Origin of the sequence: Nocardia niigatensis NBRC 100131 (genome assembly GCF_000308655.1) — a bacterium.
Classification (GTDB): Bacteria; Actinomycetota; Actinomycetes; order Mycobacteriales; family Mycobacteriaceae; genus Nocardia; species Nocardia niigatensis.
This window is the reverse complement of record NZ_BAGC01000055.1, coordinates 57,672-114,196: the sequence shown is the minus strand read 5'-3', so window position 1 is coordinate 114,196 and position 56,525 is coordinate 57,672. Positions and strand designations below refer to the sequence as shown.

General features: G+C 68.0%; 55 protein-coding genes and 2 pseudogenes (2 of these 57 cut by a window edge). 35 read left to right on the top strand and 22 right to left on the bottom strand.

Going from position 1 to position 56,525, the window contains the following annotated elements:
* The 3 genes from ON33_RS26780 to ON33_RS26770 all read left to right on the top strand — a co-directional run.
* Positions 1-521: the end of a tetratricopeptide repeat protein gene (locus ON33_RS26780; protein ID WP_083869325.1), read on the top strand. 1,045 nt of this gene lie to the left of the window's left edge; 521 of the gene's 1,566 nt are visible here — the last part of the coding sequence; the start codon falls outside the window, past its left edge; it ends in the stop codon at positions 519-521.
* Positions 518-1,813, top strand: a complete 1,296-nt coding sequence (locus tag ON33_RS26775) for a CHAT domain-containing protein (RefSeq protein ID WP_040861851.1) — start codon at positions 518-520, stop codon at positions 1,811-1,813. Before ON33_RS26780 ends, ON33_RS26775 begins: the two co-directional genes overlap by 4 nt.
* A 111-nt stretch (positions 1,814-1,924) precedes the next feature.
* A complete protein-coding gene (locus ON33_RS26770) occupies positions 1,925-3,247 on the top strand; it encodes a serine hydrolase domain-containing protein (RefSeq protein WP_051152869.1) in 1,323 nt (440 codons plus the stop codon).
* 15 nt (positions 3,248-3,262) lie between these two features.
* On the opposite strand, the gene ON33_RS26765 is transcribed toward ON33_RS26770, so the two are convergent.
* Positions 3,263-3,913, bottom strand: a complete 651-nt coding sequence (locus ON33_RS26765; RefSeq protein ID WP_040861850.1) for a double zinc ribbon domain-containing protein — start codon at positions 3,911-3,913, stop codon at positions 3,263-3,265.
* Positions 3,914-4,058: 145 nt separating this feature from the next.
* Positions 4,059-4,781: an SDR family NAD(P)-dependent oxidoreductase gene (locus ON33_RS26760; protein WP_040861849.1), complete on the bottom strand. Its 723-nt coding sequence runs from the start codon at positions 4,779-4,781 to the stop codon at positions 4,059-4,061.
* Between the two features lie 109 nt (positions 4,782-4,890).
* On the opposite strand from ON33_RS26760, the gene ON33_RS26755 reads away from it, so the two are divergent.
* From ON33_RS26755 to ON33_RS26740, 4 genes are all read left to right on the top strand, one after another.
* Positions 4,891-5,532: a TetR/AcrR family transcriptional regulator gene (locus ON33_RS26755; protein WP_040861848.1), complete on the top strand. Its 642-nt coding sequence runs from the start codon at positions 4,891-4,893 to the stop codon at positions 5,530-5,532.
* A 76-nt stretch (positions 5,533-5,608) separates the two neighbouring features.
* Complete coding sequence (locus ON33_RS26750; protein ID WP_218001517.1) at positions 5,609-5,920, top strand: hypothetical protein; 312 nt, start codon at positions 5,609-5,611, stop codon at positions 5,918-5,920.
* A gap of 82 nt (positions 5,921-6,002) precedes the next feature.
* The gene (locus tag ON33_RS26745) at positions 6,003-6,467 is read left to right on the top strand and encodes a hypothetical protein (protein WP_040861847.1); all 465 of its coding nucleotides are present in this window, start codon (positions 6,003-6,005) and stop codon (positions 6,465-6,467) included.
* Between the two features lie 91 nt (positions 6,468-6,558).
* A complete protein-coding gene (locus ON33_RS26740) occupies positions 6,559-6,921 on the top strand; it encodes a hypothetical protein (protein ID WP_040861846.1) in 363 nt (120 codons plus the stop codon).
* Between the two features lie 323 nt (positions 6,922-7,244).
* Here ON33_RS26740 and ON33_RS26735 read toward each other — a convergent pair whose 3' ends face one another.
* From ON33_RS26735 to ON33_RS26725, 3 genes are read right to left on the bottom strand one after another with little or no spacing between them, the layout of a single operon-like run.
* Positions 7,245-8,360 carry an alpha/beta fold hydrolase gene (locus tag ON33_RS26735; RefSeq protein WP_157184747.1) on the bottom strand — a complete coding sequence of 372 codons (1,116 nt, stop codon included), beginning with the start codon at positions 8,358-8,360 and terminating at the stop codon, positions 7,245-7,247.
* A 42-nt stretch (positions 8,361-8,402) separates the two neighbouring features.
* On the bottom strand, positions 8,403-9,629 hold the full coding sequence (locus tag ON33_RS44090; RefSeq protein WP_040861844.1) for an RNA polymerase sigma factor: 1,227 nt from the start codon (positions 9,627-9,629) through the stop codon (positions 8,403-8,405).
* Positions 9,626-9,979: a YciI family protein gene (locus ON33_RS26725; protein WP_040861843.1), complete on the bottom strand. Its 354-nt coding sequence runs from the start codon at positions 9,977-9,979 to the stop codon at positions 9,626-9,628. Before ON33_RS26725 ends, ON33_RS44090 begins: the two co-directional genes overlap by 4 nt.
* Before the next feature lie 213 nt (positions 9,980-10,192).
* Between ON33_RS26725 and ON33_RS26720 the strand changes: the two genes are divergently transcribed.
* The gene (locus ON33_RS26720; protein ID WP_051152840.1) at positions 10,193-10,486 is read left to right on the top strand and encodes a YciI family protein; all 294 of its coding nucleotides are present in this window, start codon (positions 10,193-10,195) and stop codon (positions 10,484-10,486) included.
* A gap of 135 nt (positions 10,487-10,621) precedes the next feature.
* A complete protein-coding gene (locus tag ON33_RS26715) occupies positions 10,622-13,018 on the top strand; it encodes a heavy metal translocating P-type ATPase (protein ID WP_040861842.1) in 2,397 nt (798 codons plus the stop codon).
* 293 nt (positions 13,019-13,311) lie between these two features.
* Here ON33_RS26715 and ON33_RS26710 read toward each other — a convergent pair whose 3' ends face one another.
* On the bottom strand, positions 13,312-13,914 hold the full coding sequence (locus ON33_RS26710; protein ID WP_040861841.1) for a GNAT family N-acetyltransferase: 603 nt from the start codon (positions 13,912-13,914) through the stop codon (positions 13,312-13,314).
* Positions 13,915-13,951: 37 nt separating this feature from the next.
* Here ON33_RS26710 and ON33_RS26705 point away from each other — a divergent pair, with 37 nt between their 5' ends.
* Positions 13,952-15,112 (top strand): alkaline phosphatase family protein, encoded by a 1,161-nt coding sequence (locus tag ON33_RS26705; protein ID WP_051152839.1) that lies wholly within the window; start codon positions 13,952-13,954, stop codon positions 15,110-15,112.
* A gap of 5 nt (positions 15,113-15,117) precedes the next feature.
* On the opposite strand, the gene ON33_RS26700 is transcribed toward ON33_RS26705, so the two are convergent.
* Positions 15,118-15,702, bottom strand: a complete 585-nt coding sequence (locus ON33_RS26700; protein ID WP_040861839.1) for a TetR/AcrR family transcriptional regulator — start codon at positions 15,700-15,702, stop codon at positions 15,118-15,120.
* The gene (locus ON33_RS26695) at positions 15,699-16,652 is read right to left on the bottom strand and encodes a patatin-like phospholipase family protein (RefSeq protein ID WP_040861838.1); all 954 of its coding nucleotides are present in this window, start codon (positions 16,650-16,652) and stop codon (positions 15,699-15,701) included. The genes ON33_RS26700 and ON33_RS26695 overlap by 4 nt, the downstream gene beginning before the upstream one ends.
* A 120-nt stretch (positions 16,653-16,772) precedes the next feature.
* Between ON33_RS26695 and ON33_RS26690 the strand changes: the two genes are divergently transcribed.
* The 5 genes from ON33_RS26690 to ON33_RS26670 all read left to right on the top strand — a co-directional run bounded on the left by ON33_RS26690 (position 16,773) and on the right by ON33_RS26670 (position 22,521).
* Positions 16,773-17,939 carry an acyl-CoA dehydrogenase family protein gene (locus ON33_RS26690; protein WP_040861837.1) on the top strand — a complete coding sequence of 389 codons (1,167 nt, stop codon included), beginning with the start codon at positions 16,773-16,775 and terminating at the stop codon, positions 17,937-17,939.
* A gap of 9 nt (positions 17,940-17,948) precedes the next feature.
* Entirely contained in the window at positions 17,949-19,073 is a 1,125-nt protein-coding gene (locus ON33_RS26685; protein WP_040861836.1) for an acyl-CoA dehydrogenase family protein, read from the top strand.
* Positions 19,073-20,185, top strand: coding sequence for an alcohol dehydrogenase catalytic domain-containing protein (locus tag ON33_RS26680; protein ID WP_040861835.1), 1,113 nt, complete (start codon positions 19,073-19,075; stop codon positions 20,183-20,185). Before ON33_RS26685 ends, ON33_RS26680 begins: the two co-directional genes overlap by 1 nt.
* A 69-nt stretch (positions 20,186-20,254) precedes the next feature.
* Complete coding sequence (locus tag ON33_RS26675) at positions 20,255-21,577, top strand: vWA domain-containing protein (protein ID WP_051152838.1); 1,323 nt, start codon at positions 20,255-20,257, stop codon at positions 21,575-21,577.
* Positions 21,574-22,521, top strand: coding sequence for an ARPP-1 family domain-containing protein (locus ON33_RS26670; RefSeq protein WP_051152837.1), 948 nt, complete (start codon positions 21,574-21,576; stop codon positions 22,519-22,521). The genes ON33_RS26675 and ON33_RS26670 overlap by 4 nt, the downstream gene beginning before the upstream one ends.
* A 145-nt stretch (positions 22,522-22,666) precedes the next feature.
* On the opposite strand, the gene ON33_RS26665 is transcribed toward ON33_RS26670, so the two are convergent.
* From ON33_RS26665 to ON33_RS26650, 4 genes are all read right to left on the bottom strand, one after another.
* The gene (locus ON33_RS26665) at positions 22,667-24,736 is read right to left on the bottom strand and encodes an MMPL family transporter (RefSeq protein ID WP_040861834.1); all 2,070 of its coding nucleotides are present in this window, start codon (positions 24,734-24,736) and stop codon (positions 22,667-22,669) included.
* Positions 24,737-24,738: 2 nt separating this feature from the next.
* A complete protein-coding gene (locus ON33_RS26660) occupies positions 24,739-25,119 on the bottom strand; it encodes a nuclear transport factor 2 family protein (RefSeq protein ID WP_040861833.1) in 381 nt (126 codons plus the stop codon).
* A 35-nt stretch (positions 25,120-25,154) separates the two neighbouring features.
* Entirely contained in the window at positions 25,155-28,553 is a 3,399-nt protein-coding gene (locus ON33_RS38630) for an AfsR/SARP family transcriptional regulator (protein WP_169336846.1), read from the bottom strand.
* Between the two features lie 112 nt (positions 28,554-28,665).
* Complete coding sequence (locus ON33_RS26650; protein WP_040861832.1) at positions 28,666-29,028, bottom strand: hypothetical protein; 363 nt, start codon at positions 29,026-29,028, stop codon at positions 28,666-28,668.
* Between the two features lie 305 nt (positions 29,029-29,333).
* Here ON33_RS26650 and ON33_RS26645 point away from each other — a divergent pair, with 305 nt between their 5' ends.
* The 4 genes from ON33_RS26645 to ON33_RS26630 all read left to right on the top strand — a co-directional run bounded on the left by ON33_RS26645 (position 29,334) and on the right by ON33_RS26630 (position 33,608).
* On the top strand, positions 29,334-30,467 hold the full coding sequence (locus ON33_RS26645; RefSeq protein ID WP_040861831.1) for an LLM class flavin-dependent oxidoreductase: 1,134 nt from the start codon (positions 29,334-29,336) through the stop codon (positions 30,465-30,467).
* Between the two features lie 8 nt (positions 30,468-30,475).
* Complete coding sequence (locus ON33_RS26640; protein WP_040861830.1) at positions 30,476-31,132, top strand: FMN reductase; 657 nt, start codon at positions 30,476-30,478, stop codon at positions 31,130-31,132.
* A 28-nt stretch (positions 31,133-31,160) separates the two neighbouring features.
* A complete protein-coding gene (locus ON33_RS26635) occupies positions 31,161-32,123 on the top strand; it encodes a DUF5996 family protein (protein WP_040861829.1) in 963 nt (320 codons plus the stop codon).
* A 111-nt stretch (positions 32,124-32,234) separates the two neighbouring features.
* The gene (locus ON33_RS26630; protein ID WP_040861828.1) at positions 32,235-33,608 is read left to right on the top strand and encodes a bifunctional lysylphosphatidylglycerol flippase/synthetase MprF; all 1,374 of its coding nucleotides are present in this window, start codon (positions 32,235-32,237) and stop codon (positions 33,606-33,608) included.
* 57 nt (positions 33,609-33,665) lie between these two features.
* On the opposite strand, the gene ON33_RS26625 is transcribed toward ON33_RS26630, so the two are convergent.
* The 3 genes from ON33_RS26625 to ON33_RS26615 form a co-directional block, all read right to left on the bottom strand.
* Positions 33,666-34,418 carry an alpha/beta fold hydrolase gene (locus ON33_RS26625; protein WP_040861827.1) on the bottom strand — a complete coding sequence of 251 codons (753 nt, stop codon included), beginning with the start codon at positions 34,416-34,418 and terminating at the stop codon, positions 33,666-33,668.
* A 63-nt stretch (positions 34,419-34,481) separates the two neighbouring features.
* A complete protein-coding gene (locus ON33_RS26620; protein ID WP_040861826.1) occupies positions 34,482-35,231 on the bottom strand; it encodes an SDR family oxidoreductase in 750 nt (249 codons plus the stop codon).
* A gap of 76 nt (positions 35,232-35,307) precedes the next feature.
* The gene (locus ON33_RS26615; protein ID WP_040861825.1) at positions 35,308-35,688 is read right to left on the bottom strand and encodes an Rv1352/Rv1906c domain-containing protein; all 381 of its coding nucleotides are present in this window, start codon (positions 35,686-35,688) and stop codon (positions 35,308-35,310) included.
* Positions 35,689-35,874: 186 nt separating this feature from the next.
* On the opposite strand from ON33_RS26615, the gene ON33_RS26610 reads away from it, so the two are divergent.
* The 6 genes from ON33_RS26610 to ON33_RS26585 all read left to right on the top strand — a co-directional run bounded on the left by ON33_RS26610 (position 35,875) and on the right by ON33_RS26585 (position 42,297).
* Positions 35,875-36,432, top strand: a complete 558-nt coding sequence (locus tag ON33_RS26610) for a sigma-70 family RNA polymerase sigma factor (protein ID WP_051152834.1) — start codon at positions 35,875-35,877, stop codon at positions 36,430-36,432.
* Between the two features lie 89 nt (positions 36,433-36,521).
* Entirely contained in the window at positions 36,522-36,983 is a 462-nt protein-coding gene (locus ON33_RS26605) for a QcrA and Rieske domain-containing protein (RefSeq protein WP_051152833.1), read from the top strand.
* 335 nt (positions 36,984-37,318) lie between these two features.
* Positions 37,319-38,992 (top strand): N-acetylmuramoyl-L-alanine amidase, encoded by a 1,674-nt coding sequence (locus tag ON33_RS44510; RefSeq protein WP_051152832.1) that lies wholly within the window; start codon positions 37,319-37,321, stop codon positions 38,990-38,992.
* A 360-nt stretch (positions 38,993-39,352) separates the two neighbouring features.
* Positions 39,353-39,586 (top strand): hypothetical protein, encoded by a 234-nt coding sequence (locus ON33_RS42570; protein WP_174391576.1) that lies wholly within the window; start codon positions 39,353-39,355, stop codon positions 39,584-39,586.
* Between the two features lie 106 nt (positions 39,587-39,692).
* Positions 39,693-40,697 (top strand): AurF N-oxygenase family protein, encoded by a 1,005-nt coding sequence (locus tag ON33_RS26590; protein WP_040861823.1) that lies wholly within the window; start codon positions 39,693-39,695, stop codon positions 40,695-40,697.
* A 16-nt stretch (positions 40,698-40,713) separates the two neighbouring features.
* Complete coding sequence (locus ON33_RS26585) at positions 40,714-42,297, top strand: FAD-dependent oxidoreductase (RefSeq protein WP_040861822.1); 1,584 nt, start codon at positions 40,714-40,716, stop codon at positions 42,295-42,297.
* Between the two features lie 437 nt (positions 42,298-42,734).
* Here the strand turns inward: ON33_RS26585 and ON33_RS26580 are convergent, their stop codons facing one another.
* A complete protein-coding gene (locus tag ON33_RS26580; RefSeq protein ID WP_040861821.1) occupies positions 42,735-42,941 on the bottom strand; it encodes a hypothetical protein in 207 nt (68 codons plus the stop codon).
* Positions 42,942-43,623: 682 nt separating this feature from the next.
* Between ON33_RS26580 and mraY the strand changes: the two genes are divergently transcribed.
* From mraY to ON33_RS26565, 3 genes are all read left to right on the top strand, one after another.
* Positions 43,624-44,700 carry a phospho-N-acetylmuramoyl-pentapeptide-transferase gene (gene mraY / locus ON33_RS26575; RefSeq protein WP_040861820.1) on the top strand — a complete coding sequence of 359 codons (1,077 nt, stop codon included), beginning with the start codon at positions 43,624-43,626 and terminating at the stop codon, positions 44,698-44,700.
* Positions 44,701-44,897: 197 nt separating this feature from the next.
* Positions 44,898-45,386, top strand: a complete 489-nt coding sequence (locus ON33_RS26570; RefSeq protein ID WP_040861819.1) for a DinB family protein — start codon at positions 44,898-44,900, stop codon at positions 45,384-45,386.
* 515 nt (positions 45,387-45,901) lie between these two features.
* Positions 45,902-46,315: a hypothetical protein gene (locus ON33_RS26565; RefSeq protein WP_157184746.1), complete on the top strand. Its 414-nt coding sequence runs from the start codon at positions 45,902-45,904 to the stop codon at positions 46,313-46,315.
* Here the strand turns inward: ON33_RS26565 and ON33_RS26560 are convergent.
* Entirely contained in the window at positions 46,296-46,955 is a 660-nt protein-coding gene (locus ON33_RS26560) for a sensor domain-containing protein (protein WP_040861817.1), read from the bottom strand. The genes ON33_RS26565 and ON33_RS26560 overlap by 20 nt on opposite strands.
* Before the next feature lie 124 nt (positions 46,956-47,079).
* Here ON33_RS26560 and ON33_RS43580 point away from each other — a divergent pair.
* Positions 47,080-47,246, top strand: a pseudogene (locus tag ON33_RS43580) (IS3 family transposase); the annotation flags it as partial.
* Positions 47,247-47,870: 624 nt separating this feature from the next.
* Entirely contained in the window at positions 47,871-48,365 is a 495-nt protein-coding gene (locus ON33_RS26555; protein WP_157184745.1) for a DUF4232 domain-containing protein, read from the top strand.
* A gap of 559 nt (positions 48,366-48,924) precedes the next feature.
* On the opposite strand, the gene ON33_RS26550 is transcribed toward ON33_RS26555, so the two are convergent.
* Together ON33_RS26550 and ON33_RS41670 are read right to left on the bottom strand one after the other, a co-directional pair.
* Positions 48,925-49,353, bottom strand: coding sequence for a hypothetical protein (locus tag ON33_RS26550; RefSeq protein ID WP_040861816.1), 429 nt, complete (start codon positions 49,351-49,353; stop codon positions 48,925-48,927).
* Between the two features lie 546 nt (positions 49,354-49,899).
* Positions 49,900-50,121: a hypothetical protein gene (locus tag ON33_RS41670; protein WP_157184744.1), complete on the bottom strand. Its 222-nt coding sequence runs from the start codon at positions 50,119-50,121 to the stop codon at positions 49,900-49,902.
* A 635-nt stretch (positions 50,122-50,756) separates the two neighbouring features.
* Between ON33_RS41670 and ON33_RS44505 the strand changes: the two genes are divergently transcribed.
* Positions 50,757-51,080: a ricin-type beta-trefoil lectin domain protein gene (locus tag ON33_RS44505; RefSeq protein ID WP_157184743.1), complete on the top strand. Its 324-nt coding sequence runs from the start codon at positions 50,757-50,759 to the stop codon at positions 51,078-51,080.
* Positions 51,081-51,697: 617 nt separating this feature from the next.
* On the opposite strand, the gene ON33_RS26545 is transcribed toward ON33_RS44505, so the two are convergent.
* Positions 51,698-52,255, bottom strand: a complete 558-nt coding sequence (locus ON33_RS26545; protein WP_157184742.1) for a hypothetical protein — start codon at positions 52,253-52,255, stop codon at positions 51,698-51,700.
* Between the two features lie 24 nt (positions 52,256-52,279).
* Complete coding sequence (locus tag ON33_RS26540) at positions 52,280-52,786, bottom strand: hypothetical protein (RefSeq protein ID WP_169336845.1); 507 nt, start codon at positions 52,784-52,786, stop codon at positions 52,280-52,282.
* Positions 52,787-53,251: 465 nt separating this feature from the next.
* On the opposite strand from ON33_RS26540, the gene ON33_RS26535 reads away from it, so the two are divergent.
* The 4 genes from ON33_RS26535 (at position 53,252) to ON33_RS42875 (ending at position 56,420) form a co-directional block, all read left to right on the top strand.
* A complete protein-coding gene (locus ON33_RS26535) occupies positions 53,252-54,253 on the top strand; it encodes a TY-Chap domain-containing protein (protein ID WP_040861813.1) in 1,002 nt (333 codons plus the stop codon).
* 264 nt (positions 54,254-54,517) lie between these two features.
* The gene (locus ON33_RS26530; RefSeq protein ID WP_157184741.1) at positions 54,518-55,102 is read left to right on the top strand and encodes a DUF1877 family protein; all 585 of its coding nucleotides are present in this window, start codon (positions 54,518-54,520) and stop codon (positions 55,100-55,102) included.
* Between the two features lie 86 nt (positions 55,103-55,188).
* Complete coding sequence (locus ON33_RS26525) at positions 55,189-55,683, top strand: tyrosine-type recombinase/integrase (protein ID WP_083869321.1); 495 nt, start codon at positions 55,189-55,191, stop codon at positions 55,681-55,683.
* Between the two features lie 506 nt (positions 55,684-56,189).
* Positions 56,190-56,420 (top strand): hypothetical protein, encoded by a 231-nt coding sequence (locus ON33_RS42875; RefSeq protein WP_051152830.1) that lies wholly within the window; start codon positions 56,190-56,192, stop codon positions 56,418-56,420.
* 56 nt (positions 56,421-56,476) lie between these two features.
* Here ON33_RS42875 and ON33_RS38615 read toward each other — a convergent pair.
* Positions 56,477-56,525 (bottom strand): annotated as a pseudogene (locus ON33_RS38615) (ATP-dependent DNA ligase); its annotated part runs 482 nt beyond the window's last position; the annotation flags it as partial.

The window sequence follows — 56,525 nt, the reverse complement described above, 5'->3', positions numbered from 1 at the left end:
ATGCGGGTCTGCTGGAGCCGCTGGTGACGCAGGTGCCCGGATTGCTCGCGCGGGCAGTGGATCTGGCGATTCCGGCGGCGCTGGCGCTCGATGCCGTCCGGTACGAGCTCCCCGACGGCGCGCAGCGCGATTCGTGGAACCGTCGCATCGTGAATCCCGCGTTGCGGCTCGCCTTCCGCTACTCCTATCTGGCCGGTGATGCCCGGCTGGTCGCCGATCTCATCGAAAATCAATGTGCGGGAACAATTGTGGACATCAGTAAGCTGTCGGACGAACCACCCCCGCCGCTCGATCTGTTTCAGCCCTTCGAACCGCCGTCGGAGTCGGCCGCCGGCGTCCAGGACGCACTGCAACTCGGCACCGCGCTCGCCGCGGTGGCGGCCGGCGCGGGCCTGCCGGTCAGCCCGCCGCCGCGGGTGTCCGTTCCTCCGGACGGGCATATCGCGCTGTCCGCCTGGCTGGCGGCCGCCGAACAGCGCTACGGCCGTCGCGTCCGCACCGAGCGGGTGATCACCGCATGACCCCGACCGTCTTTGTCCGCATTGCCGATGCGGGCGACCTCTACCTGACCTGGCGGTGGGCCGACGAGAGCGCGCCCGGCGGCGTCGGCGTGGTGCCGCAGGAGCAGGTCGAGGCAGCCGTGGCCCGCTTCGCGGCGGCACTGCCCGCGCCTGGGGTGGCCGGTGGGCTCGAATCCGCCCTCACCACCGGCGAACTGGCCTCCTACACGGTGGAAAACACGCTGGCCCAATATCTCTCATCCACCTTTCTCCCCTACAACCTGGCGGTTCAGCTGCACGAGCTCTATTCGCGGGGCGTGCGGCCGCACATCCGGATTCAGCCCTCGCCGCGCACGGCGCAGGTGCCATGGGAGCTCATCGCCCCCGATCCGGCGGTGCGGCTGGTGGAGATCGCCGACGTGAGCGTGCTCGCGCCCACCGGCATCGTGCGCGCGCCCGCCCGGGTGACGCGGTCGTGGGCGCAGACCAGGAACCTGCCGGTCGTCGCCATCCTCGATCCACGGGTGCCGGGCTTCCGGGCCGACTCCGCGCTGGGATCGGTGCTCGGGCGGATGGATTCGGCCGCGCCGCTCGCCGAACTGGTCGCCGCGCACGCCGCCGCCGATCGGCTGAGCCCGGCCGTCGGTGACCCGCTCGCGGCCTTCCGGCGCACCGATCTCGACCGGGGCTGGCTCAGCCGGACTCTGCACGCGGGCGCGGCCCGGCTGCTCTACGTCGGTCACGTCACCGCCGCGGCGCCCGAATCCGGCCGCAGCGAATCGGCCACCCTGCATCTGTCGTGCACCGCCGCCAGTCAGGGCTGCGCACCGGCCTATCGTGACCACCGTCCGCTCTCGGCCCGCGACCTGCTGCTCGGCACCCACGCGCTCACTGACGGTGCGGGCCATGACTATTCGGGCAACGGGAACGGGGCGAGCCCGCGCACCGGGCCCGAGATCTGGCCGATTCCGAGCCGGGTCGCGCTGATCGCCTGCGAGAGCGGCGGCGATCTCCGCTTCGCCGAGCCCCTCGGTCTCGTCGCGGCCATGCTCACCGGCGGCGCGGAAGTGGTGACGGCCGGACGCTGGCCACTGCCCACCGATCTCGCCTTCCAGCGCTTCGCCGGCACACCCGCCACCACGCATCCCTTCCAGGAAGCGGTGTGCGCCATCGACGCCGCCCACGAATCGCCCGATCCCGTCGTCGCTCTCAACGAGTGGCAGCGCGCGCACCTGACCGCCTGGCGGACCACCGGCGAGATCCAGCACTCCCCGCTGATCTGGGCCGCCTTCGCCACCGTCGACTCCCGCTGAACCGAGCGAGCCCCCAGAACTATCGCCCCAGGAATTGACGGGTCACGAAAAGATAACGGCCCCAACGGCGCTCCGATGAAGCTCCACGAGAGATCGGGAGTGGAGGGCGATATGGCGAGAATCGTGACGAGCATCGTGGTGGCGACACTGGCGATCGCCCTGGCCCTGATCGCCGGGCCCGCCGGCCGTGCCGAACCGGACGGCCTCCGGCACTGCGAGGTCAGTTCCGGCCGGCAACCCGAGACCGCGACACCCGAAGCGGTGGGGCTGGATTCGGCCGCACTGCGGCAGGCCGTCGACTTCGCCTCCGACCCGACCCGATTCACCGTCCAGGTGTTCCGCAACAACTGCCTGATCGCCGGCGGGCCCACCAACCAGCGGGCGGGCGGTGTCGCCTGGAATCTGTGGAGCGGCACCAAGAGCGTGGTATCCCTGGTCGCCGGCATCGCCGTCGACGAACACAAACTGCGCGTGGACGATCCGATCGGCGACTATCTGCCCGCCGGGCTCGGGGACGACGCGCATCGTGCGATCACCGTGCGCAGCCTGCTCACCGAGACCTCCGGCATGGAGGTCGCCATCGCCTCCGAGGGCGTCACCGGGCTGGTCCGGCTCGACCCGAACGTGGTGGCGCAGGCACTGGCCATGCCCATCCAGCATCCGCAGGGCGAGACCTGGCAGTACAGTCAGCGGGCCGTGGACCTGCTGGTCTATGTCATCCAGCAGGCCGTGGGCGAGGACTTCCAGGCGTACGCGCAGCGAAACCTCTTCGACCCGTTGGGCATCCAGAAGTCCGACTACCTGTGGGCGCGCGACCGCAGCGGCAACACCTACGGCCACGCCCACCTGGTACTGCCGCCCGACGACTACGCCAAGCTCGGTCTGCTGCTGGTGAACCGCGGCAACTGGCATGGCCGCCAGGTGATCTCCACCGGCTACCTGGCCCAGGCCACGACGCCGAACGACGTCAATCCCTGCTACGGCTTCCTGATCACCGTCAACGGCCCGGATTGCGAGGACCTGTTCCCCGGCCTGCCGAAGGACGCCCTCCAAATGGCCGGGATGATGCGCCAGGACAACTTCATCGTCCCGAGCCTGGGACTGCTGGTCAGCTGGACCGGTGTCACGGTTCCCGGTGGCGCGGTGAGCTTTCCACACGATGTGCTGCGCGGGCTCACCAGCGCGTTCCGCACTCCGAGCCTGGCCGACCCGGGACCGTACGTCCCGAAGCCGGATACCAGCCTCGCCGATCCGATGTTCCTGAACCCGGACGCGACGCTGTCCGCCCTGGGCCTGGGCCCGATGGCGTATCCGGGTTGTGGTGTCCTGGAATGTCTCGGCAAACCGTTGTACCCGCCGTTCGGCGACTGGCCGCCCGGCTGCTTCATCCTCGGATGCGCCGGCCCGGACCCCGCCACGCCGGGTATCCGCTGACCGGGTGAACGGGACCTATTGGGGCTGGCCGCAGTTGGCGCAGAAGGCCGCGCCCACCTGGACCTGGTGGCCGCAACCCCGGCAATTCGATTGCAGGGACAGGGCGGTGCCACAGGTAGAGCAGAACTTGCCGCCGGTGGTGTGCGCGCCACAGGTCGGGCAGGACACCCGGGCCGGGGTGGCCATATCGTGCTGCGACACCCAGTCCTGCTGGTAGGCGGCCTCACGGATCTGCGAGCCGCGGGCCTCGGCCTGCGCCTGGGCGATCTGGTGGGCCACCTGCGGCGAGCAGTTGGCGCACTGGCCGACCTGCTCGTTCCAGCACACCGAGTGGCAGACCCAGCGGCCGCAGCCGCCGCACAGCCGGAAGTCGTTGCGCACCTGCTCGACCGCGCGTGCGAACGCCTTGTCCTTGGTGCTGGAGGAGGAGCCGCCCCAGTGGTTGGAGTAGCTCTCCGCGGCATTGGAGATCTTGTCGATGGCGCGCACCTGATCGCCGAAGAGATCGCGCAGCGCACGCAGCGCACCCCGGCCGCGGGAGAAGTAGTTCTGCTCGAACGGCGACTTGTACGTGGTGCTGCAGCGATCACAGCAGAACTCCCACTGGAATCCGTCGTCGTTGGATTCGTCGTGGTAAGAGCTGGTGAAGACGACCGGACCGGTCATGGTCGAGTTATTCCTTTGCGGCTGAGCGGAACTCTGTGAACGGACGCGCCCGGAGCCCCCCGGACCGTGTTTCGTCACGGTTCTTATCGTATGACTCGGCTCGCCCGCAACACATCCCACGAATCTCCCGCTGCCGGTGCGCGGGTCACGCGGTGAAGCCGACCTCCTCCTCGGTCCGTTCACGCCGCGTGTACATCTCCCAATACCGGTCACCCAGTTCGGTATTGCTCATGCGCGCGATGTCGAGTCCCGCCGGAACCAGCTCCGGATGCTCGTCGACGATCCGCTCGGCCGCGCTGTCGCCGATCAGCACCCCGATGTTCAGCAACCCGACATACACGCCGGTGTCGCGCAGCTCCTCGGCCAGCTGCAGCAGGTAGCCGCGCTGAGCCGCCAGGGCGACGCCGAAGTTCGACAGATAGGGCAGCACAACGTTCGGTGAGGAGCCCGACGAGAACAGCAGCGCGCCTGCCCCACGCTCGACCATGCCGGGGACCAGGGCGCGGGTGACGAGCATGGGGGAGTGCAGCTTCAGGGCCATGGGCACGCTCAGGTCCGGGACGTCCAGGGCCAGGGTGGACGGGATGCGGTCGGCCATCTCGGCGGCAGCGCCGTGCAGGGCGACGTCGATCTCGCCGAAGGTCTGCCGGATGGTCGCGATCGCGGCGGCGATCTGCGCCGAGTCGGTCACGTCGGCGGGAAAGGCCGCCGCCTCGATGCCCTCGGCCTTCAGGTCGGCGACATGCTGTTCGGCCTTGTCGGGTTTGCGGCCGATGACGGCCACCCGGAAGCCCTCCCGGCCGAAACGCCGGGCGACGCCCATGCCCAGGCCGGGACCGAATCCGAAGATCGCGATGGTCTTGCTCATGCTCGTTCCTTACTAAGTTGAGCAATAGTTCAAGTTACGTGTTCGACGCTAACACGAACTTGAACCTATGCTCAACTTAAATCCGATGCCCGATTTGTAGGATCGGCGAATGCCCGCGCAGAAACCCCTCCGCCTCGACGCCCGCCGCAATCGCGACGCGCTGGTGACCGCGGCGCGTGAGGTCTTCGCCGAACGCGGGCTCGACGCGCCGCTCAAGGAGATCGCCGCCCGCGCGGGCGTGGCCATCGGCACGCTCTACAACCGGTTTCCGACCCGGGACGATCTGATCGCGGCGGCCGTCGAGGATCGCGTCCAGGCGGGCGGGCGCATCGCGGAAGAGGCGCTGGCCCTTGACGATCCGTGGGAATCGTTCGTATATCTCGTCGAAAAGGTCTGCGAATTACAGGCTTACGACCGGTTGCTCAACGAACTCGCGCTGCGGGCCGCGCCGAGTCCGGAGATCGCGGCACAGCGCGATCGCGGGCACGCCATCATGCGTGAAATCATCACGCGCGCACAGGATGCCGGAGTGCTGCGTGCGGACTGGGCGCTGGAGGACATCGCCTTCATCACCTGGTCGCATACCCGGGTGGTGGAGCAGACCGCGGGCATCGCACCCGAGGCGTGGCGGCGCAATCTCGCACTCATGCTGGACGGGCTGCGCGCGGAAGCCGCTCACCCGCTGCCGGTTCCGCCGATCAGCGAGCAGCAGCTGAACCGGTCGCTGGCGGCCGATCCGGACCGCGACTGACCGGCCCCGCCAAAGCGGTGGAATCGGCTCCGGTTACCGTCGGGGGGATAGTTCGTTCGCTTTGGAGGTAGTGACAATGGCAGGGATTCCCGCGGTACCGACCTCGCTGCTGGTGGCCGGCGGCCTCACCGGCGGCTTCGCGCTCGCCCAGGCCACGCAGAAGCGTCAGCTCGGTGGCGCCGTGTTCGCGGCGGGCACGGCGGCCGCCTTCCCGCGCTGGCGCAAGACGGTCGGCACCGGTGGCGCGGCCGCGCTGACCGGGCTCGCAGTCGGCGCGATGGGGGCCTCGCACCCGCTGGCCAAGAAGATCGGCGCCTGGCCGTCGGTCGCGGTCGTCTCCGGCGTGGTTGCGGCGGTCGCCTGGGCCGCGGTGGACCGTCGCGCCTGATTCATCCGCCGGTCCTCCGGCGTGTTTCGAACCGTAAGGTTTGAACGCGTGCCGGGGGACCGGAAGCGCAATACCGTGGAGTATGCGCACATTCGTTCATCTGCTGCTGTTCGCCGCCGCCATCGCGGTGGCGGTCGGGGTTTTCGGTCCGCTGGTCGGCACGGTCGACGCGCGGAATGTCCAGTTCTCCGATCTGCGCGAGGGATTCGCCTCGGGCCGGACACTGGACCAGATCGGAGCGCAATCAGGGTCCTTCGTGACCTCCCTGGCCATCGGGCTGCTCGGCGTGGCGGCCGTGCTGCTGCTCGCCGCACTGGTCGGGTCCCGGACCCTCGGCTGGCTCGCGGTCCTCGTCGGTCTGGCCGGACTGGGCGTGCTGACCTGGCGGCTCGACCAGAATTTCGATCACGAGCTGCGCACCGACTATCGGCATCTGCTCAGCGGCGCCTGGGGCCTGTACCTCGTCGGCGGCGGACTCGTGCTGTCGCTCCTCCTCCTGCTGGTCCCTCGCGAGCGTCGGTTGCCGCCGTCCGGCCCCGGTCTCTGATCTCGTAATCCCCTGTCGGCCTTCACAGTTCGATCACCTACCGAACCAGCGCGTAACCCGGCGTCGTATCCAGGGCGAACGAGGAGGTTCGATGTACACCAACAACACCCTGAGCGCCGTCCGGAAGCCGCTGACCTGTCTGGTCGCCGCTGGAGCGCTGTTCGCCACCGCCGCCGGCCTCGCGGCGGCGGAACCGCCCGGCTCGACCATCTCGGGCGGCGCGGGCTCGGGATCCCACCCGCTCAGCGCACCCCACACCGTCATCACCTATTCGATCGACCCCAACGGCTACCAGTACGACTACGTCCAGGTGGCTCCCCAACCGGCTACTCCCGCCCCGGCCACCGCCAACCGCCTCGGCGACGGCGGCTCCACCCGCACCTGGGTCCCCACGGCCCGGCCCGACGGCACCGGCTGGACGGTCTGCGCCCCGCTCTCCACCATCTGCAAATAGTCCCGCACCCGCTCGCCTTCGCGCCGATTCGTCACTGCCGCAGTGAATTCCGATTTATTACCGGCCGAGCAGGTGAATGAGCGTGCGCAGCTGCGCACTGTAGTAATCCTCGAATTCCGGTGAGCCGGGCTGCCTTCCAGTCGCTTTTCCTGCCGCGTTCGTCGTCATCCTGCAGCGGCGTCTGCCCCTGGACGGTGCCCCGGCGGCCGGGGCGTCAGCTTTCGCGGTGACCTTCGTGTGGGTACTCGCAGCCTCCACCCTGGCGGTGGTGCCGACAGCGATGATGGCGCTGCTCGAACGCCGGGCGCGGCGCGGCCGGCGGTTCAGCGGCGGGCGTCCAGCCAATTGCCCAGGGTGTCGAGGGCGGTGGCATCGATGGGCTGGAAGTCGTCGTGGAGGACGTCGGGGGTGAGGCCGAGGGAATGGCCGAGGTTCGAGAACACGTGCAGGGTGTGGTCGGGATTGCCGGCGGAGGCGAGCGCCGCGTCCAGGGTGGAGGATCCGGCGGGAGAGACGTTGGCATCCTGGGCGCCCTGCAGGATCAATACCGGCGCAGTCAGTTTCGGGGCCTGTTCGACGAGGCTGGGGAGGGCTCGGGCCGGGGCATAGATCTCGTAGAGGCCCCCGGGGCGCATGGCCGACTCCAGATAGAACTGGTAGTCGGGGCGGAATTCGAGGTTCACGTCCAGCTTGCCGTCGCTGTTCAGGTCCCAGGTGGGGCGGACGGTGAAGTCGCCGCTGTCGGGGTCCACGCAGGCGAAGCGGACAGCGAGTTTCGCCATCCGGCCGCCGTCGCCGTGGAAGGCGCGTGCCAGTTCCTCGGGTCCCAGCAGTCCGTTCACGGCGAAACGTGACAGGTACGGCGCGTAGACCTTTTCGCCCTGGTAGCCGAAGGTCACCCGCCACGGGAGGGCCACCGGGCCCTGGAAGATGGTCCCGGCCAGTTCCGGATGGGTGGTCGCGAGAGCCGCCGCGATCGTGCTGCCCTCGCTCCAGCCGTAGACGAAGACATGGTGCGGGTCGACGTGCGAATCCTGTTCGGCGGCACGCAGCACCTGGTCGGCATCGTCGCGCATGCCGTCCAGGTCCAGCTTGGACCGGTAGCCGGCAGCGTCGACGTCACCGGGCCCGTGCACGTAGCGCTTGTTGTAGCGCATCACCGCGTAGCCGCGGCTGGTCAGGTCGTCCGCGATATCGAGGAAGATGTGGGACCCGGACGCCTGGTCGGCATCGAGATCCTCGGGGCCCGAGCCCGGAATCAGCACCACCAGAGGCGCATTGCGCGCGCCCGCCGGGAAGTCGAGCTCACCCGACCCGGTGAAATCCCCGAACTGAAAGGTGAAGGATTCGTGTTCGACCGTGGGCGCCGCCGCGGCCACGCCGCCGGTGCCAAGTACCAGCGCGATCGCCCCCAGTGCCACTGCCCCGCGGATCCGCATGAGCGGCAATCTAACTGTCCGCACGCGCCACGGCAATCCGATTCAGCGGTCGAGTTCGTGCAGGCGGGAGGTGAGAAAGTCCGTTTCGACCGTGTTCCCGGCGAGCAGCAGGGCCTCCTGGTAGGCCAGCCGGGCCTCGTCGAATCTGCTCAGGCGGGTGAGGAATTCGGCGCGGGCGGCGGGCAGGTAGTGGTAGGCGGTGAGCTGGGGTTCGGTGGCCAAGCGGTCGAGTTCGTCCAGGCCGCGTTGCGGGCCGTGGGCGTGGCCCAGGGCGACGGCGCGATTGAGGGCGACGACAGGGGAGGGCCAGATGGCGATGAGATGGTCGTAGAGGCCGGCGATCTCGTGCCAGTCGGTGGCGTCGAAGGCGGGTGCCTCGGCGTGGACGGCGGCAATGGCCGCCATGAGCGGGAAGCGGCCCGGCGCGCGGCCGCGTAAGGACTTGCGCACCAACGCTATTCCCTCCGAGATGGCGCGACGGTCCCAGCGGGCGCGGTCCTGCTCGGCCAGCGGCAGGAACCGTCCGGTCTCGTCGGTGCGGGTGCCGCGGCGCGCATCGGTGAGCAGCAGCAGCGCGTGCAGGCCCGCCACATCCGGGTCGTTGGGCAGCAGCAGGCGCAGCATGCGGCCCAGATCGAGGGCGCGTTCCACCAGTTCGGGACGGACCAGGTCGGCGCCGGCCGGGGCGGTGTGGCCGGTGGTGAACAGCAAGTGCAGCACGGTCAGCACCGCGTCGACACGGTCCGGCAGTTCCTCGTCGGACGGGAGTCGGTAGGGGATGTGCGCCTCGGCGATCTTCTTCTTGGCCCGCGTGATCCGCGCCGCCATGGTCGGCTCCGGCACCAGGAAGGCGCGCGCGATCTCCGGGGTCGACAGGCCACACAGCAGGCGCAGCGTCAGCGCCACCCGCGCCTCCATCGACAGGGCCGGGTGGCAGCAGATGAAGATGAGCCGCAGCCGATCGTCGGCCACCGAGTCCGAATCGGCCGGGGCCCGGTCCTCCACCAGCAGCGGGATCGAACGCTCGAACGCGATATCGCGGCGCAGGGCGTCCAGGGCGCGCCGCCGGGCCACCGTGGTCAGCCAGGCGCCGGGGCGCTCCGGGATCCCGGACTCCGGCCAGGTCTGCAGAGCCTGCGTGAACGCCTCCTGGACAGCCTCTTCCGCGAGATCGATGTCGCGGGTCACCCGCACGGTCGCCGCCAGCACGAAACCCCACTCGCGCCGGTGCGCCTCGGCGACCGCGGCGGCCACCTCCGGCGTGGTCACGGCTCTTCGTGCGGATGGATCGGGCGGACCTCGATGCCGCCGAACGGCGACGGCACGTCCGCGGCGATCCGGATGGCCTCGTCCAGGTCGGCCGCCTCGACCAGGTAGTAGCCGCCCAGCACCTCTTTCGTCTCGGCGAACACGCCGTCGGTGATGACCGGGCGGCCGTGCTCGTCGTGGCGGACGATGGTCGCGGTCGAGGTCGGGCGCAGCCGGTTGCCGCCGCGCAGCCGGTCGGCGTGGGCAGCCATGAACTCGAGGTGCCCGGCCAGGGTGCGCTCCCGGACCGCCGGGTCGGTGGCCAGCCAGGCCTGTTCGTCGTGGTGGATCAGCAGCAGGTATTCGGGCATGTCACCACTCTCCCTTCACTGGGACGGATCGCACGGCGCCATTGCCGTGTCTCTCGGGACGTCGTTGTCACTTCTCCCGTCGTTCGGGATCGCCGCGAAATCGACAGCGGCCCGAAAAGAGATTCTCGGCCCCGATTGTCGATTCGGGTCAGCGGCCGCGCGACGGAATCACGAGTCGGCCGACCGGGCCGTCCGAACGACAGGAGAACCACCATGTCCACCTACATCCTCACCTTCCGCAACGACCCCGCCCGCACCCCCACCCCCGAGCAGGAAAAGCTGTGGGCCGACTGGTTCGCCGAGCTCGGCGAGCGGGTCACGGATTTCGGCAATCGGGTGGGCCGCGCGGTCATGGTGGGCGACGACCCCGCCGCTCCCGACCAGCTCTCCGGGTATGTCGCCGTCGAGGCCGACGACCTCGACTCGGCGGTGAAACTCGCCTCCGGCTGCCCGGGCCTCACCTACGGCGGCCGCGTGGAGGTCGGCGAACCCGTTCCCATGTCCTGACGCGGTGTTCCCGGGCCCGCACCGCGCCGGGCCCGGAGCCTCCCCGACGGCCATACCCCGCACCGGATCGCTGCGGATTACCCCTGTGGGGTATATCGTCGAGGGTGGCGAGGCCCGTCGGCGGAGGAGTGCGACATGGATCGGCAGAGCGAGCAGCGGACCGCGGTCCTGGACGTCCGGGGCCTGCACTGGGCCAGCCAGCAGACCGTGGTGAAGTCGGTCCTCGGCCGCCGCGCGGGCGTCCTCACCGTCGACCCCAACCCCGTCTCCCAAACCGCCACTGTCACCTTCGACCCGGCCCGCACCTCCGTCGCCGACCTCCGCACCTGGATCCGGGAATGCGGCCTGCACTGCGCCGGCCAATCCGTCCCCAGTCACGTCTGCGACCCCCTCGCCGAACCCGCGGCGGCCATGGACCATGCGGCGCAAGCGGATTCGGACCATGCGGCACAGACGGCCATGGACCACGACGTGCACGCCGGCATGGATCACGCCGGGATGGCGGGGACGGCCGGGATGGAGCATGCGATGGGGCACGGCGGGCACGGGGAAATGTCCATGGCGGACATGGCCGTCGATATGCGGAATCGGTTCCTGGTTGCGGCCGTGTTCTCGGTGCTGGTGATGCTGTGGTCGCCGATGGCGACCGAGATGTTCGGGTGGCATCTGCCGGTGCCGTTCGGAATGCGTTCGGACATCTGGGAATTGATCCTCAGTCTGCCGGTGATCTGCTACTCGGCGACCATCTTCTTCACCGGGGCATGGACGGCGCTGAAGGCGCGGACGCTGGACATGATGGTGCTGGTCGCGGTCGGCATCGGGGCTGGATGGCTGTACTCCCTTGCCATTACGCTGACCGGCGGCGGGGAGGTGTTCTACGAGGCCTCCACCATGCTGGCGACCTTCGTGCTGCTCGGCCACTGGTTCGAGATGCGGGCGCGGGGCGGGGCCAATGACGCGATTCGCACCCTGCTGGATCTGGCGCCGCCGCGGGCGGTGGTGATCCGGGACGGACAGGAGGTCGAAATACCCACGGCCGACGTGAAAGTTGGCGATCTACTGCTGGTGCGCCCCGGCTCGAAGATCGCGGTGGACGGCGTGGTCGAGGACGGGGCAGGTGAGGTCGACGAGTCCATGGTGACCGGGGAGAGCCTGCCGGTGCACAAGGAGCCGGGCTCGGCGGTGATCGGCGCGACCCTCAACGAGAACGGCACGCTGCGGGTGCGCGCCACCAGGATCGGCGCGGACACCGCGCTGGCGCAGATCGTGAATCTGGTGCAGCAGGCCCAGAATTCGAAGGCGCCCGGCCAGCGCTTGGCCGACCGCGCGGCCTTCTGGCTGGTGCTGGTCGCTCTGATCGGCGGTGCGCTCACCCTCGCGGTGTGGCTGCTGGCGGGCGCGACCTTCGCCAAGGCCATCCTGTTCGCCATCACCGTCGTGGTCATCACCTGCCCGGACGCCCTCGGCCTGGCGACCCCGACCGCCATCATGGTCGGCACCGGCCTGGGCGCGAAACGCGGTGTGCTGTTCAAGAACGCGATGGCGCTGGAGAGTTCGGCGCGCATCCGGACCGTGGTGCTGGACAAGACCGGCACCCTCACCAAGGGCGAGCCGGAGGTCACCGAAATCGTCAGCGGCCCTGGTATTTCCGAGACCGATCTGCTATCTCTGCTGGCCGCCGTGGAACGTGAATCCGAGCATCCGCTGGCCGACGCCGTGGTCCGCTACGCCAAGGAGCACGGCCCCACCGACGCTCGCGCGGTGGACTTCGAGAACGTCCCCGGCCACGGCGCGATCGCCACCGTGGACGGCCGCCGCGTGGTCATCGGCAATCGCCGCCTGCTCGACCGCGAGGGCATCGACCTGGGCGAGCTGGCGGCGGCCCGCGACCGGGTTGCGGGTGCGGGCCGGACCGCGGTGCTGGCCGCCGTCGACGGCAAGCCGGCCGCCGTCATCGGCATTGCCGACGCCCCGCGCGAGAGTTCCGCCACAGCCGTTGCGGACCTGCACGATATGGGCGTCGAGGTGGTGATGCTGACCGGCGACAACCAGGCGACAGCCGAGCGCATCGCCGCCGAACTCGGCATCGACACCGTCATCGCCGAGGTGCTGCCCGGCGACAAGGCCGCCAAGATCGTCGAATTGCAGTCCGCCGGAAGGAAAGTCGCCATGGTCGGCGACGGTGTCAACGACGCCCCCGCCCTGGCCCAGGCGGATCTCGGCGTCGCCATCGGCGCCGGCACCGACGTCGCCATCGAGACCGCCGACGTGGTGCTCATGCGCTCCGACCCGCTGGACGTGCCCACCGCCCTGCGTATCGGCCGCGGCACACTGCGCAAGATGCATCAGAACCTGGCCTGGGCGGTCGGCTACAACAGCCTGGCTCTGCCCATCGCGGCCGGTGTCTTCGAGCCCGCCTTCGGTTTCACGCTCCGCCCGGAGATCGCCGCCATGTCCATGTCGGGGTCCAGCATCATCGTGGCTTTGAACGCGCTGTCCCTGAAGCGTCTGCGCCTGCCCGAACGGGATTGAGCCGCACCCGATTCCCCTGTGCGCCGCATTACACCCGGCCGGCACCGTGAGTCGATGCATGATGCTGGCGGTCGACCGACGTTAATACAGTGGGTCTGCAACATGTACCCGGCCCGAAAGATTTGGAATCATGCCTATCGTCAATCTCGGTTCCGCCGCCCTCGACCTGGCCAACAGCGTGACCGCGCTCGCCGCCAACGTCACCTACCTGCTCGAGGCGTGGGGCCTGGCCTGATTCGCCCGCAACGCGAAAACCGCCTCCCCGGAGACGGTTTTCGCGTATCGGGACCCGGTTACGCGGGATGGCCGCGGTGCTCGGCCCATTCGCGGGCGAGGATGGACATGACGGTGGCGTCGATCCACTGGTCGCCATAGCGGAGGGATTCGCGGAGGATGCCCTCGGGGCGGAAGCCGGCCTTCTCGTAGGCGCGGCGGGCGCGGGGGTTGAAGGCATAGACCTCCAGGGAGATTCGGTGCAGGGCGAGTTTTTCGAAGCCGTAGCCGACGATGAGGCGGGTCGCCTCGGTGCCGAGGCCGCGGCCCTGGCCGGCCGGGCCGATCAGGATGCGGAAGTTGCAGCCGGCATTGCCCGGATCCCACTGGTTGAGGACCGCTTCGCCCACGCAGTGGCCGGTGGCGATGTCGACGATGGCCAGGTCCAGGCGGTCGGTCTGGGCTGCGCGGGTGGCGTACCAGTCGCTCAGTCGCTGTCGTTCGGCCGGATCCTCCGGCGCGGTGTCGGTGGTCTCGTCGTGGACGCTGCCGGTGAGCCGGCGGACGTCGGGATCGCGCAGTGCCGCCACGATCGCGTCGAGGTCGTCGGAAAAGAACGGCCGCAGGATCACTTTCGAGCCGGTCAGGGTGGGCTTGATCGAGAAGTCGGCGGTATCGAACACCGGTGAATTATCGCGCCGAGATCAATAGAGTCGGCGCATGGCCAGTCCACTACCGGGGGTGACGCCGCCCGCGCTCGCCGACCTCCTGCCGTCCGTCGCCGCGTCCTTCGGCCTCGACCAGCGCAATCCGCTGGGTCTCGCGCCCAATCGGGACGTGGTGGTGCTGCTGATCGACGGGCTGGGCGCGGAACTCCTCGCCCGCCACCGCGATATCGCGCCCACCCTGGCCGCGCACGTCCGCACGACCCTCACGGCCGGATTTCCCGCCACCACCGCGACCAGCCTGGCGAGCCTCGCCCTCGGCGCGCCCTGCGCGACCCACGGCATCATCGGTTACAGCTTCGCCCTGCCCGGTCCCGACCGTCCCCGCCTGCTGAACGCGTTGCGCTGGAATCTCGACAGCGCGACCGGCGAGGACGCCCGCGACACCTACCCGCCGGAATCGGTGCAGCAGCACGCCAGCCGCCTCGAGGACCTCGCCGCCGATGGGGTCGAACTGCACTATGTGACGCCCGGCTACCAGCGCACCTCGGGCCTGACCCGGGCCGCTTTCCGCGCGCCGGGCATCCTGCACCCGGCCGTCACCCTCGACGAGTTGCGCGCCGGAATACTCGCTGTCGCACAGCATTCCGGCACGTCGTCCCGTTTCGCCTACGCCTATTTCCCCGATCTCGACGCCAACGGTCATCTCTACGGACCCGAATCACCGCAGTGGCTGGCGGTTCTCGGCGACATCGACGCCTGCCTCGCCGGCCTGTTCGCCGAACTCCCCTCCACCTGCACGGTGCTGATCACCGGCGATCACGGAATGATCCACGCGGACACCGTCATCGACCTGGACGCGCTGCCCGCACTGCACCGCGACGTCCAGCTGATCGGCGGCGAGGCGCGGGTCCGGCACGTCTATCTCGGCCGCCCCGAGGCGCTGGCGGACGCCCGATCAGCTTGGGCTGCTGAACTTTCCCCACACGCGACGGTCGTGACCCGCGAGCAGGCGCTCGACGAGCACTGGTTCGGGCCGACCCCGCCCACCGCGGTGATCGCCACCCGCATCGGTGATCTCATCGCCGTCGCCGAGGGCAACGCGGTTCTGGTCCGCCCCGCCCTCGAGCCCCTGGAGTCCGCCCTCGTCGGCCACCACGGCGCCCGCACCCCGGCCGAGCAACTCGTCCCCCTCATCGCCACCGGGCCGCTGTGAGGCACTCAGGCGCGCAGTAGCGCGGTCTGGACCTTGCGCAGGCGGTCCACGTCGCCGCGGAAGCCGGCCACGGCATCGTTGTAGAGGAACGCTTCCCACAGTCGGACCAAGGCGTAGGACAGGGTGTCGCGCTCGATGGGAGGCACGTAGCCCTCCGATTCGGCGCGTTCGATGAACCGCTCGACCAGGGCCACCGCCGATTGGTGCACGATCCCGTCACCGCGGGTGACCAGGCTCAGGGCCGCGGTGGACTCGTTGTCGAAATACGAACGCAGCGCGTCGTTCTCGACGATCAGATCGATGGTGCGGTTGAGCGTCGCGGTCAGCCGCTCGCCACCCGACCCGCGGGAACGGCGATCGGCATGGGCCACGACCTTCTCCAGCTGCCGCGCCACGGCCGCGCCGAGCAGGCCGTCCCGGGACCCGAACCAGCGGTAGATACTGGCCCGGCCCACTCCCAGCTGGGCGGCAATGGCATTGACGTCCACCCGTTTTCCGCTCAGGAATACTGCGATGGCGGCCTCGAGCACGTCGTCCCGGCTGGCCGAGGCGGGCCGGCCCGGTGCTCTGGTTCCCTCCGCGCGCGTCACGCGGACAGCTTAGGGGCCAGATATGCCGACAGGGCGCCGGCGGTGGCCGCGCGTCCCAGGGTGAGGGCCTGCTGGAGGACCCCCGGATCGCGGTCGACACGGCCGATGTCGGGTGCGTCATGCGGCGGTCGGATCTGCAGCACGGCCGGATCGGAGCCGAAATCCCGCTCGTCGCTGTGGTGCCGCGCGACCCGATCGAGCCACGGCCCGACCGTTCCCGGCGCGTGCCGGGACAGGAAGCGGGCGACCACCCGCGATTCCAGACTCGAAGGAGGACACATGGTTTCGCCGTCACGGCGGGTGCGCAGCACCAGGACGCGGGTCGCGCCCTGCGCCAATGCCGTGCGCACCGGGACGGATTCGGAGAGCCCGGCATCGACGTAACGGCGCGCTCCGATCGTCACCGGCCGCCCGGCCAGGATCGGCAGGCAGGTCGAGGCGCGCAGCGCCGCCTGTACCGAGCCCACATCGCTGAGTTCCGGATGCAGATCGACGGCCGCGCCGGTGTCTGCGTCGGTGGCCATGGGGTGGAAGGTGATCGAATTCGCCAGGATCGCAGGGAAATCCATCGGCACGATGCGCTCGTACACGGTGTGCACCAGGTACTCGGTGTCGACCACACGGCCGCCGCGCAGGGCCCGGGCGGGATTGATCACGCGATTGATCACCTCGGGATTCCAGGCCCGCCGCGAATCCATCGCGCGCCCGCACAGCAGCCAGGCGGCGTTCAGCGCGCCCGCCGACGCCCCGTACACCGCGTCGAAGCAGGGCAGTACGCCCAGTTCCTCGATGGCCATGGCCATGCCGTGGGAATACGCGCCGCGCGACGAGCCGCCCTCGATGACCAGGGCCAGGCGGTGCGAGTCGGTGCGCTGCCCGGGTGCGCTGCCCTCGCGATGCCGGCGGGCGATGAGCTCGCCGACGCCGAGTGTGCGGTCGTGGTCGGGCACGGATGGCTCCCTTCGGGATTGGCGTGGACGTTCGAGTATACAACCCTATTTGAGACATCTATCTCTCTGTGTATCATATCCGGCGATGGCAGGTGCAGCCATGAAACTGGAGGTCAACGCATGCAACTAGCGCTCACCGACGACGAGCTCGCCTTCCGCGACGAGCTGCGCGCGTTCTATCGGAGCGAGATCCCGGCCGAGATCCGCAACCGGCAGCGGCACGGCCAGGAACTGAGCAAGGACGACATCGTCACCACCCAGCGCATCCTCAACGCGCACGGGCTCGCCACTCCGAACTGGCCGGTGGAATGGGGCGGCAAGGACTGGACCCCCATCCAGCGCCATATCTGGCACGACGAGATGCAGCTGGCCTCGGTGCCCGAACCGCTCACCTTCAATGCCAATATGATCGGCCCGGTCATCGCGCACTTCGGCTCCCAGGAGCTCAAGGAACGCTTCCTGCCGCCCACCGCCAACCTCGACATCTGGTGGTGCCAGGGCTTTTCCGAGCCCGAGGCGGGCTCGGACCTGGCCTCGCTGCGCACCGTCGCGGTCCGCGACGGCGACAGCTACGTGATCAACGGGCAGAAGACCTGGACCACCGCCGCGCAGTCCGCCGACTGGATGTTCTGCCTGGCCCGCACCAACCCGGACGCGCCCAAGAAGCAGGCCGGCATCTCCATGCTGCTGTTCCCCCTCGACACCCCGGGCGTGACCGTGCGGCCGATCAAGCTCATCGACGGCGGCCACGAGGTCAACGAGGTCTTCCTGGAAAACGTCCGGGTGCCCGCGAATCAGCTGGTCGGCGAGGAGAATCAGGGCTGGACCTACGCCAAGTTCCTGCTCGGCAACGAGCGCACCGGCATCGCCGCGGTCGGCCAGACCAAGGTGAAGCTGTGGCTGGCCAAGGAATACGCGAAGCAGACCCGGCTCGGCGAGCAGACCCTGCTCGAGGACCCGCTCTTCGCCACCCGCCTCGCCGAGCTCGAAAACGAGCTGCTCGCACTGGAACTGGTGCAGCTGCGGGTCGCCGCCGGCTCGTCCGACGGCAAACCCAACCCGGTCTCCTCGATCCTGAAGCTGCGCGGCACCGAACTGCAGCAGGCCGTCACCGAGCTGCTGGTCGACGTCGCCGGACCGGATTCGGTGGCGCGCGAGGACGAAACGCACCCCGACTGGGCCCGCCGCAGCACCGCCACCTATCTGAACTACCGCAAGACATCGATCTACGGAGGATCCAACGAGGTGCAGCGCGGCATCATCGCCTCGACGATCCTCGGACTGTGAGGCAGCGCAATGGATTTCGATCTCACCCCCGAACAGGACATGCTGCGCGACACCGTGCGTGACGTGCTGTCCCGCGGCTACGCCCCCGAACGCCGCAACGCCGTCATCGGCACCGATCTCGGCTGGGACGCCGCCCTCTGGTCCACCTTCGCCGAAATCGGGCTGCTCGGATTGACCTTCGCCGAGGAAGATGGCGGCATGGGCGCCGGACCCATCGAGGCCATGCTCGTCATGACCGAGATCGGCCGAGCCCTGGCCCCCGAACCCGTGCTCGACTGCGCGCTGCTGCCCGGCTGGCTCATCTCCGCCGTCGGCAGCGACGCCCAGCGCAAGGACCTGGTGCCGCGCATCGCCGAGGGCGAACTCAAACTCGCCTTCGCGCACGGCGAACCGGGACTGCGGTGGCCGTCGGACGAGACCGCCACCCAGGCGGTGTGGCAGGAAGGAGGCTGGCGCCTCACCGGCCGCAAACACCCTGTCTCGCATGGTGATTGCGCCGACCTGCTCATCGTGAGCGCCGCCCTCGACAACGGCGTCGGGCTGTTCCTGGTCGACCCCGCCCAACCCGGCGTGCGTCGCGCCGCCTACGCCACCCACGACGGACTGCGCGGCGCGGACATCGAATTCGAGGCCGTCACGGCCGAACCGCTCGGCGAACCGGCCGACGCCCGCCCCGCCATCCAGGCCGCCCTGGCCGGCGCGCAGGCCGCGCTGTGCGCCGAAGCCGTCGGCGCGATGGAGGAGGCGCTGCGGCTCACCGCGGAATACCTGAAGACCCGCAAGCAGTTCGGCGTTCCGCTGCGCACCTTCCAGACGCTGACCCAGCGCGCCGCCGACATGTACGTGTCGCTGGAACTGGCCCGCGGCATGAGCATGTACGCGTCCATGTCACTCGCAGACGGCATCGTCGACCCGGTCGTGGCCTCCCGCGCCAAACTGCGGATCGGGCGCTCCGCCAGGCACATCGGGCAGGAAGCCATCCAGCTGCACGGCGGCATCGGCATGACCGACGAATACCCCGTCGGCCACTACACCGCGCGGCTCACCGCCATCGAGCACACCCTCGGCGACTCCACCGACCACCTGCGCTACCTCGGCGGCTGTGTAGCCGACTATCAGATGGTCGAAATCTGATGCACATTCGCGGCGCGGTCCTGGAGGAGATCGGACGCGAGCGGCCCTACGCCGACTCCCGGCCGATCAGCGTGTGCGACCTCGAGCTCGGCGATCCCGGACCCACCGAGGTGCTGGTCGCCATCGAGGCTGCCGGGCTCTGCCACTCGGATCTCAGCGTGGTGGACGGCAATCGGCCCCGGCCGCTGCCCATGCTGCTCGGCCACGAGGCCGCGGGCACCGTGGTCGCGGTCGGTGAACGGGTCGCCGACCTGCTCATCGGGCAGCGGGTCGTCATGTCCTTCCTGCCGCGCTGCGAGGATTGCGACGCGTGCGCGCGGGACGGGCAACTGCCCTGCACCGCGGGCACCGCCGCCAATACCGCCGGTGAACTGCTGCACCACCCCGGGCACCTGTCGCGCGGCGGCGACCGGGTGCGGCATCACCTGGGAGTCTCCGGATTCGCCACGCACGCCGTGGTGGACCGGGCCTCACTGGTGCCGGTCGGCAACTCGGTGCCGCCCGAGATCGCGGCGCTGTTCGGGTGCGCGGTGCTGACCGGCGGCGGGGCCGTACTGAACGCCGCCGACCCGCGTCCGGAGGACAGCCTCATGGTGGTCGGGCTCGGCGGAGTCGGCATGGCGGCGTTGCTGACCGCGAAAGCCATCGGCGTGGAGCGGCTCATCGCGGTGGACCGAATGGTCGACAAGCTCGCCATGGCCGAGGAACTCGGCGCCACCGAGACCTACACGCCCGAGCAGATCGCCCGCGAAAATATCCGGGCACGGTACGTGGTCGAATGCGCCGGGCATCCCGCCGCGTTCGAAACCGCCTACCAGGCAACAGAACCCGGCGGCACCACGATCACCGTCGGTCTGCCCGGGCCGAATTCGACGGCGACCCTGCCGCCGCTGAGTATCACCGCCGAAGCCCGCACGATTGTCGGCAGCTACCTGGGTTCCGCCGTTCCGGCCCGCGACATTCCGCGCTACGAACACATGTGGCGCGCGGGCCGGCTCCCGGTCGAGAAATTGATTTCCGCGCGCATCGGGATCGAGGAAATCAATGCGGCGATGGATCTGCTGGCTGACGGAAAAGCCGTCCGTCAAATCATTATGTTCGACCATTCCTGACCACGAGAATGGCTGCGCCGCACCGAAAATCAATGGATTTCCCCGGTGCGGCGCTCCCATACTTCAGGAGTGAACACCGCAGTAATTCTCGACCACCTCCGCACCCACGGCGCTCCCCTGACGCTGTCCCGGGCCGGTGTCGTGACGTGGGACGACGCGGAATTCCACCGGGACGCCTACGCCGCCGATCCCGAGCGCTACCTGCTGCTCGCCCTCGTCCCGGGCGCGCACGACAACCAACGCGCCCGCGCCCTGCTGCAGACTCTGCTCAGCTCGCGCGCCGAGCTGCCCGAGCAGACCCGTGTGATCCTCGACAAAGCCACGCGCGCACTACTTTTCGGGCTGCCGCCCGCGCAGGTTATCACCGTGCTGCTGGCCGCGCGGCGACGTCGCGCCAACCACAAGCACGTCACCCGCGCGATCCTGGCCTTCGTCCTCGACCACCCGGACGCCGAACTGCTCATCGCCGCCCGCCGGCCCGCGCTGGTGGACTGCTTCGAGCACGCGCTCGGCAAGAGCACCGCGCGCGGCTGCCTGCGGCTGATCCGTGCGGGCGAGGTCGATTCGGTCGATATGCATCGAAAGCTTTTGCGATTCAGTGTGAATCCGGCAGGGGCGATCGAGCGCGTGCGTCAGCTGTACGCGCCCGGCACGTATGGCGTGCCCGTGCTCACCGAGCCCGTCGCACCGCTGGAGCCGGTCCGCGAGCGCGAGCCCATCGTCACCGTCACCAACCGCGGCGACATCGCGTCCACCCTGGTGCACCTCTACCGGGGCGGATCCGCCGGTGAACTGCGTTCCGCGCTCACCGGTTACCTCACCGCTGCCACCCGCGGGCTGCCGCGTCTGCTCGGCCGGGTGACCCTGGTGCTGGACACCTCGGAGTCCATGCGCGGCTACGGCGAACGCGAATGGGCGCTGCTCTCGCAGGCCGAGGCCTTGCGACTGGTGCTGGCGGAACTGTGCGCCCAGCTCACCGTCCTCGAGGTCGGCAGCGGGCAGACGACGGCGACAGACCTGGCCACGGGCCTCCTCGACGCGCTCGACAGCACGCGGGGCGCCGTCGAGGGCGAGCCGGACCTGGTGATCATCGTGACCGACGGCTACGAGAACCGCCTCCCCGGCGACCTCGCCCGCGTCGCGGCCACCCTGCCCGCGCTCGGTATCCACACCCCGATCATGGTGTGCCAGGCCATGTTCACCGGCAGCGACGACCGCACCCTGCGTGACCCGGCACCCGCACTGCCGAGCACCGGCTTCTGGCACCAGGACGATTTCGCGGCCCTGCTGCCGTGGCTGTTCGCCCGCACCCCGGCGGGCGCGGACTGGCTCCGCGCCGCCGCCTGCCGTTTCCTCGACCATCAGCCCGAGCTGGAAGGAGTGAGCTCATGACTCGTCTCGACACTCTCGTGCGCGCGCCCGTCGACCTCACCGGGTACCGGCTCGGCACACCGCAGGTCGCGGGCGCGCTCACCATGGTGCCGATCCAGGGGCCCGAGCGGCCCGGCATCGTGCCGCCGCGGTCCGGGCTCGAGCTGAATCGGGTGGTCGGCTACGGCAGCGTGGAGTTGCACAATGGCGCGCCCTCCGGGGTCGCCATCGTGCCGCTGCACATCGGCTACATCCAGGAGGGGGCGCAGAACCACGCGCTGTGCTCGGCGGCGCTCATGGGTGCGGGGGAGACCCGGCTCTTCGACGACGCCTGCTGTGTGCAGGCCGCGCAGGGCGGATATCTCCAGGGTCGTGACCAGTGGTTCTTCGTGCTGCCCCGGGAGCTGCGGGCGCAGGCGCTCGCGCTGCGCGGTAAGCCCGGCTATTCCAAGCTGTGGTCGGACATCTCGGCCGTGAACGGCCGGTACGGGCTGCCGGCGCGCGGACACCTGGAGCAGATCCTCACCCGCAAGCGCGCGGTCCTCACCCAGTTCCGCAGCCGCCTGGAGCTGCTGCCCGGCCAGCTGGGCGCGCTGTTCTTCGTAGGCGAGAAGTTCGCGGGACTGGAGATCGGTCCGGACCCGCGCTACTTCAAGGAGATGTGGATGCCGTTGGTGTGCTTCGCCTATGGCGTCGCCGCCTGGCAGGCCGAGCCGCCGCGCCCGGCGGCCGAGCCGTTCGCGGCCCGCGACCTGGCCGAACTGCGCGCGGAACTGGAACGCAGCCGCGAGCGGCACGCCGACCGGCTCCGCACCTGGATGCCCGTGGACACCGCGATGGACAGCGTCGAGCAGGAGCGCTACCTCGACTTGCGCCTGCACACCCTCACCGGTGCGCAGGTCGCCGGTCAGGTGGTCACCGAGCACGACCGCCCGATCTATGCATCACTCTTCGCGGTCCATTAAACAGGTTGCGCTACAACCGAATACGTAATTGAATAGCAACACGGGAACTGAGCCGGGCACGGCGGGATCCACCTTGATCCCAAATCAAGTAATCGCCTATGGAGCGAACCACGCCCCGCCACCGCGCCGGCCGCCTGTCCCGTCCTCACTCCGGAATGCCCGGTGAGACGAGTTCTCGCCGGGCATTCGGTGTTCGCACGCGGTGCCGTGGCCACCACAGCCGGTCGCCCAGATCCATGGCCAGGGCGGGTACCAGAATCGTGCGCACCACGAAGGTGTCCAGCAGGACGCCGAACGCGACCGCGAAACCGATTTCCGCCGCGAAAACCAAAGGCAGAGTGAGCAGTGCGGCGAAGGTGCCCGCGAGGACCACGCCAGCGGCGGTGATCGTGCCGCCGGTGGTGCGGGCCGCGATCACGGTGGCGGTGACGGTGTCGTGGCGGGCGGTTTCCTCCCGGATCCGGGCCATCAGGAAGATCGAATAGTCGATACCCAGGCTGACCAGGAACACGAAGGTCCACAGCGGGAAGGCCGCGTCCGCGCCGTGGAAATCGAGGAGCCGGTCGAAGGCCACGGCGCTGACGCCCAGCGCGGCCGCCAGCGACAGCACGACCGTCGCCAGGATCACGGCGGGCGCCACGAGGGACCGCAGCAGGATCGCCATGATCACAAAGACGACCGAGAGCACCAGCGGGACAACGAGAGTGCGATCATGCCGCGACGAGTTCACCGTATCGAGGGCCACGGCGCTGCTGCCGCCGACCATGGCGCCGGGCACCGGACGCAGTGCCGAGCGGAGACGCTCGACCGTCGCGAAGGCGGCCTCGCTTCCGGTGGCATCGGATGCGGTCGCCTCGAGGTAGACCAGGCCGTCAGCGGTCGCGGGCCCGGAAACCGTGGCTACACCGGAAACATCGGCGGCCAGGGCGCGCAACCGGTCACCCTCGGCGGCCGGGCCGATGATCTGCATCGGATCGCCGGATCCGCCAGGGAAGTGACGCAGCAGCACCTGTTCGCCGACCACCGCCTCCGGGCGGGTCCGGAACGTGTCCTGAGGCTTCAGACCGGCCGCATGCAGGCCGAACAGGCCCAGAGCGAGGACCGCGAGAGCCGCGGCGGTGAACTGCCAGACGCGGCGCGGGCGGGCAATCGTCAGCCGGGCCAGGGTTCGAGTCCAGCGGCCACCCGACGGTTCCGGATCGCCGAAACGTGGTGCGGCGGGCCAGAATATCCAGCGTCCGCACAGGACCAGCAGGGCCGGATACAGGGTGGTGAGCACCGCGAAGCCGACCAGCACGCCGGTCGCCATCACCGGCCCGAGGCTCTTGGTCGAATTCAGGTCGGCCACCACCAGACAGAGCAGGCTCAGGGCCACCGTGACGGCGCTGGCGGCGATCGCCGGTCCGGCCCGGCGGATCGCGGTGGCCATGGCGGCGTAGCGGTCCTCCCGGCGGCGCAGTTCCTCCCGATATCGGGCGGTGAGCAGCAGCGCGTAATCGGTGCCCGCGCCGAAAACCAGTACGGTGAGCAGAAATTCGGTGTCGCTGTTGACGGTCAGGCCGGCGTGCGCGGCCAGCAGATAGATCAGGGCTTGGGCGACGGTCAAGGCCACCCCGACACAGAGCAGCGGCAGCACCCACAGGACTGGGCTGCGATAGGTGACCAGCAGAATCGCCACCACAATCGCGATGGTCACATAGAGGAGGGTGGAATTCACCCCGGAGAACGCGGCCGCGGAATCGGCTCCGTAACCCGCCGGACCGGAGATGTGCACGCTCATATCCGAATCCGCAGCGATGGCCCGCATCGACCTCACCGTCGGCAAGGTGTCGCTGATTCCTTTGACCCCCACGGTGATCGGGACCACGACCTGGATCGCCTTACCGTCCTCGGACACGATCGGGCCCTCGACCCGACCGTGCACCTTCGGCAGGTCAGCGAATCGGCCGACATCGGCGCCCACCCGATCCCGGTCCGCCGCACTCAGATCCGCGCCACCCCGGTCGTAGACGACGATCGCCGGATACATGTCCGTTTCGGTGAACCTGCCCGCCAGCTCCGAAACCTTCGTCGACTCAGCGCTCTTCGGCAGCCAAGTGGTGGCGTCGTTCCGCTCGGCCGAACCCAGCCTGCCCGCCAGACCGCCGGTGGCGACGAAGGCCACCACCCAGAAAGCGATGGCGGCCCACGCCATTCGACGCAAGAGCTTCCCCATGACTACTCGCCCTCCACCGGCACCGCACGGGTGAGCTGATCGACCTCCGCGATCCGGCCGTCCGCGGCCAGCCGGCCCACCATGCAGACCTCGGTGGCCGTCGGGCCCGTAGTGCGCAGGGTGGCGTACAGCGTGTAGTGGGCGGCGATGGCGTCACCCGACAGCAGCGCGCGATGCACCTCCACCCGCACCGACTCGGCATTCTTGCGCGCGGGGCGGGCGTGGGCGACCAGGGCGTGCCGGTTCAGGCGGAAGCCGTCGTTGCGGTAGTCGATGTCGGGTGTGAACCAGCGGTCGACCAGGACGGCGGGGTCGTCGGCGCCGAACGCCATCTCATGGGGATAGGTGGTGAGGTACTCGTTCAGATCGGATTCGTTTCGCATGCGGCCCACCGTGCGGGTGCACGCTCACAGCGGGCTCACATCCCGCTCATACGGCCGTCCGGCAGGCGGTCACGTGCCGCCGACAGGCATGTTTCGATCGCGGTCACGGCTTCGGTACGGGGGAGCGCCCGGCCACGCTCGTACGCCGCCGACGCCTCCGCGCCGAGCGCTGTCGCCAATTCCGTTCGGAGCGCCACGATGTCGGGATACCCGGCATCGGGTGCGCCGCGCAGGACATGGCCGGCTCCCAGGGATTCGGCTGCCGCCGCGGGCAACCCCGCGGCCAGGCAGGCCCGCGCCACACCGACGCTCACCTCGGCCGCCATCGGCATGTCCCGGATGATCACGGCATTCGCCCACGCGTCGGCACAGTGCGCGACCGCCGCCTCGATCCGGCCCTCGGCCGCCCGCAACAACCCCATGCGCAACCCGAACATGGCCCGATACGACCGGTCCTCGGTCATTACCCGATTCAGATCGGCCTCCACGATGCGCAACTGCCGCGCCGACTCTGGTAGATCGCCGTCGAACCGTGCGATATCCGCCGCCAGGAACCGCGCCATCACCGTGTCCCGCGCCGAGAGCGACTCGGCGAGCACGGTGGTCAGATCCGTGCGTGCCGCCTCCACCGCACCGGAGTGCAAGCGAATCATGACCAGCCAGATGCGCAGCGCGACAGTGCTACCCAACTCCCCGGCCGCCGCCAGGGCGGCGGACATGGCGTCGATCGCCCCACCGAAATCCCCGAGCGTTGCCCGGGTGAACGCCAGATACGTCAGCGCTGTCGACCGCCCCCACCGCTCCCCGGCCTCCTCGAAACACCCGGCCGCGGTTCGCAAATCCGCATCCAGCCCGGCCACCCCGGACTCATTGGCGCGCAGGAACGACCGCACCAGCCAGAACATCCCGCGCGTCCACGCGTCCCTGTGCTCCAGCCAGGGCCCCACCACTGCGAGCCCGGACTCGACCCGCTCGGACGCCAATTCCACCAGTGCCCAAGCTAATTCGGCAGATCCATCTCCGCCCGGGTCCATCCTGTTTCCCGGCCCAGCTTGGTGACCATCCGGCGCCGCGCCATTGTCGTCCCCGCCCTGCCGAGTCTCGACAGTGCTACCGGGGGCGACCAGGTTGCCGAATCCTGGCACTGCGGATCCAGTCGCGAAATCGCGGTGTTCCAAGGTTTTTTCGCGATCGAGGGCCGCGCCGGACCGGTCTGTGCCGATCCAGCGGCGGATGTCGTCGGTGGCGGCGCTGAGTTCCGCCGCCTGGGCGGCCAGCATGGAATGCAGGGCGAACGCGGCCGCGAGCGGTGGATACGGCCGGTTCGTGGGCAGGCGCAGGATCGGCCGTAGTAGGTGGACGGCATCGGTGTGCGCGCCGTGCAGGGCCCAGTACATGCCGAGTGCGGAACCGAGGCGCGCGGCGGTGTGGGCGTCGCCGAGATCGTGCGAGAAGCGCAGAGCCGCAACCAGATTGTCGCGCTCGACGTCGAGCAGGTGCAGCCAGGTGAGCTGATCACCGCCACGGAGACGCGGTTGTGCCCGCTCCGCCAGTGCCAGGTGATAGGCAGTATGGGCGGCCCGGGTGACATCGAGCTCGGCACGGGCCGTGAGCTTTTCGAGGCCGTACTCACGGACCGACTCGAGGATTCGGTAGCGCGGCTGCGGTGCGCCGGGATCCGCCGGATCGGGACCCTCGTCGAGCAGTTGCACCAGCGACCTGTCCAGGAGGGCCTCCAGCTCGGCGGCGGCCACGCCCAGCGACTCCGCCGCGGGCGGCGTGAACGGCGCGGTGAAGACCGTCAGGCGTGCGAGGGCGGTACGTTCGGCCTCACCGAGAAGATCCCAGTCCCAATCCAATACGGCTCGCAGGGTCCGGTGTCGGGGGAGCGCCGTGCGGCTGCCGCCCGTCAACACAGCGAATCTGTCGTCCAGGCGAGCTCGCAGCGTGGACAACGGGATGACGCGCAGCTTGGCGGCGGCCAACTCCAGCGCCAAGGGCAGGCCGTCGAGCTGACGGCAGATCTCCGCGACCATCTCGATGTTCGGGCCGGACACCACGAGGTGGGAGCGCACCGCCGCGGCCCGGTCGAGGAACAACCGCACGGCCGGATAGCCTTCGACATCCGGTGTCTGTGGCGGCGGAACCGCCAGAGGCGTGGTCTCCCACAGTGTTTCCCCGGTGATCCCCAGTGATTGGCGGCTCGTCGCGAGGATCCGCAGCTCGGGTACGCGGCCGAGCAGTTCCGCGGCGAGTTCCGCCACGCCGTCGACGAGATGCTCACAATTGTCGAGCACCAGCAGCGTCGGCGCGGTCGGCAGCGCATCCGCCACCAGCCCGACGGGATCTGCCCCCGACGCCTCGGGCCCGCGCGACATCACCACCCCCAGGCTCGTCGCCACCGCCTGCGGCACATCCGAAACATCGGTGACCGCAGCCAGTTCCGCCACGCCCACCCCGCCTGGGAACCGTCCACCCAGCTTCGCGGCGACAGCCACCGCCAGCCGGGTCTTCCCGGCTCCGCCCGGTCCCACCAGCGTTACCAGCCGGGCCTGCCCGACTCGTGCCGCCACCTCGACCAGCTCCCGCTCCCGCCCCACGAAACTCGTCAGCGGCGCCCGCAGCCGCACCATCGAAACTCTGGGTGAAGCGGACCCCGCCGATTCGGTTCCGGGGCGCGGGGCGCCGCGGCGGGCCGGGAGTTCGCCCCGGAGAAGTCCGAGGTGCAGGTCGGACAGGTCGGGGCCGGGGTCGGTGCCCAGCTCGGTGGACAGCCGGGTGCGGTAGTGGTCGAAGACGGTGAGGGCCTCGGCGGTGCGGCCGGCGTCGTGGAGGGCGCGAATGTGCGCCAGGCGCAGGCGTTCCCGGAGGGGAGCGGCGGCGATGAGCCGCTCCAGTTCGGTGATCAGCAGCGGATCGCCCGGGCGAAGGTCCAATTCGGCGGCGACGGCCGCTTCCTCGGCGGTGACGCGGAGTTCCTCGAGCCGGGCGGCGGCCGCCGCGGCGAAGGGCAGATCGGTGACATCCACCAGCGCGGGACCGCGCCACAGCGAGAGTCCCTCGCGCAGTTGGTGGATCGCGTGGTCGAGATCGCCACGTCGCAGGCTCAGTAGGCCGCCGCGCGCGAGCCGCTCGAAGCGGTTGGCGTCCAGGGCTGCCTCCGCGACCTCCAACCGGTACCCGCCGGCGCCCGACCTGATCGCCGCCTCGCCCGGCAGGGTGCGGCGCAGCCGGGAAACCAGTTCCTGCAGTGCGTGTCCGGGCCGCTTCGGGGTGCGCTCCGGCCAGACCGCCTCCACCAGCGCGCCCACGCTCACCGTGCGATCGGCGTCCAGGGCGAGGCGAATCAGCAGTCCGCGCAGCCGCGTTCCGGTGACCGGCACCGGCCGACCGCCGGCCGTCACGTCGAGCGGCCCCAGAATCGAGATGCGCACACCGCGAGTCTGGCACGTCACCGCACCGGCCTCCCGCATCCGCTCGACCCCCCGAGCGGCCCGGGCGCACCGTGCTGGACGACGGTTTCGCCGGTACTCCTTGATTACGGTGTCAGTGCACCGTGTACAGCACGCGCGCTCGCTGACGCGAGTCGTCCTCGGTGCAGGCGGTGGCCAGGGCCCGGCGGCGACTGGTGCGGACCGCAGCGCTGAAGAGCTGATATTCCGCGGAGGGCACACAGACCTCGCGGTAGGGATGTCGTTGGCCGACCCGGCGCTGCGGGCCCGGGATGACCACGCCGCGACGGGGATCGGGGCCTGTCTCCTGAGCGCGCACCCACGTCTTCATGATGGTCGAATCGATACTGGGCAGGTATTCCACCGCACGATCCCATTCCAGGCCCTCCACCTGCATCGGATCGGCGACCGCGGTGACGACAACGGCGTATGCCGTCCCGACGGTGTTGTCCGCCATTGGATCTACCCCCTGTCCATGCTCGAGATCTCCGGCGTTGCGCGGGGAATGTTCAGGATACGTCGAAAGATCTTGCACTACTGAGTCTTTCGGTGTACCCGCAAGTATTTTGCGGATACGCCACAGTCCACGGTAGACCGAATCGGCCAGGTATCGCCGGAATTCCGGCGTTGTGGCGCGGGTTGCCCTGCGGATGCGGTAGTGGCGCGAATCACCCCTCGATCGAGCCTCGGAATAGGTCTGGTAGCCCTTATGTTCAAGTGGTTGCCATATCCACCAAAATGGCAGCGACCCGAGGAGGACCCGTGCAGTTCGGAATTTTCAGCGTCGGTGACGTGACCATGGACCCCACCACCGGCCGCACCCCGACCGAGGCCGAGCGCATCCAGGCCATGGTCCGCATCGCCCTCGAGGCCGAAAAGGTCGGCCTCGACGTCTTCGCGACCGGGGAGCACCACAACCCGCCCTTCGTGCCGTCCTCGCCGACCACCATGCTCGGCTATATCGCGGCTCGGACCCAGAACCTGGTGCTGTCCACCTCGACCACGCTGATCACCACCAACGACCCGGTCAAGATCGCCGAGGACTTCGCCATGCTGCAGCACCTGGCCGGCGGCCGGGTCGACCTCATGATGGGCCGCGGCAATACCGGACCCGTCTACCCGTGGTTCGGCAAGGACATCCGCGATGGCATCCCGCTCGCGGTCGAGAACTACCACCTGCTGCGCCGCCTGTGGCGCGAACAGCGCGTGGACTGGGAAGGCAAGTTCCGCACCCCGCTGCAGGGCTTCACCGCCACCCCCGCACCACTCGACGGCACCCCGCCGTTCGTGTGGCACGGCTCCATCCGCTCGCCCGAAATCGCCGAGCAGGCCGCCTATTACGGTGACGGCTTCTTCCACAACAACATCTTCTGGGACCAGCAGCACACCAGGCAGATGGTGACCCTGTACCGCCGTCGCTTCGAGCACTACGGGCACGGCGCGGCCGAACAGGCCATCGTCGGACTCGGCGGCCAGGTCTTCATGGCCGACACCGAGGCCGAGGCCAAGCGGATCTTCCGGCCCTACTTCGACAACGCGCCCGTCTACGGGCACGGCCCGTCGATGGAGGACTTCACCGAACTGACCCCGCTCACCGTCGGCACCCCCGAACAGGTCATCGAGCGCACCCTGGGCTTCGCCGACAATGTCGGCGACTACCAGCGGCAGCTGTTCCTCATGGACCACGCCGGCCTCCCGCTGGACATGGTGCTGGAGCAGATCGACATCCTCGGCAAGGAGGTCGTCCCGGTGCTGCGCAAGGAGTTCGAGGCCCGCCGCCCCGCCGGGGTGCCCAGCGATCCGCCCACCCACGCGTCCCTCGTCGCCGCCGGCCCGGACGCCCCGCACCACCTGGTCGAGCCCGCCCGCGAGCGCGTGCTCGCCGAAAAGAACTGAGGACGAGCATGAGTCGCAAACTCGTAGTGCTGACCGCCGGGCTCTCGCAGCCCTCCTCCACCCGGCTGCTCGCCGACCAGCTCGCCGCCGCGGTCACCGCGGCGGTGGGCGGGCGCGGGGAGGACCTCGAGGTCGAAATCATCGAACTGCGGGAACTGGCAAGCGATCTCGTCACCACCATGACCACCGGTGGGCTGCCCACGCCCGCGGTGGCCGCGGCCCGGCAGCAGGTCTCCGACGCAGACGGCATCATCGCGGTGACACCGGTGTTCACGGCGAGCTACAGCGGCCTGTTCAAGATGTTCATCGACGCCCTCGACACCGACGCGCTCAATGGCATGCCGGTCCTGATCGCCGCCACCGCGGGCACCGCCCGGCATTCGCTGGTGCTCGACTACGCCATGCGCCCGCTGTTCACCTATCTGCGGTCCGTGGTGGTGCCGACCGGAGTCTTCGCCGCCACCGAGGATTTCGGCTCCACCGGCCTGGCCGAGCGCATCCATCGCGCGGCCTCCGAACTGGCCCAGCTGGTGATCGCCGAACCCACCGGGGTGCGGGGCTTCCTGCAGGATGAGCCGGTCCGTCACCGCAGCTCCGGCAACCGCGTCGGCGCCGTGCGCCCGTTCGCTGAACTGCTGGCCGGGCACGCCGGAGACGGACGATAGCGATTCGGCGGCTGGGTAGCATGAGCGGATGGCCGAGGAAATACTGCCCGCCATCCCGCTCGACTCGTGGCGGCCCACCAAGGAGACCCTGCACCGCTACGCCCAGATCATCGGGAAGGTGGCGCTGGCCAAAGGCATCAGACGCAACCACTGGTGGCACATGACCTACCGGCTGACCGCCCGCGGCTGGACCACCGTCCCGCTCGGCGCCGCCACCGAGGGCCCGGTCTTCACCTGCGCCTTCGACTTCTTCGACCACGTGCTGCGGGTCTGCAACGACCGCGGCACCGAGGAGGAGATCCCCCTCGGTGGTCAATCGGTGGCGAGTTTCTACCTCGAGGCCATGAACGCGCTCAGCAATCTCGGCGTCGACGTGGTCCTGGCCCACCCCACCCCCTTCGACCTGCCCGACCACGGCCGGCCCTTCGACCAGGACGAGGAACACCACACCTACGACCCGGCCGCCGCCCAGCGGGCCTTCCACGTGCACAGCCAGGTCGGGCGCATCCTGGAGCACTTCAGCGCCACCTACTCGGGCAAGATCAGCCCCGTCCAGCTGTTCTGGCACACTTTCGACCTGGCCGTGCAACGCTTCTCCGACCGCAAGGTCCCGATGCCCGACACTGTCGACCCCGTCACACGCGAGGCGTATTCACGCGAGGTGATCAGCGCCGGATTCTGGTTCGGCGACGACAAGACCCCGGCCCCGACCTTCTACTCCTACACCGCGCCCGAACCCGCCGGACTCAGCGACCGGCCGCTCCGGCCGGCCGCAGCCCGCTGGGTGGCGTCCGGGTCCGGCCACAACGCCTACCTGCCCTATGACGACGTCCGCGTCAGCGCCGACCCGGTCGGCACGGCCCTGGACTTCTTCCAATCCCAATACGAGGCCGGATCGAGTCTCGCGGGCTGGGACGCCGTCGGTCTGGCCTGCGACAATGGCATTACCGATCCCGTGCTCACCTCGCCACGGCTGGGGTGGCCGGAATAACCGGGTGCCTCTGATCGTCTCTCAGTCTTAGTGTGTCGATGTGGGAGACGCGGGAGGTCACCATGGGGACAGGGCCCGTGAGGCTTTCGCGTGTGGAGAAAAGGGGTCCAGATGCGTGAGGAACGCATACCGAATCCGACGCTGACGGCGTACCGGGAAACCACCTTCACCGCCGGCCCCAGCACCCGTGTCGGCCTGATGGGCGCGCTGGTCCTGGGCAGCGTCATTCTGGTCTGGGCGGCCGAGCGCGCCTCCCGCGAGGGCAACGACCACGGCTGGTTCGTGGCGGTGTCCTTGGCCGGGCTGTTCGTGGCCCGCGGGCTCTATCTGCGCCGGCCCATCACCCTGCCGCACCTCACCTACGCGGCGATGACACTGGTGATCTCGAACTTCAGCTACCGGACCGAGCACCCGGTGATCGGCTTCTTCTTCCTCGCGGCCAGCGGCGCCATCCTGGTTCTGCCGCAGGGCAGCAAGCCGCAACCCGAACAGCTGCCCCGGGTCGCCGAACTGGTGCGGCGCAGCCAGCGGGATCCGCTGGCGCCGTTCGCACTCCACTCGTCCAAGACCTACTTCTTCAACGACACCGGTTCCGCCGCCCTCGCCTACCGGGCCCGGTTCGGAATCGCCGTCGTCTCCGGCGATCCCCTCGGCGACGCCGACCGGTTCCCCGAATTGCTCACCGAATTCTCCCTTTTCGCGGGCAGCCACGGCTGGCGCATCGCGGTGCTGGGCGCGAGCCCGGAGGTGTCCGCGATGTGGCAGCGGCGAGCGGTCGACCACCGCGGGCTGCGTGCCATTGCCGTCGGCCGGGACGTGGTCATCGACGTCGACCACTTCGACATGGTCGGCCGCAAGTACCGCAACCTGCGGCAGGCGGTGAGCCGCACCAAGAACTTCGGCGTCACCACCGAGATCCTGCCCGAGGTCGCGCTCACCGAACCCCAGCGCGAGACCCTGCTGTCCATCGTCGACGAGTGGGGTCACGGGCGGCAGACCCGCGGCTTCTCCATGATCCTCGACCACCTGCTCGACGGCCGGCACCCGGGCATGCTCGTGGTGATCGCCCGCGACGCCGACGGCCAGGTGGTGGGATTCCAGCGCTACGGCTCCGCCGGCAACGGCCAGGACCTCAGCCTGGACGTGCCGTGGCGGCGGCGCGACGCACCCAACGGGCTCGACGAGCGCATGATCGTGGACCTGGTGGCGTACGGGCGCGAACACGGGATCAAGCGAATCTCGCTGGCCTTCGCGGCGTTTCCGGAGATCTTCGCCGACAAGCACCGGTCGCGGACCATGCAGACGGTGTATCTCGCGGTGCGACTGGGCGATCCGCTCATCCGGTTGGAATCGCTGTACCGATTCCTGCGCAAGTTCAACGCCTTCGGCGATCAGCGCTACGTGCTGATCCGCTGGCGCGAGGTACTGATCGCGGCGCTGGCCCTGCTCACCCTCGAGTTCGTCCCGCACCGCAAGCAGTACTAGACAACTCTCCCAACTCTCAGGGGCAAGCCCCTGAGAACCTCCACGTGAGCGTGACTCTCACTTCAGGAAGTCGACCAACGCTGCCGAGAAGGCGGGGTTGGCGACCGCGGCGAGATGATCACCGGGGACCACGACGCACTTCGCAGCGGGCAGGGCGGCGGCGAGACGTTCGGGTTCGGCCGCGAACGGATCGCTGTCGCCCGCCAGCACCAGGGTGGGAATCGTGATGCCGGACAGGGATTCGATCGGGGCAGCGTTCACTCCGGCGGCGACGGCGGCAATGGCCTCCCGGTCCGCGCCCAGCGCGTCGGCCAGGATGCGGAACATGCGGGCCAGCGGGGGCGCCTCGGAGCCGTCGCCGGTCATGGCGGCGGTGATGTCAGAGGCATTGATGACGCGCCAATCGATTCCGCCGCAGTCCACCACGCCGCTGCCGATACCGCCGATGGCCAGCCGCTCCACCCGCTCGTCGGCGCCCGCCACCAGCAGCGAGATGATCGCGCCCATCGAATAGCCCGCCACCGCAACGCGATCCAGTCCGAGCTCGTCGAGCAGCGCGCGCATGTCGTCGGCCATGGCCTGCCACGAGTAGCGGGCCGGGTCGTGCGGCTTCTCGGAACGACCGTGGCCGCGCGCGTCCAGCGAGATGACGTGGTGGCCCGCCCGCTGCAGCGCCGAGACCACGCCCACGCTCATCCAATTGGCATTGGTGTCGCCCACGATTCCGTGCTGCAGCACCACCGGAACGCCCTCGCCCTCCCACACGCGGTAGTTGAGCTCCAAGCCGTCCCAGGTGGTGAACTTCGTCATGGCCGCGATGCTATCCGTGGGATTCGATCATGCGAAAGCGTTCGGCGCCGATTGCCTCTCGGGCTAGCCCATGCGCGCCATGACCGCCCGCGGCAGCAGTGGCATCACCGCTCCGAGGACCCGCCAGGGCCATTCGGGCACCGAGGCGCGCACCGCCTCCCGCTCGATGGCGGCGACCATGGAGTTCACGCCCTTCTCCAGCGGCGCAACCAGTTTCGCGTCCCCGGCCTTGGCCGCCATGTCGGTGGCGATGAAACCCGGCTGCAGCGTGGTGACCCTGATCGGGGTGCCGCGCAACTCGATGGCCAGCCCCTCGCCCAGCGCGGACACGCCCGCCTTGCTGGCCGCGTAGGCCGCCTTCTTGCCCGGCAGCCCGCGCACCGCGCTCATGGACGAGACGAGCACCAGGTGCCCGGCGTTCTGCTCGCGGAAGATACTCATGGCCGCCTCGGCCTGGGCCAGCGCGCTGACGAAGTTCGTGGTGGCGGTGGCGAGATTGGCGTCGGCGCGGCCGGTGCCGATGCGGGCGCCCTTGCCGATCCCGGCATTGACGATGATCCGGTCCAGCCCGCCGAGTTCGGCCCGCAGCTCGTCGAAGACTTTCGGGATGGCCGCGTGATCGTCGACGTCCAGCGCGCGCACCGCGACCGTGATCGCCGGGTTCGCGGCCAGCAGCTCGGCGCGCAGCTCCTCGAGGTTCGAGACCCGCCGCGCGCACAGGGCCAGATCCCGTCCCCGCCGCGCGAATTCGCGGGCCATGCCCGCACCCAATCCGGAGCTGGCGCCGGTGATGAGAGTCTTCCGCCTGGTCATGCGGCCACCCTAGCCGTGCCGCGCACCCGCAAGGGGGTCTCGGGCACGGTCCCGAGACCCCGCCGCCGAGCGGTGACTAGCCGAACGAACCCGTACTGGGCTGTGCGGGTTGCAGATGCCAGGCCCCGCAGTTCTCGGTCGAGAAGCCCACATCGGTCGCCTTGATCTCCACCGTGATCGGCTTGGTCCGGGTGAAGTCGCTGGCGATGATGTAGTAGTTCGGGTCCGGGTAATCGTCGGCCTGCTGGATTTTCCACAGCCGTCGCCAGAAGCACGTGCCGGCGCCCGGATCCGGCGTCCCGTCGCCGATATAGGTGCCCGGCTTGATATCCACATTGACCAAATACGTCCCGTCCGCCGTGATATCGGTGGCCGGTTCGGCGGCCGCAATTCCGGATGCGGCCATTGTCAGCGCGGAAGCGAATGCTCCCGCGGCCACGAGCGCGCCTGCACGCACGGTGTTCCTCCCTGAGCAGCTCACTGCACCGCACGGTTCCCGGCGTGCGGTGTTCGGGAGAGATCCCCGCATCTCCCGGGGGAGGGTCTATCAGAAAACCCGGTCTGTTTCGCGGAAATCGGGCGTTTTCGGGAAATACACAAACGCGAGCGATGCCCTTTCGGCTCCCGCAACGATATTCAAGACATGGGAAGCCTTCACCCGGTCAGCGCCGGATGCACCGTCCATTGCGCCCGGCTGTGCACCGACGCGGGACTGGCGGCCGTGCTGGCCGCCGACCGCGGCCTGCTGCACTGGCGGGCCGTGAGTCGCCTCGGAGACCCGGGCCTGGCCGAACACGCCGTGCAGGAGACGCTGCTGCGGGCGTGGCGTGCCTGCGCCAGCTACGATCCGGCCCGGGGCAGCGTCCGTACCTGGCTGCTCACCATCGAACGCAATGTGCTCATCGACACCGCCCGCTTCCGGGCCGCCCGGCCCGGGGACGCCAGCTGGGACGAACTCGGGGAGCAGGCCGAGAATCGGTGCGCCCGGCCCGACTTCACCGAGGCGCTGACCGACGGTCTGCTGGTCGCTGACCTGCTGGCGCAGCTGCCGCCGCCGCAGCGCGACGCGGTCGTGCAGGTGATCCTGTGCGATCGTGCCTACCAGGATGTGGCCGCCGACCTGGGCGTCCCGGTCGGCACCGTCAAGACCCGAGTGCATTACGCCCTACGCTCCCTGCGCCGATTGCCGATCAGCGCCTGACCCGAAGCAGGTGAACCCACGGACCCCTCCGCACGTCGAACAAGCAGCGGCCGATCCACACCGGTTCGGCCTCGAGCTAGGAGTTACCGATGACCGATACCACCCCGGCACCCGGCGGGTTCCGCATGGACCGCCGGACCGCCCTGGCCACCACCGCGGTCGCCGCGACCGCGCTCACGGCCGTAGCCTGCAGCAGCACCACCGACAAGCCCGCCTCGGCCGCGCCCAATGCGGTTCCGGCCAAGAACGATCCGGCCCAGGCCAAGAAGCAGGGCGCGGTCCTTGCGAATACCAGCGACGTTCCGGTAGGCGGCGGCATCATCACCGGTGACACCGTCATCACCCAGCCCGTCGCCGGCACCTTCGACGGGTTCTCGTCGACCTGTACGCATCTGGGTTGCAAGGTGAATGCCGTCGAGGACGGCCTGATCAAATGCCCGTGCCACGGCAGCACCTTCCACCTGGACGGGACGGTCGCCGGCGGTCCCGCGCCGCGCGCGCTGGACCCGCGGGCCATCAGCGTCAACGGGGATCAGATCGTCTCCGCCTGACGCACCTGCCACCGACTTGACCGCCCCCGCACCCTTCGATGTGCGGGGGCGGATTCGTGTCGGCGCGTCGTGCGGTTCTGCGCTGGCGTGTCGTCCTGATTTCGCGCGGGCGCGTCGTCCGGATCGGGGCGGGGGAGTGCGCGATAGTGGCTGTAGTGGTCTTTTGCTCATTGCGCCCGGTCATGCTGAGAATGCTGGGTTTCGGACGTCTGACCACTGGTAACGGTTCCATCACGAAGCTTGCCAGAAAGTAACTGATGTTGTCAGAGTGGCCAAATGGGTCTGGTGTTACTAGTGGGAAGGGAGGGGCGCTCAGCCCCGAGCGCCGTCCGCTTATGAAGCCAAGCATCACTAAGGCCGGAATCTGCACCGCCGTCACCGCGGCGGCCATCACCACCGTGGCCGGGATCGTCCCGGTCGCCGCCCTGGCCGCGCCCGCGCTGCCGGAGCTGCCCCAGAAGCTCGCCGGGAAGACCATCTTCCTGGACCCGGGCCATCAGGGCGCCAATCACACCCAGGACGAGAACAAGCAGGTCAGTGACGGTCGCGGCGGCACCAAAGCGTGCCAGACCACCGGCATGACGACCCTGCACGGCATAGCCGAACACACCATCAACTGGAACGTCGCGCAACTGGTGCGCACCTCGCTCGAGGGCCTGGGCGCGCACGTGGTCATGAGTCGCCCCGACGACACCGGCTGGGGTGGCTGCATCGACGATCGGGCCAAGGCCGCCAATGCCTCCGGCGCCGACATCGCACTCAGCATCCACGCCGACAGCGGTCCCGCAGACGGGCACGGCTTCCATCTCATCGTGCCGGCGCTGCCCGTCGCCGATGCCAAGGTCAACGACGTGCAGTCGGGCGCCGGGCTGGCCGCCTCCAAGGCCATGCGGGACGCCTACGTGCAGAGTGGGTATCAGGTCGCCACCTACAACGGCGCGGTCGACGGGCTTCAGACTCGCTCCGACATCGCCGGGCCCGCGCTGACCACCGTCCCCGACGTGTTCCTCGAAATGGGCAACGGCGCCAATGCCGAGGACGCGCAGCAGCTGGAAACCCCCGAGGGACAGCTCAAGCACGCTGTCACCATCACCACGGGTATCGCGTCCTATCTGCTCGGCGTGCCGGTGCCCGCCGACACCGGCAAGGCGTCCGAGCCGGGAACGCAACCGGGACAGCAGGTTCCGGCGCAGCCCGCCGATGCGCAGCCGACGGCCACACCGGCGCAGCCCGTGCCGGCTCCGACGCCGCAGGCTGTCGCTCCCGCGGAACAGAATCCGGTTCCGGCGCAACAGAAACCGGCACCGACACCGCAGACGCCGCAGGCGGCGGCTCCGCAGTCGCAACCGGTGGTGGTGCCGGCGCAGGCGCCGCAGACCACCGTTCCGGCGGTTCCGGCCCAGCCGGGACAGACTCCGGCCCAGCCGGGACAGCTGCCCGGATCGACGGCTCCCGCGCCGGCACAGCAGAATTCAGTTCCGGCGCAACAGAATCCGGTCCCGGCGCAGCAGCAGCCGGGTGAGGCGACGCTCGAGAGCGGACTGCAGATCGTCCAGCTGCTCGCCGATCAGTTCCTGAACAGCTGGGAACAGTCGCAGCTGCCCGGTGCGCAGCCGAAGTCCGGTCCGCAACCCGGTGCCCAGCCGCAGGCGGCCCAGCCCGGGCAGTCCAAGCCCGCGGCGCGGGCGATCGCGGATCAGCGTGCGCCGCAACAGCCGGGCAAACCGCAACAGCCGGGCACTACCGGCGGTCCGATGACGGTCACGCCGGGTCTCCAGGGTTCGCAGTCGACTCCGGGGGCACAGGCCCCGGCGTTCGACAAGAATTCCAAGTCCAACGGGCTGGGCGTGACCTCCGTGAGCACGCTGGTGCAGATGGCCGTCAAGTTGCTCGGCCCGCTGGCCAAGATGCTCACGGGCGATTCGGGTCTCGCTCCCGATCTGCTCAACCTGGCCTACAGCGTCGTGTCGGTGCTGAGCAACACGCTGCTCAGCAGCGCTGCGAAGTAATCCCGCACCACCCGGCTACTGATCGCCCCCGCTCCGGATCGCTCGGAGCGGGGGCGATTGTCGTCTACTCCAGGCCCATCCGACGCGTTGACCTCCACTGTCCCGTATCGGGCGAACAGCCGAGCTCGCGCAAACCTTGCGCCATCCGAAGGCGCGCGGGCTGATTCGCGGTCACCTGCCTGGACAGCACTGTTGTGTGGCGTAACGGCGCAGGTGCGGACAATCTCGTGTCCGGTGGTTGGGACGCCGATGCGGGTGAGTTGCGCAATGAGCACATTCGCCGTTCGCTGGCGCTGGTCTATCGGTGCCTGCGCGTCGTGGATGTGACCATGGCCGATGTGGATCGGATCCTGGTGGTCGGTGGCGCAGGTGCTCGCCAAGGAACTGGCGCGTCCGGTGGTGGCCTCGGACCCGGAGCGGACGATCGCCGACGGTGCCGCCATCGCGTCCCGGCAGGCGCTGATCGACCAGGATCCGGGCCCTCGCCGGCCGCATTCACTGACGGGCATGCTCCGGCGTGTCACCAGGGCAGCAGCGCTTTGCGGTGATCATTTGTCCTGCTACTCGCCGGTTCGCCGCGGCCGCGCGTGCTAATCGGTGCTAGCTCGTGCAAGCATCGTGCGGACGAGCTGTTGACGCCTCTCCTATTTGGTGTAACTATGGGGTACACATAACGCCACTGACTGGAGAGGTGACGACGATGTCTCCGACCACGACCCCCCTTGACGACCCCGTGGTTGCCGAAGCTCAGGAGTACGCCAACAAGCTGCTGCTGCTCTCGGAAGGGTCGGTGAACAAGCACTTCGACCCCTACGAGGACATCGACTGGGACAACCCGGACTTCGACGCCGACGCCCGCCCCGAGCGCTGGATCCTGCCGGAGTCCGCGGACCCGCTCGGCCGCCACGACTGGTACCAGTCGCTGACGGTGGACCAGCAGATCGCGGTCGGCAAGTACCGCCAGGCCAATATCGCCAAGGTCGGCCTGCAGTTCGAGTCCATCCTGATCAGCGGCATGGTGAACCACACCTTCGCGCTGCCCAACGGTGACGCGGAATTCCGCTACTGCACCCATGAGATGGCCGAGGAACTCAACCACACCCTGATGTTCCAGGAGATGGTGAACCGCATCGGCGTGGACGTTCCAGGCATGGGCCCGCTGGTCCGCCAGCTGCGCCTACTCGGCGTGCCGGTCGCGATCGCGTTCCCGAACCTGTTCTTCATGGCCGTGCTCGCCGGCGAGGAGCCGATCGATCACATCCAGAAGCAGATCCTGCGTTCGGGTGAGGAGGTGCACCCGATCATGCGCGGCGTCATGAGCATTCACGTCGCCGAGGAGGCGCGCCACATCTCCTTCGCGCACGAGTTCCTCAAGCACCATGTGCCCGAGCGGAATGCGGCCAACCGCTTCATCCTCTCGATCGCCATGCCGATCATCATGTTCATCCTGGGCCGCTCCATCGCAACCCCGCCGAAGAAGTTCTTCCAGGAGTTCGACATTCCGGAGCAGGTGCGCAAGGAGCTGTTCTACGGCTCCAAGGAGGCCAGGCAGGTCTTCAGCGACTACTTCGTCGACGTGCGCGCGCTGGCCCACGAGATCGGTCTGATGAACCCGATCTCCAAGCGGGTCTGGAAGCTGCTGGGCATCGACGGCCCGGGCTCGCGCTACCGCTCGGAGCCGATCCGCTCCGGCAAGGTCGCGTAGGGAAGGGGGACGTACAGTGCCGTACGTTGTCACCCAATCCTGTTGCAGCGACGCGTCCTGCGTCTACGCCTGCCCGGTCAACTGCATCCATCCGACTCCCGACGAGCCGGACTTCCTGACCGCGGAAATGCTCTACGTCGACCCGCAGGCCTGTGTGGACTGCGGGGCGTGCGCCACCGCGTGCCCGGTGGACGCCATCACCTCGTCGAAGAAGCTGACCAAGGAGCAGCTGCCCTTCATCGAGATCAATGCCGACTTCTACCGGCAGGAGCGGCCGCGGCCGCTGCTGGCCATGCCGATTCCGGCGGCGGAGGTCAAGCCCGGGCGTGAACCGCTGCGGGTGGCGGTCGTCGGCTCCGGGCCCTCGGCCATGTACGCGGCCGACGAACTGCTCACCCAGCCCGGTGTCGCCGTGACCGTGTTCGACAGATTGACCACGCCGTACGGCTTGGCCCGCTTCGGTGTCGCGCCCGATCACACCAAGACCCGCAAGGTCGGGGACCTCTACGACGTGATCTCGGCGCAGCCGGGCTTCGGGTCCTACCTGAACGTGAATGTGGGACAGCACGTCTCGCACGAGGAACTGCTGGCGCATCACCACGCGGTGATCTACGCGGTCGGCGCGTCCTCGGACCGCAAGCTCGGGATTCCGGGTGAGGGGCTGCCGGGCAGCACCTCCGCCACCGACTTCGTGGCCTGGTACAACGGGCACCCGGACCAGGCGGGCCGGTTCTTCGATCTGTCGCACGAGCGCGCGGTGATCGTCGGCAACGGCAATGTGGCGCTGGACGTCGCCCGCATTCTCACCACCGATCCGGAGCTGCTGGTCGCCACCGATGTGTCGCAGCGGGCGCTGAATGCCCTGCGGCGCAGCAATATCGAGGAAGTCGTGATCCTGGGCCGGCGCGGCCCGGCCGAATCCGCCTTCACCGTGCCGGAATTCGTGGGCCTGCTGGGCGCGGATGTCGACATCGTGGTCGAGGGGGAGATCCCCGAGATCGTCGAGGGCATGTCGCAGAAGGTCGAGCACAAGCTGAAGCTGTTGCGCGGCTTGGCCGATCGGCCGGTGGGCGGGCGCAAGCGCATCGTCTTCCGGTACCTGTCGGCGCCGGTCGCCATCGCGGGCGTGGACCGGGTGACCGGGGTCGAGGTGGTGCGCAACGAACTCGTCACCGGCGATGACGGTGCGGTGCACGCAGTTCCGACCGAGGCCGTCGAAACCATCGACGCCGGGCTGGTACTCACCTCGGTGGGCTACCGGGGTGCGGCCCTGCCGGGTGTGCCGTTCGACGAGCGGGCCGGGGTCATCCCGAACATGGACGGCCGGGTGCTCGAGGAGTCGGGCGGTTCGGTGGTGCCGGGCGCGTATGTCACCGGCTGGATCAAGCGTGGCCCGACCGGGTTCATCGGTACCAACAAGTCGTGCGCGCAGCAGACCGTGCGTCAGCTGGTGGACGACTTCAATGCGGGCCGACTGGCCCAACCGGCCTGCAGCGCAGGCGATTTCGACCGACTGGTCGGCGAGCGTCAGCCGCACGCCATCCGTGGCGGCGCGGTCAACCGCCCCCGCCGCAAGCTTCCCCTGATGGTGCGCCGCTGACCCCACCCCGGTCAGCGCCGCGCCATGAAGGCCGCCGTACGCCACCCCCTGGGCGTGCGGCGGCCTTCGCCTTTGCGAAGCTCCGGGGGTGCGGCAGCTGCGAATTGCGGCTGCTGTGATCGCGTTGGTGTCAGCTGGGCTCTCGGTGCGGTGACATTTCTCGACAGCAACAGTCGAGCGTCGATGTCCGACATGCTCAGTGCGCCATGGCAGGAGCTGGCAGACGAGTGCACAGGGTTGAAGACGGCAGACCACTGGCACCGGGGTCGTGGAACATCGGCGAGGAACCCCCGATGCCTCGATGTGGTTGTCCGACTGCGGCAGCGAGCAGCTGACCGGCAGCCTCCACCATGACCCCGCCCTCTTTCCCGCCCAGCACTGTTGTCGTCGCGGAGCACGTTGCCCCAGTTGTACCTAGCGGTACCGACAGATCCGGCTCACAGCGCCTCATCCGGATCGAACAGCGCCGGTTGCCTGCCGATCGGCAGCGCGAGCCGCACTGCGTCGGCGTCCCAGCCATCGCGCACTGCGTCGCGCAGCGCTCGCGACCGCTCGGCCCGCGTCAGGCCATCGTGCTGCCAGGTCGCCGTGCGCCCCGGCGGCCGCGATGAAGCGCGCACCGCCGCCTGGTCCGAAGGCTCCACCGAGGCGGCAGTCTCCGAAGCCGCGCAGCGGCGTGGCCGCCTTCCGCCGCCGAATCATCAAGGCCGCCAACGCCGGGGGTGCGCGATGACCGCCATCGTGCGCGTGCTCGGCAGCCGCGGAGCTGGCCGCGTCGTTCGCGGTCAGCAGGCTCTCGACTAGGAGCTGCCGGCGTTGAGCAGTCGATCCAACTGGCTGCAGAACGGGGTCTCGCGGGGCGGTGACCCGGCGGGGGCGCGGCCTTCCGCATGTCGTGGTGACCGAACCGGCCGGCCCGGGGCACCTCGGAAGATCAATGGGCCGCGAGCATCTCGGACGGCTGCCCGACCGCCGACAGTGCAGGTAATGCCGAATGCCGTGCGACCGGTCGAATCCCGCACAATCCGCTGTAGAAAGGCAATTTCGCGCCAATTCCTCAGCTGTAGTGAACGTTTAGAACAGGTGGGTTGGCCGTTCATGTCCGCGTGGCAGCGCACTGTCCTGCCGCGTAGCGCGCTGACTACTTCGGCCAGAGGGCCCTGTCGGGCGCGAAGCCCCCGGCTTGGAAGCTCCCCGGGCGCGGATCGCGGCGTGGGTGCCCCTGAGCGACGCGTGCCCATCCCCTACGCCTCGCTACCATTCATACCGTTTGTGTTCGTGTCGGATTTGCCGGGCCACAGGCTCGGTAGCGGATCGGTGGGGCGGATGAGACAGATCCTGTTTGCAGTGGCGATTGCCTTGGCGGTGTCGATCACCTTGACGCCGTTGCTGGTTCGCTGGTTCACCCGGGCGAAGATGGGGCAGGAGATCCGGCAGGAAGGCCCCTCGAGCCACCAAGCGAAGCGCGGCACACCGACCATGGGCGGCATCGCCATCGTTGCCGGTATGTGGGCCGGTTATCTGGGGTCGCATCTGATCGGGCTGCGCTACGACGCGCCGGGCGTGACGGCCTCAGGGTTGCTGGTGCTCGGATTGGCCACGGCGATGGGGCTGGTCGGGTTCCTCGACGACTTCATCAAGCTATACAAGCGTCGCAACCTTGGGCTCACCGCGAAGGGCAAATACATCGGCCAGTTCGGTGCCGCAATCGTTTTCGGCATCCTCGCACTGCGATTCCCCGACAGCACCGGGCTGACCCCAGCCAGCCGACACATTTCGATCATGCGGGACCTGAGCTGGCTGTCGCTCGTGCCTGTGCTGTTCGTGCTGTGGGCCTGCTTCCTGGTAGCCGCCTGGTCTAACGCAGTGAACATCACTGACGGACTCGACGGGTTGGCCGCAGGATCCATGGCACTAACCCTGGGCGCCTATGTGTTGATCACGTTCTGGCAGTACCTCAACTCCTGCACCACTCGCCCTGGCGCAGGCTGCTACACGGTGCGCGACCCGCTGGACCTGGCACTCATCTGCGCCGCGACAGCAGCGGCATGCGTGGGATTCCTGTGGTGGAACGCAGCACCAGCGAAAATCTTCATGGGCGACACCGGATCCCTCGCCTTGGGCGGGCTGCTCGCCGGGCTGTCGATCACGACCCGCACCGAACTGCTGATGGTAGTCATCGGCGCCTTGTTCTGCGCCGAGATCCTCTCGGTGCTGTTGCAGATCGTCGTGTTCCGCAAAACCGGTCGACGGTTGTTCCTCATCGCGCCGATGCACCACCACTTCGAACTCAGTAGCTGGCCCGAAACCACCGTCTCCATCCGCTTCTGGCTCCTCGCCGGACTGTCCGCGGCCGCCGGTCTGATGCTGTTCTACGGCGAGCACCTCTCCGTCACTGGCTGACCCGGTGAACGCACTCGTCTGCCGAATGCCGCGCTGACCGAACCGGCCAGCGCGCGGTATCGGAAGAGCAACGGGCAGAGCGCCGTACGACCGCCGGCAGAGCGCGCTTCTGCCGAGTTACGGATAGTTTCTGTGCCGCCATATCCTTCGCCCGGCGGGCTACGCTGATCCAACCAGACCAAAGGATCGAGTCGACAATGACCTGGTCGAGACCACGAACCATTATCGGCGATGAACGTCGGCTGCTCGAGAACATGCTCGACCGCAACCGGGCCGAATTGGTCAACACGCTGCGCGGCCTGTCGGAAGAAGGTGCCCGCCGCCGCCTCGTTGCATCGATGACCACCCCGATCGGACTGCTCAAGCACGCCGCAGTAGCTCAGCGGATCTGGTTCCAGCACATCCTGGCGGGAGTACCCGAGAGCGAATGCGACGGGGGCACGACGCCGGGCGATGCCAGTTTCATCGTCGGCGAGAACGAAACGGTGGCCGACGTGATCGCCGAATTCGACCGCGGCAGCGAACGTTCCCGAGCGATCGCCGCCGACTTCGACCTCGACGACATCCGGACGCACCCTCGCCTCGGCGAGGTGAGCCTGCGATTCATCTACCTGTTCCTGATCGAGGACTTCGCACGTCATGCCGGCCACGGTGACATCCTGCGCGAGCAGATCGAACATCCGTAAGCATTGTGCGGCACAACAATCCGACTACGGTCAATGCAAGTGATCTATGCCGCGTAGCGCGCTGACCGAACCGGCCAGCGGGGCGCCGACGGGCGGAACCTGTTGCGGTGCAGAATGTCCGGAACTGCCGATTCCAGAGTGTTTGGACACACGTGCGGGCGAGTTGAAGGCGGACAACCGAAACTGTGAAGGGGCCGCCGGCCTTGATTCGGGCGTCCGGGTCGGGGTTGGCCAGCCAGAGGGTGCCCAGGGAGATCGCGTCGGCCACACTGGATTCCCGGGTCTCGGTGACGGCTTCGGCGGTGGCAGGGAAGGTCGTGGGTGGGTGCGGGTTGAGGATGAGGGTGCTGGGCCAGGCGGCCCGGAGTTTGCTGCAACCTCTACCGCGGCACCCACATCGGCTACACCGACCACCTGACCCTCGCCTAACCCGCCCGCGGTGGACCGCCGGTGCCGCGGGTGCGGAGTCCGTGATCTGATGCGTAGTATCGGGCGTGGTAAAAAGTGTTGCAGCCGTGGTCAGTTTGGCTTTTCTGGGTGGGTTGGCGGCCACAGTGGGGGCCCTCAGTGCAGTTCATGCCCTGCGTGACGGTTACAGCGCCGGCTTCGCCGACGTGTACACCGTCATGCCACGGGGATGGTTGCGCGGCTACTACTGGCTGGCAGCCGTTTTCGATCCGACCGCAGCGCTCCTACTGATCGTCGGTGGGATCCTGCTGATCGTGCGCCGAGGACCAGGACAGATCCTGGTGATGGCAGGTTGTGCCCTGGTGATCGTGCTGGGCGTCTTCGGAGCAGTCGTCAAACCGGACCTCCTCGGTACCGGCCCGGCAGGATTCATGGACCACGTGATCCGCCTTGCCCTGCTCGGCTTTCCGATCGTCACGATCGCCTTGGCGAAACACCGCCTCACCCGCCGACCCGTTTGACGACCGTGTCCGCGACGGCACCCGCATCGCCGTCCGCCAACTCGATCTCGATCACGGCGGTGGGCGTGACCCGTACGGCGCAGTTCCATTGCCGGTCCACCACCTGCGGATTCAGCGAATGATATGTCCACTCCGCAGCATTCGGCCGGGTACGAACACTGTCGATAAGGACAGTCGCGCCCGCAGTGCCGGTCGTGATCTTCGTTCCCGCGCATGCCTGGAGCGCCGTCGTGATCGCGGCAACGGCGCTCGAACCGGTCGAACGATAGAGCGCGACAGCTTCGTAACTCGAGGTGTTCTGGCCGGTCCCTCTGTCGATCTGCCGTTTTCGGAATGCGGTGAAGTCCGATCCATACAGCTGCTGGAACCCGATCCCAGCCAACACCGCGCAGGTTTCCGGGCGGATACCGGCGAGGTGCTCCATCGCGTCGGCCGGAACGGTCTTCTGATCCTTGGTGTAGTCGGCGGCCATCGCGGCGTAGGTGGCTGAGTCGATGGTCTTCGCCTTGACAGGATTGATGATCTGGTCAACATCCTTGGGCGCCAACAGCAGTGCCTCGATATCGGTCCCCGAACCGGTCGATCCTGCCGGTCCACACCCTGTCAGCGCGAACACTGCCGCAACGACCGCCACCTTCACAGTGATCGATGATTCTCCCACGGCCACAGTCGCCCCCCGTTCCGATCTCGATTGCAAACTACGTCAGCCGAACTCGAAACCGCGAGAAGACAAGCAGGTCCGATCGCCCTATCCGGTCTCCGTCTCCGTCCTCGATCGCCGACCCTGGTGCAGCCGTGAAGATTGCGCATCGCGATTGTCACCTGGATCGAACGGACCTACCACCGCCGTCGACGTCAAACCATCGTCGGCCGTTTGACGCCGATCGAATACGAGACCATCATGACCCCACCGGCCAGTCAGGCCGCGTGACCGAACCTGTCACCTGATCGTGCAGCAGTCCCAAACGACCAGGCTCGTCGTTCGCATCGAGAAGGTCAGGGGTTCGATTCCCCTTAGCTCCGCAGAACCGCATGCGGCTCTGCGGCTTTCGTTGCAGTGCGCGAACCGGAGGTGTTCATGGTCGCGCGTTCCACTCGCACAACCCGGCTATCGCAGCGACATCGTCACACTCTCCGGCGATGTCGGGCAGAGCGAGATAACTAGGATGAGCAGGTCGGCTCCGTCGGCGGCGGTGGTGACTTCGCGTTCGATACGGCCGGCCGCGCTACCTGAGCGCGGGGCCCGTCTGAGGCGTTCGGCGGCGTCGGTGCGGAGTTGGCGCGCCGATGCGGCGGCAACTCGTACCCAATGACGCCGGCCGTTTCGGCTGACCCGCGGAAGTCGCCGGTGCCGTGGCCTATCTCGCCAGCCGCTACGCCGACTACATCAGTGGCGCGACCATCCGGGTGAGCGGCGGCGCCATCCGGTCGGTGATCTGAGCGGAGTCGGGCGCCGCCTCCACCGAGGATGGCAGCGTTCAGCGGATCATTGGTCGTCCATAAGGTTGCTTCCGGAAGATCACTGTCGATCACGATGACGCGGGAGGATCGGCAAATGCGTTTCAGGGCAGTGGCTTCGGCAGTGCTGGTGGTGGCCGGGGCGGTAGTCCCCTGCATGGCGGCGCGACAGGCGCAGGCGGAAGAGCCGTGGTGCGGGGCCTCCCGGCTGGGGCTCACCGTGCAGCCCGAGCTCGGACAGCCCACCGGCAGTCAGCGCACCGCGAGTATCGTGCTGACGAACCTGTCCCAGGAATCCTGCGTCCTGCAAGGCTTCCCGGGAGTCGACCTGGCTGCGGTGGGCGACAATGGCCGCGCCTCGCTGCCCCGAACCACCGAACAGGGCCAACCGGTCCACCTGCCCCCGGGCGGTCAGGCCAAGAGCACCCTGACCTACGTAACCGGCACCGGTACCCCCACCGAAATCATCGTCACCCCACCCGATTCCACCACCCAACTGCATGCCGTCTGGCCCACCGCCCTGGGCTCGATCACGGTATGGCCTGAAGGCGCGACCCATCCGGGCACCTACATCGGTGCTCTGCGCGGCTGAGCGCTTGCCGTTTGTGCGCGTTCTGCCGCGCCAATCGTGCGCTTCTCGCCGACACCTACACAGGGCGTCAACCTGCGCGTTGTTGATGAGTCGGCCGATTGATCCGCAGTTGATTCGTTGCAGCCGGGCAGGTGGCGCGGTTGCGATCACCGGACACCTCCAGCCTCGCCCGGCCGGGTGCCGACCGCCCGGATCATGATGTCCGGCCCGTCGACCAGGACCGCGCGGTTCGTATGCTGGTCCGTCAGGTCCACTCAGCGAAAACCGCCCGTGAACTCAGACCCGGCCCTACCTACTCTTTTCTAGAAGCCGCATACCGCGCTGATCGCACCGGCCAGCGCGGAGCGGCTGGTGGTAGGAACCAGGTGCGGTGCAGAGCATCCGCTATTGCCGAGTTTGAGGGCATTGGCCGGATCATCTGGACGCATCGGACGACGGCTTCGGATCTTCGACGAGCCGGACCGCACGAGCGGACGGTGGCGCGCCGCGATCCTCGGTGATCACCGCGGCGCGACACCCCGGCCGATCGGAGATACGTCTCCTACCCGAAGGGCGAAGCTCAGGAGCCGAAGCTGCCGGTGGACGCGCCGCCCGCTGTGGTGCAGCTCGGATTGGTCGGTTGCGGGTCGAGTGTGGTGCCGGCGGGCGCGGCGACCACGGTCACCGTGATGGACTGTGAGCTGCCGCCCTCTTTCGCCACGAGCGTGTGGGAGCCGAGGGTGGTGGGCTGCCAGTAGATGTAGCTGTAGTTCTGCAGCGGATTCTGTTGGCTGGCCCCCACGATCGTCGAGCCGATGCACTGCCCGTTGTCGTACACCTGCACGTTGGGGCTGCCGCTGCCGAGTTCGGTGGTGTACACGGCGAACCAGTGGTTCTGGCCGACCGTAATCGGTTTGCCGTCCATGGTGCCGGGCTCGTATGCGATCGAGGTGACCGAGGCGCCCGCCGAGGGCGCCAGGAGGGTGGCCGTCGCGGCTACAGCCGCCAATCCCTGTGCTCCGCAAGCGATCCGGCGCACCCTACGACTGTTCAACTTCATTCTTCGAACTCCTGCTCGCGACCTTGCAACTCCGGGTCGTGAGGCACGGTAATCCCGACCGATTGTGAATCGAAGACGTTTCGGAAACCTGGTGTGCCCCGAATCTCTTGGGCAAAAGGACTGATGGCGAGACTTTTTCAGGCATGCCACTGCGTCTTGCAAGGCCGTTCGGACCGCCCAGGCGTCAGTCAGCCAATGCACGCACATGCCGCCATACCGAGCTGGCCGAACCGGCCAGCTCGGGGCGCCGGCGGCCGGAACTTGCTGCGCCGCAGAACGTCCGCTACTGCCGATGACCGAGTGGCTTGCCGCCCGGGAGATCGGCCCAGCTCCCGGTCTGCCACTCGATGGATCTGGCGGCGGATATGCTTTTTCGCGCGTCCACCCCTGCTGTGGATTGCGTCGGCTGGACGCTTCGGTGACTGGGGCACAGCCAGATTCGCTCACCGGCATGGCCCCGAAAGGTCGCCACGTGAATTCGCGGCAGTGGGGGAATCAGCGGGTGGCGTCAGGAACCCACATGTACCCGCTGATCCCGGTGTTGACGCAGATGACAGGTTCCCCGGTGTTCACATCCCACGTCGGATGCATCAACTCGCTGTGTGGACACCAGGTGTTCACTACCGGCGTCGCCGTCGCGGACGCCGACCCGGCCAATCCGATGACCGCCGCCGCAATGACTCCGCCGAGGACGGCTGTGCTCGCGAGTGCCTTCACTGTGTTTTCCCTTCGTCGTCTGACAAGACCACTCTGCGGGACGGCATTAACGAAATCTTGGAGTTCGCTTATCGACGGTTCGTACGATGCTCGACAACAGTTGGACGGCAACCGTTCGAAAACGATCGCCGATCGAACACACTCGCCTATCGAACTGCTCAGCCCGGACCGCCCACTTCACGAGGACAAACCCGGCACTTCGCTAGGGCTGTACGCATGACCGGCCGAACGGGTCACCGACACTGCCGCTCAGCTGAGGGCAACCCGTTCGAGACACCGCAAAGCAGAGGCGTGGCGCAGATCGCCTGTGCGCCATCCGAAGTCGGCATAGCTGAGGCTGTGGACGCGAGGCAGGATGATCGGGTCTCGGTGTCACGAAGGTGGCAATCAGTGAATGACGTTCTCGCACTCCGGTGTTCAATGTCGTACCCGTCGTCACCGATCAATCGCACTGATAAGCCATGACGCAGAGCCACGGCCCACTGACGCTGGACTCGAGGGGCGGAAGGCACATCGCAGCAGGGCTTTTCGTCAATTCTCGGGCTCAGAGAAACTGCCGAGACGGCGCCGGGTGGCTGTGCTAGCGTCCATCCGGAGTTGCTGCCAGTGGGGCTGCAACTGGAGGGGAAGAGAACGTGCTGAAAGGCATTCGTAGATCTGTCATTCTATTGCTGGCGGCTATCGCCGCATTGACTGTGGCGTCTACGGCGTCAGCTGACAGCCTGCAGATCCGTAGTGGTATGAATGGTTTCTGTCTCGATATCCAAGGGGCGAACCCTGATCCGGCACCAGTCGTCTCGTACCCGTGCAACGGTCAAGCCAATCAAGCCTGGTACAGGAATGGCGCGGAGATCCGTAGCAATCTGAATGACTTCTGCCTCGATATTCAGGGGGCGAACCCTGATCCGGCGCCGGTCGTCACGTACCCGTGCAACGGTCAAGCCAATCAACGCTGGTAAATCTATTGCGGGCGAAATCCGGAAGGTGCCTGACCTTAGGGTGGATCGCTCCGAACGCACTATTCTGCCGCGTACCGCGCTGACTGAACCGGCCAGCGCGGAGCGGCGGAAGATCAGCCAGCCCTGTTGAACCGAGGCGCGCGAACGGCGCGCAGAGCAAATCGAGGCAACTCAGAATCCCCGATGATCAGCACGACACCTGTTGGGATTTGCTACAGTCCCGCCAAAACCACTGAGCTGCAGAACCTCCGCTCGAACCGCTCGCCCGCCTGGTGACCCCCAGAGAAACCGGCCGTGGTCGAACTGGCCTTGGCCCTCCCGAGTCATCCATCCAGGGCCAGTGCTGACCAGCTCTCGATGCGAGTCCGGGCCGGTGGGCTGGACCTTTCGGGCACCGTCCCGGGATTGCTACACGCTTGGGCGCAGACCCGTTCTCTGCACTTGGCAAGCAGCTCCACCGAATCGGGCCACTGTGAGGCTTTCCCTGGATCGAGAATCCCCGCGCGGTGCACGCGGCTTTCGCGGACCTCATCGATCGCCTGACGAGCCCGGCCGGATAGGGCGGGGCGGTCCGATCGTGCCGGTATCGCGCATGTGGTACCGGCACTACGCCGGTATCAGAGGGAGGCGAGCTGGCAGGGCTTCGCCGCGGCGCTGCCGGCGGCGGCTGCGCCGCTGCTGCCAGTGATTGCGGCATTGGCCGGGCCGCCGTTGGCCACGCCGGTGTCGAAACTCTGCGTGCCGGCGCCGACGCTGCCCGTGATGAGATCACGCACCATCGCGCTCGGCGCGGAGACCGCCGGGCTGTAATCGGCCCCGGCGTTGCTGGTGACAGCCCCGTTGCTGTCCTTCTCGACGGCCTCGATGTGGAATGAGGTGTAGGCGCAGTCGAGGTTGAATTCGCTGTAGTAGCCGACACTGTCCTGGAAGGGGTTGAATCGTCCGTTGCTGTAGCCGAGCGGGTTTCCGTTGACGGTGATCCAGATCGGACCGGGATCTGTCACCCGTACGAACACGTGCGGTTGGGTGCACGCGCCGCCGGTCGCCGGGGCTGGGCAGGTCACGCTGACGAAGTTGATGGCGGCCGACGCTGGTGTCGCGGCCACCGCGAGACTGGCCGTCGCGGTGAGGGCCAGAGCTCCGAATCCTTTGCCCATCAGTGCTTTCCAGTGCATTCTGAAGTATCTCCTAGCTCGTTCTTACCCGACGACGTGGCAACCGTTCATGGCGGAACTGCCGGTGGCTGCCGCATCGCTGCTGCCGGCGCGGGCGTAGCCGGGCGCGGTGCCATTGGAACTGCCGTTGTAGAAACCCTGGACCCCGGCATCGAGACTGCCTGTGGCGAGGTCGCCGAGGATCACGCTCTGCCAGTTGTACTTCGGTGTGAAGTCGGCTGAGCCCTGGCTGATCGTGGTGCCGTTCGCGTCCTTCTCGGTGGCGACCACATGGAACGGCGTGTAGATGCAATCGAGCCACAGTTGTACGTAGTATCCGCCGGTACTGCTCGCCACCGGGGTGAAGGCGCCTTTCCCGAGCGCGTTCCCGTTGAGCGTGATCCATACCGGATTCGAATCCGTCACTGTCACGAACACATACGATTCGGTGCACGGCCCGTCGATTCCGCTGGCCGGACAGTACGCGCTGACGGCGGTGATGGCGGCCGAAGCCGGTGCTGCCGGTATGGCGAGGCCCGCGGCCACGCCCATCGCGAGCATCCCGATTCCTCTGCTGCCCAATGCTTTCCAATTCATTACTGTGGGGTCTCCTTGCTTGATCCAGGCATGATCGCCCGGACGAGCGCAGCGTAGCCGCCGGTGGAACAGTTTTGAATTAGATTCGTTTCACAAATATTGGGGCATTGACAGCACCGGCTTGACGATGCCTACGACAACCGCCCCGTCTACGGCGTGTGCATCGATGAAGTCCGAAAGCACTGAGGCAGGCTGTATCGCGCCGAGACTGCTCCAGACACACTCGCGACATCGTGACATGCCGCATACCGCGCTGACCGAACCGGCCAGCGCACGGCATCGGAAGATCAACGGGCAGAGCGCCGTACGGCCGCCGGCAGTGCGCGCTCATGCCGATGAGCGGGAGATCAGCGGTGTCGGTCGGCATCGTTATGTTGTCGGTGTCCGAAGAGTTCGGTGACCGAGGAGTTATGGGGAAACGTGGTCGACCACAACTGGGAGCGGTTGCTCGAGGAACTGCCGCTGTATCTGTATCCGTACCCTCCGGGTGAGCATGAGGGTGCGCTGCTCCAGATCCGTGATGTCGAGACCGGGTATCGAGTGCTGTTCCGCGACAACGGCGGTGTCGAGGTCATGGTTCCACTCCCCGACGAACCGGAAGAGAGGCGGCGTTTGGTGGAGATCCTCCGGACGCATCGCACGACCAATGTCGGGACGCTGTATCTGACCACCGGGGAGGTGATCCGCGCCGAGGACGGACCGATGTGGGGTCCCTTCTCGGTGTTCGAGTATCCGGGCGACACGGCGGTGCGTGAAGTCTCGACCGCGTGGACCGACATCGACAGATTCCGTAAGGAGGTGGCGGCCGCGCTCGTGGAAATCTTCCGCGATGGCTGGGGCGCCTACCCGCAGCGACTTCGCTATACGGTGGCGAACGACAAGGGTCCTGAGGACGCGTTGTATGGGATCGTCGAGAAGCTGACGGCGGTGGCTCCGGATCGCCCGACCCACCGTGATGCGGGCGAAATCTGCACGAGCTGGGACGATTTCGCCGAACGGCTGGAATGGGCGATCAACACCTTGCCCTACGGTGCAATCCTGAGTCTGTATGCGCCCAGCACAGACCCCGATTACACCATCGTCGAGTTCATCAACCAGTTCAGCATCCACAGCGTGTGCCTGGTGGGACCCGCCTCAACCCGCGACCGTGCGCAGTTGCGGGAACAAATGGGCGGGCTCGGGTGGGAATGGGAGCCGCTGGACGGCGAGGGCGTCGAGTATCCGAGCTGGAGTGCCCCGCCCGTACGAACCTTGGAGGACTCCACGCTGGATAGCCTTGTTCCGCGCACGGTGGCTACCTTGCACGAGGTTTTCGGCGTATCCCACCCGAGCGAACTGACCTTCACCGCGAACGCTCTTACCGACGATCCGACCCTGTCCTACCTTGATGCCGAACTTGGCCTGACACGCCGACAACAGTGAACCGTGCGTTCAAATCGGCACCAGGCCAGATACTTGCCAGAGTGTCCCGCAGGGGACCCGCTGCGTTCTGCTGGCCAGTCGACTGAGAATTTCGGTTCGGACCGCATCGCACGATGTCACCGCATACCGCGCTGACCGAACCGGCCAGCGCCGGGCGGTGGAGATCAACTGGCCGTGCCGATCCGAGGCCGGCGGAACGTCCGCTACTGCCGATTCCAGGAGGCTGTGCCGAGCCGCTGTGACAGTGAAATCTACGATCTCGAGATGGCCCTCGATGCTTGTTACCAAGCAATTCCATACGAACCGCTGCTGGAGCGCGCGATGCAGGATCGCGATGCCGCCGAGGGCGCTGTCCAGTTCTTCGACACCTTGGCCGCCGACGACATTTCGAACTTTTGGGATGAGCCGATCTGCCTCGAGTTGGCGCCGGTCGGTCGTCGGATCGTGACCGAGCGGCCCGGCATTCTGGACCGGAGACTCTCCACGCGGGGATGGGACGCGGTGTATTGGTTGCTCGCGCCCAACCGCCGGAACCAGGAAGAGCAAGATCCGACCGGATTGGCCGAGATCGCAGTGTTCGGAGCTGAGCCCTTCGCTTCGGGTGCGACTGCAACGCAAGGGCTTCCGCTCCGGTTTGTCCGGCCGCCTACTGCGCGGATCGTGGCCGAATACATCGAGAGCAGCCTAGACAGCGCTGCACGGCTCTTCGACGCTGAAGCCATGAAGGCCTCCAGTGTCTACAAAGGTCCGTGGGATCGCGATCACCTGCTCGATCTGCTGGCTCAGTATGCACAGTTGTATCGACTCGCAGCCGACCTGGACGAATGCGTGCTGGTAGTGCTCGACTGAACCAGCGCGGCTCAAACATCCGCTCATGCCGCATACCGCGCTGACCGAACCGGCCAGCGCTGGTCATCAGGACGGTCCAGGTGTAGTTGCCACCGTCGTGCAGCACGGCCCGCGGCGCAATCCGGCCCTCGACCAACGGCGGAGGCGGGCCCATCTCCTGCAACGCCGTGCTCAACCGGTGGATCAAATACCGCACCGCCGCCGGCGTCGACATCGAAGTCCACCGGCTGCGCCACGCGCACGCCATGGAAGTCATGGATTCCGGGGTGACACTCGACGTGATCCGCCGCTGGCTCGGGCACGCCAAGACCGAGACCACCCGAATGTATGGTCAAGCGCGGGATGAACTGGCGGACGACGAAATACGCGCTGCCCGCCGACGGGGTGACGCCGGCCGCCGATCGTTCGGCGACTCCATAGGCCGGGGGCTCCGGGTCGGGAGTGGCTGGGTCCGCGGTCGTCGGGAGCCGTTATTCCCTGGCGAGCCGATGGAGGCTGACGAGGACCGCAATCCCGATTATCGCGGCGATCACGAGCCCCGCCGCCGTACTGCCCGTTACCTTGATCGCGGCAGCGGCTAGCACCATCCAAAGCACAATAACCAGTCGGATCATCAGGTCCCCCACTGAATCAGTCGTTCTCGACCTCTGCGGCGTAATCGGCAGCCCGACAGGACAATCCGGCGTGCCACCGCACACGAACCACAGTCCGACCGGTCGTGCCAAGCCAGCGACCTCACATGCCTACCAGCGCCCGCGAAATCACCTTGTTTCGGGGGACGCGCGAAAATGGTTGGCACCGAAGGAACTTCGAATGCCGTTGGTGAAGGATCCTGACGCAAGGCGGCGGGGCTGCGCGCGGCACCGCGAAGGCAAATGCACCCCCTTGTCACTGGCGGCAGACTTCAGACTCGCCGATACCTCCGCTGCCCAGCAGTCGCGCTGGGTAGCGCATGCAGTGCCAGGACACAGCGCGGCCCGGACGCCGTTCTCCGCAACGTCCGGGCCGCGCTGTATTTCGGCATCCAGCATGCAGGGACCATCACGGCGACAGGGTCGAGATCGGTTCGAAACCCGCGAAACGACGGGTGTCGGAGGATGCATTCTTCGCTGACCTCCCGGCGCTGGATATCGGCGACGACCGCACCAACGCACCGCCCGTGCAATCGCCGCCGTACCGAGTGCAGTGGCGGATCCGCACGCGCGAGCTGATCGAGCGCCGCACACAGCGCCTATCTGGCGCACTCTGTGAAACCCGTTCCGACACAGCCGATGTAGCGCAACGATCCGTCCAATTCATGACCGGCCAGAATCAATGAGCCCACCGTGTCAGCGTGTCCGCCGCTGCCAGGAAGCCACCCGCTGATCAGGGCCTCTAAACTGGCGCGTAGGACCGTCTTTCGCCAAGACGTCGACCGGCCCGA

What these genes read in the sequence shown, in the direction of transcription:
- mraY (WP_040861820.1), top strand. Translation starts at nt 43,624, where the DNA reads ATGAGACAGATCCTGTTTGCAGTGGCGATTGCCTTGGCGGTGTCGATC.
- ON33_RS26760 (WP_040861849.1), bottom strand. Translation starts at nt 4,781, where the DNA reads ATGAGCAAGACCATCGCGATCTTCGGATTCGGTCCCGGCCTGGGCATG.
- ON33_RS44510 (WP_051152832.1), top strand. Translation starts at nt 37,319, where the DNA reads ATGAAGCCAAGCATCACTAAGGCCGGAATCTGCACCGCCGTCACCGCG.
- ON33_RS26545 (WP_157184742.1), bottom strand. Translation starts at nt 52,255, where the DNA reads ATGCACTGGAAAGCACTGATGGGCAAAGGATTCGGAGCTCTGGCCCTC.
- ON33_RS26750 (WP_218001517.1), top strand. Translation starts at nt 5,609, where the DNA reads ATGGCAGGGATTCCCGCGGTACCGACCTCGCTGCTGGTGGCCGGCGGC.
- ON33_RS26620 (WP_040861826.1), bottom strand. Translation starts at nt 35,231, where the DNA reads ATGACCAGGCGGAAGACTCTCATCACCGGCGCCAGCTCCGGATTGGGT.
- ON33_RS26610 (WP_051152834.1), top strand. Translation starts at nt 35,875, where the DNA reads ATGGGAAGCCTTCACCCGGTCAGCGCCGGATGCACCGTCCATTGCGCC.
- ON33_RS26630 (WP_040861828.1), top strand. Translation starts at nt 32,235, where the DNA reads ATGCGTGAGGAACGCATACCGAATCCGACGCTGACGGCGTACCGGGAA.
- ON33_RS26540 (WP_169336845.1), bottom strand. Translation starts at nt 52,786, where the DNA reads ATGGGCGTGGCCGCGGGCCTCGCCATACCGGCAGCACCGGCTTCGGCC.
- ON33_RS26665 (WP_040861834.1), bottom strand. Translation starts at nt 24,736, where the DNA reads ATGGGGAAGCTCTTGCGTCGAATGGCGTGGGCCGCCATCGCTTTCTGG.
- ON33_RS26555 (WP_157184745.1), top strand. Translation starts at nt 47,871, where the DNA reads ATGCGTTTCAGGGCAGTGGCTTCGGCAGTGCTGGTGGTGGCCGGGGCG.
- ON33_RS26740 (WP_040861846.1), top strand. Translation starts at nt 6,559, where the DNA reads ATGTACACCAACAACACCCTGAGCGCCGTCCGGAAGCCGCTGACCTGT.
- ON33_RS26530 (WP_157184741.1), top strand. Translation starts at nt 54,518, where the DNA reads ATGGCCCTCGATGCTTGTTACCAAGCAATTCCATACGAACCGCTGCTG.
- ON33_RS26690 (WP_040861837.1), top strand. Translation starts at nt 16,773, where the DNA reads ATGCAACTAGCGCTCACCGACGACGAGCTCGCCTTCCGCGACGAGCTG.
- ON33_RS26570 (WP_040861819.1), top strand. Translation starts at nt 44,898, where the DNA reads ATGACCTGGTCGAGACCACGAACCATTATCGGCGATGAACGTCGGCTG.
- ON33_RS26765 (WP_040861850.1), bottom strand. Translation starts at nt 3,913, where the DNA reads ATGACCGGTCCGGTCGTCTTCACCAGCTCTTACCACGACGAATCCAAC.
- ON33_RS26635 (WP_040861829.1), top strand. Translation starts at nt 31,161, where the DNA reads ATGGCCGAGGAAATACTGCCCGCCATCCCGCTCGACTCGTGGCGGCCC.
- ON33_RS26705 (WP_051152839.1), top strand. Translation starts at nt 13,952, where the DNA reads ATGGCCAGTCCACTACCGGGGGTGACGCCGCCCGCGCTCGCCGACCTC.
- ON33_RS26590 (WP_040861823.1), top strand. Translation starts at nt 39,693, where the DNA reads ATGTCTCCGACCACGACCCCCCTTGACGACCCCGTGGTTGCCGAAGCT.
- ON33_RS26725 (WP_040861843.1), bottom strand. Translation starts at nt 9,979, where the DNA reads ATGCCCGAATACCTGCTGCTGATCCACCACGACGAACAGGCCTGGCTG.
- ON33_RS26680 (WP_040861835.1), top strand. Translation starts at nt 19,073, where the DNA reads ATGCACATTCGCGGCGCGGTCCTGGAGGAGATCGGACGCGAGCGGCCC.
- ON33_RS26745 (WP_040861847.1), top strand. Translation starts at nt 6,003, where the DNA reads ATGCGCACATTCGTTCATCTGCTGCTGTTCGCCGCCGCCATCGCGGTG.
- ON33_RS26735 (WP_157184747.1), bottom strand. Translation starts at nt 8,360, where the DNA reads ATGCGGATCCGCGGGGCAGTGGCACTGGGGGCGATCGCGCTGGTACTT.
- ON33_RS26770 (WP_051152869.1), top strand. Translation starts at nt 1,925, where the DNA reads ATGGCGAGAATCGTGACGAGCATCGTGGTGGCGACACTGGCGATCGCC.
- ON33_RS26755 (WP_040861848.1), top strand. Translation starts at nt 4,891, where the DNA reads ATGCCCGCGCAGAAACCCCTCCGCCTCGACGCCCGCCGCAATCGCGAC.
- ON33_RS26650 (WP_040861832.1), bottom strand. Translation starts at nt 29,028, where the DNA reads ATGGCGGACAACACCGTCGGGACGGCATACGCCGTTGTCGTCACCGCG.
- ON33_RS26605 (WP_051152833.1), top strand. Translation starts at nt 36,522, where the DNA reads ATGACCGATACCACCCCGGCACCCGGCGGGTTCCGCATGGACCGCCGG.
- ON33_RS26660 (WP_040861833.1), bottom strand. Translation starts at nt 25,119, where the DNA reads ATGCGAAACGAATCCGATCTGAACGAGTACCTCACCACCTATCCCCAT.
- ON33_RS26720 (WP_051152840.1), top strand. Translation starts at nt 10,193, where the DNA reads ATGTCCACCTACATCCTCACCTTCCGCAACGACCCCGCCCGCACCCCC.
- ON33_RS26685 (WP_040861836.1), top strand. Translation starts at nt 17,949, where the DNA reads ATGGATTTCGATCTCACCCCCGAACAGGACATGCTGCGCGACACCGTG.
- ON33_RS26640 (WP_040861830.1), top strand. Translation starts at nt 30,476, where the DNA reads ATGAGTCGCAAACTCGTAGTGCTGACCGCCGGGCTCTCGCAGCCCTCC.
- ON33_RS26715 (WP_040861842.1), top strand. Translation starts at nt 10,622, where the DNA reads ATGGATCGGCAGAGCGAGCAGCGGACCGCGGTCCTGGACGTCCGGGGC.
- ON33_RS26670 (WP_051152837.1), top strand. Translation starts at nt 21,574, where the DNA reads ATGACTCGTCTCGACACTCTCGTGCGCGCGCCCGTCGACCTCACCGGG.
- ON33_RS26625 (WP_040861827.1), bottom strand. Translation starts at nt 34,418, where the DNA reads ATGACGAAGTTCACCACCTGGGACGGCTTGGAGCTCAACTACCGCGTG.
- ON33_RS26775 (WP_040861851.1), top strand. Translation starts at nt 518, where the DNA reads ATGACCCCGACCGTCTTTGTCCGCATTGCCGATGCGGGCGACCTCTAC.